The 45,437-nt window shown below is 56.4% G+C and carries 42 protein-coding genes (1 of these 42 only partly in view); 15 read left to right on the top strand and 27 right to left on the bottom strand.

All coding sequences use genetic code 11. The features are described from left to right. A partial coding sequence (locus AC0TNJ_RS16965) for a hypothetical protein (protein WP_473771781.1) occupies window positions 1–195 on the top strand: 195 nt, incomplete at its 5' end. A gap of 12 nt (window positions 196–207) precedes the next feature. On the opposite strand, the gene AC0TNJ_RS16960 is transcribed toward AC0TNJ_RS16965, so the two are convergent. From AC0TNJ_RS16960 to murQ, 10 genes are all read right to left on the bottom strand, one after another. After that, window positions 208–891: an FkbM family methyltransferase gene (locus AC0TNJ_RS16960; RefSeq protein ID WP_473771780.1), complete on the bottom strand. Its 684-nt coding sequence runs from the start codon at window positions 889–891 to the stop codon at window positions 208–210. A 117-nt stretch (window positions 892–1,008) separates the two neighbouring features. Then, window positions 1,009–2,988: a putative bifunctional diguanylate cyclase/phosphodiesterase gene (locus AC0TNJ_RS16955; RefSeq protein ID WP_473771779.1), complete on the bottom strand. Its 1,980-nt coding sequence runs from the start codon at window positions 2,986–2,988 to the stop codon at window positions 1,009–1,011. 8 nt (window positions 2,989–2,996) lie between these two features. After that, window positions 2,997–3,503, bottom strand: coding sequence for a molybdopterin-dependent oxidoreductase (locus AC0TNJ_RS16950; RefSeq protein ID WP_122001011.1), 507 nt, complete (start codon window positions 3,501–3,503; stop codon window positions 2,997–2,999). A 303-nt stretch (window positions 3,504–3,806) separates the two neighbouring features. Beyond that, a complete protein-coding gene (locus AC0TNJ_RS16945; RefSeq protein WP_473771778.1) occupies window positions 3,807–4,922 on the bottom strand; it encodes an anhydro-N-acetylmuramic acid kinase in 1,116 nt (371 codons plus the stop codon). A 9-nt stretch (window positions 4,923–4,931) separates the two neighbouring features. Beyond that, a complete protein-coding gene (locus AC0TNJ_RS16940; RefSeq protein ID WP_473771777.1) occupies window positions 4,932–5,966 on the bottom strand; it encodes a serine hydrolase domain-containing protein in 1,035 nt (344 codons plus the stop codon). A gap of 4 nt (window positions 5,967–5,970) precedes the next feature. After that, window positions 5,971–7,719, bottom strand: a complete 1,749-nt coding sequence (locus tag AC0TNJ_RS16935; protein WP_473771776.1) for an ABC transporter ATP-binding protein — start codon at window positions 7,717–7,719, stop codon at window positions 5,971–5,973. Continuing rightward, on the bottom strand, window positions 7,716–8,555 hold the full coding sequence (locus tag AC0TNJ_RS16930; protein WP_473771775.1) for an ABC transporter permease: 840 nt from the start codon (window positions 8,553–8,555) through the stop codon (window positions 7,716–7,718). Before AC0TNJ_RS16930 ends, AC0TNJ_RS16935 begins: the two co-directional genes overlap by 4 nt. Then, window positions 8,555–9,514, bottom strand: coding sequence for an ABC transporter permease (locus AC0TNJ_RS16925; RefSeq protein ID WP_122001016.1), 960 nt, complete (start codon window positions 9,512–9,514; stop codon window positions 8,555–8,557). Before AC0TNJ_RS16925 ends, AC0TNJ_RS16930 begins: the two co-directional genes overlap by 1 nt. An 82-nt stretch (window positions 9,515–9,596) precedes the next feature. After that, entirely contained in the window at window positions 9,597–11,129 is a 1,533-nt protein-coding gene (locus AC0TNJ_RS16920; protein ID WP_473771774.1) for an ABC transporter substrate-binding protein, read from the bottom strand. Between the two features lie 57 nt (window positions 11,130–11,186). After that, a complete protein-coding gene (gene murQ, locus AC0TNJ_RS16915; RefSeq protein ID WP_473771773.1) occupies window positions 11,187–12,110 on the bottom strand; it encodes an N-acetylmuramic acid 6-phosphate etherase in 924 nt (307 codons plus the stop codon). Window positions 12,111–12,427: 317 nt separating this feature from the next. Here murQ and AC0TNJ_RS16910 point away from each other — a divergent pair, with 317 nt between their 5' ends. Then, the gene (locus tag AC0TNJ_RS16910) at window positions 12,428–13,276 is read left to right on the top strand and encodes a MurR/RpiR family transcriptional regulator (RefSeq protein WP_473771772.1); all 849 of its coding nucleotides are present in this window, start codon (window positions 12,428–12,430) and stop codon (window positions 13,274–13,276) included. A gap of 10 nt (window positions 13,277–13,286) precedes the next feature. On the opposite strand, the gene AC0TNJ_RS16905 is transcribed toward AC0TNJ_RS16910, so the two are convergent. Further along, the gene (locus AC0TNJ_RS16905) at window positions 13,287–13,481 is read right to left on the bottom strand and encodes a hypothetical protein (protein ID WP_122001020.1); all 195 of its coding nucleotides are present in this window, start codon (window positions 13,479–13,481) and stop codon (window positions 13,287–13,289) included. A 22-nt stretch (window positions 13,482–13,503) separates the two neighbouring features. On the opposite strand from AC0TNJ_RS16905, the gene AC0TNJ_RS16900 reads away from it, so the two are divergent. After that, a complete protein-coding gene (locus AC0TNJ_RS16900; RefSeq protein WP_473771771.1) occupies window positions 13,504–13,731 on the top strand; it encodes a hypothetical protein in 228 nt (75 codons plus the stop codon). Then, a complete protein-coding gene (locus AC0TNJ_RS16895; protein WP_473771770.1) occupies window positions 13,728–14,870 on the top strand; it encodes a M24 family metallopeptidase in 1,143 nt (380 codons plus the stop codon). The genes AC0TNJ_RS16900 and AC0TNJ_RS16895 overlap by 4 nt, the downstream gene beginning before the upstream one ends. A gap of 14 nt (window positions 14,871–14,884) precedes the next feature. On the opposite strand, the gene AC0TNJ_RS16890 is transcribed toward AC0TNJ_RS16895, so the two are convergent. After that, a complete protein-coding gene (locus tag AC0TNJ_RS16890) occupies window positions 14,885–15,463 on the bottom strand; it encodes a UbiX family flavin prenyltransferase (protein WP_473771769.1) in 579 nt (192 codons plus the stop codon). Continuing rightward, window positions 15,460–16,974 carry a UbiD family decarboxylase gene (locus AC0TNJ_RS16885; RefSeq protein ID WP_473771768.1) on the bottom strand — a complete coding sequence of 505 codons (1,515 nt, stop codon included), beginning with the start codon at window positions 16,972–16,974 and terminating at the stop codon, window positions 15,460–15,462. The genes AC0TNJ_RS16890 and AC0TNJ_RS16885 overlap by 4 nt, the downstream gene beginning before the upstream one ends. Window positions 16,975–17,086: 112 nt before the next feature. On the opposite strand from AC0TNJ_RS16885, the gene ubiT reads away from it, so the two are divergent. The 3 genes from ubiT to ubiV are packed head-to-tail and all read left to right on the top strand — an operon-like array spanning window position 17,087 to window position 19,487. Then, the gene (ubiT, locus tag AC0TNJ_RS16880; protein ID WP_473768300.1) at window positions 17,087–17,596 is read left to right on the top strand and encodes a ubiquinone anaerobic biosynthesis accessory factor UbiT; all 510 of its coding nucleotides are present in this window, start codon (window positions 17,087–17,089) and stop codon (window positions 17,594–17,596) included. After that, on the top strand, window positions 17,587–18,564 hold the full coding sequence (ubiU, locus tag AC0TNJ_RS16875; RefSeq protein ID WP_122001025.1) for a ubiquinone anaerobic biosynthesis protein UbiU: 978 nt from the start codon (window positions 17,587–17,589) through the stop codon (window positions 18,562–18,564). Before ubiT ends, ubiU begins: the two co-directional genes overlap by 10 nt. 2 nt (window positions 18,565–18,566) lie before the next feature. Next, complete coding sequence (gene ubiV, locus AC0TNJ_RS16870) at window positions 18,567–19,487, top strand: ubiquinone anaerobic biosynthesis protein UbiV (protein WP_473771767.1); 921 nt, start codon at window positions 18,567–18,569, stop codon at window positions 19,485–19,487. Window positions 19,488–19,553: 66 nt separating this feature from the next. On the opposite strand, the gene AC0TNJ_RS16865 is transcribed toward ubiV, so the two are convergent. After that, complete coding sequence (locus AC0TNJ_RS16865) at window positions 19,554–20,861, bottom strand: sigma-54-dependent transcriptional regulator (protein WP_473771766.1); 1,308 nt, start codon at window positions 20,859–20,861, stop codon at window positions 19,554–19,556. Then, window positions 20,851–22,629, bottom strand: coding sequence for a sensor histidine kinase (locus AC0TNJ_RS16860; RefSeq protein WP_473771765.1), 1,779 nt, complete (start codon window positions 22,627–22,629; stop codon window positions 20,851–20,853). Before AC0TNJ_RS16860 ends, AC0TNJ_RS16865 begins: the two co-directional genes overlap by 11 nt. Window positions 22,630–23,096: 467 nt before the next feature. Here AC0TNJ_RS16860 and AC0TNJ_RS16855 point away from each other — a divergent pair, with 467 nt between their 5' ends. After that, window positions 23,097–24,404 carry an MFS transporter gene (locus AC0TNJ_RS16855; protein WP_473771764.1) on the top strand — a complete coding sequence of 436 codons (1,308 nt, stop codon included), beginning with the start codon at window positions 23,097–23,099 and terminating at the stop codon, window positions 24,402–24,404. 47 nt (window positions 24,405–24,451) lie between these two features. Here the strand turns inward: AC0TNJ_RS16855 and AC0TNJ_RS16850 are convergent, their stop codons facing one another. Then, window positions 24,452–25,444 (bottom strand): AraC family transcriptional regulator, encoded by a 993-nt coding sequence (locus tag AC0TNJ_RS16850; RefSeq protein WP_473771763.1) that lies wholly within the window; start codon window positions 25,442–25,444, stop codon window positions 24,452–24,454. A gap of 125 nt (window positions 25,445–25,569) precedes the next feature. On the opposite strand from AC0TNJ_RS16850, the gene AC0TNJ_RS16845 reads away from it, so the two are divergent. From AC0TNJ_RS16845 to AC0TNJ_RS16825, 5 genes are all read left to right on the top strand, one after another. Beyond that, window positions 25,570–27,243, top strand: coding sequence for an acyl-CoA synthetase (locus AC0TNJ_RS16845; protein ID WP_473771762.1), 1,674 nt, complete (start codon window positions 25,570–25,572; stop codon window positions 27,241–27,243). 10 nt (window positions 27,244–27,253) lie between these two features. Beyond that, window positions 27,254–28,021, top strand: coding sequence for a 3-hydroxyacyl-CoA dehydrogenase (locus AC0TNJ_RS16840; RefSeq protein WP_473771761.1), 768 nt, complete (start codon window positions 27,254–27,256; stop codon window positions 28,019–28,021). A 74-nt stretch (window positions 28,022–28,095) separates the two neighbouring features. Further along, entirely contained in the window at window positions 28,096–29,286 is a 1,191-nt protein-coding gene (locus AC0TNJ_RS16835; protein ID WP_473771760.1) for an acetyl-CoA C-acyltransferase, read from the top strand. Then, on the top strand, window positions 29,286–30,413 hold the full coding sequence (locus tag AC0TNJ_RS16830; RefSeq protein ID WP_473771759.1) for an acyl-CoA dehydrogenase family protein: 1,128 nt from the start codon (window positions 29,286–29,288) through the stop codon (window positions 30,411–30,413). The genes AC0TNJ_RS16835 and AC0TNJ_RS16830 overlap by 1 nt, the downstream gene beginning before the upstream one ends. 93 nt (window positions 30,414–30,506) lie before the next feature. After that, entirely contained in the window at window positions 30,507–31,004 is a 498-nt protein-coding gene (locus AC0TNJ_RS16825; RefSeq protein ID WP_122001034.1) for a peptide deformylase, read from the top strand. 18 nt (window positions 31,005–31,022) lie between these two features. On the opposite strand, the gene serA is transcribed toward AC0TNJ_RS16825, so the two are convergent. Beyond that, complete coding sequence (gene serA, locus AC0TNJ_RS16820; RefSeq protein ID WP_122001035.1) at window positions 31,023–32,261, bottom strand: phosphoglycerate dehydrogenase; 1,239 nt, start codon at window positions 32,259–32,261, stop codon at window positions 31,023–31,025. A gap of 251 nt (window positions 32,262–32,512) precedes the next feature. On the opposite strand from serA, the gene AC0TNJ_RS16815 reads away from it, so the two are divergent. After that, the gene (locus AC0TNJ_RS16815; RefSeq protein WP_122001036.1) at window positions 32,513–32,809 is read left to right on the top strand and encodes a hypothetical protein; all 297 of its coding nucleotides are present in this window, start codon (window positions 32,513–32,515) and stop codon (window positions 32,807–32,809) included. Window positions 32,810–32,874: 65 nt separating this feature from the next. On the opposite strand, the gene AC0TNJ_RS16810 is transcribed toward AC0TNJ_RS16815, so the two are convergent. Beyond that, window positions 32,875–34,581 (bottom strand): dihydroxyacetone kinase family protein, encoded by a 1,707-nt coding sequence (locus AC0TNJ_RS16810; RefSeq protein ID WP_473771758.1) that lies wholly within the window; start codon window positions 34,579–34,581, stop codon window positions 32,875–32,877. A 270-nt stretch (window positions 34,582–34,851) separates the two neighbouring features. On the opposite strand from AC0TNJ_RS16810, the gene AC0TNJ_RS16805 reads away from it, so the two are divergent. Next, the gene (locus AC0TNJ_RS16805; protein ID WP_473771757.1) at window positions 34,852–35,799 is read left to right on the top strand and encodes a LysR family transcriptional regulator; all 948 of its coding nucleotides are present in this window, start codon (window positions 34,852–34,854) and stop codon (window positions 35,797–35,799) included. 5 nt (window positions 35,800–35,804) lie between these two features. Here AC0TNJ_RS16805 and AC0TNJ_RS16800 read toward each other — a convergent pair whose 3' ends face one another. From AC0TNJ_RS16800 to AC0TNJ_RS16760, 9 genes are all read right to left on the bottom strand, one after another. Continuing rightward, a complete protein-coding gene (locus AC0TNJ_RS16800; RefSeq protein WP_473771756.1) occupies window positions 35,805–37,151 on the bottom strand; it encodes an MmgE/PrpD family protein in 1,347 nt (448 codons plus the stop codon). Between the two features lie 19 nt (window positions 37,152–37,170). Continuing rightward, window positions 37,171–38,172 carry a serine hydrolase domain-containing protein gene (locus tag AC0TNJ_RS16795; protein ID WP_473771755.1) on the bottom strand — a complete coding sequence of 334 codons (1,002 nt, stop codon included), beginning with the start codon at window positions 38,170–38,172 and terminating at the stop codon, window positions 37,171–37,173. Further along, window positions 38,169–38,966, bottom strand: coding sequence for an ABC transporter ATP-binding protein (locus AC0TNJ_RS16790; protein WP_473771754.1), 798 nt, complete (start codon window positions 38,964–38,966; stop codon window positions 38,169–38,171). Before AC0TNJ_RS16790 ends, AC0TNJ_RS16795 begins: the two co-directional genes overlap by 4 nt. Further along, window positions 38,963–39,826 (bottom strand): ABC transporter ATP-binding protein, encoded by an 864-nt coding sequence (locus tag AC0TNJ_RS16785; protein ID WP_473771753.1) that lies wholly within the window; start codon window positions 39,824–39,826, stop codon window positions 38,963–38,965. Before AC0TNJ_RS16785 ends, AC0TNJ_RS16790 begins: the two co-directional genes overlap by 4 nt. A 5-nt stretch (window positions 39,827–39,831) precedes the next feature. Continuing rightward, window positions 39,832–40,764 (bottom strand): nickel transporter permease, encoded by a 933-nt coding sequence (gene nikC / locus AC0TNJ_RS16780; protein WP_473771752.1) that lies wholly within the window; start codon window positions 40,762–40,764, stop codon window positions 39,832–39,834. Between the two features lie 10 nt (window positions 40,765–40,774). Next, the gene (locus AC0TNJ_RS16775; protein ID WP_473771751.1) at window positions 40,775–41,851 is read right to left on the bottom strand and encodes an ABC transporter permease; all 1,077 of its coding nucleotides are present in this window, start codon (window positions 41,849–41,851) and stop codon (window positions 40,775–40,777) included. A gap of 125 nt (window positions 41,852–41,976) precedes the next feature. Next, on the bottom strand, window positions 41,977–43,593 hold the full coding sequence (locus tag AC0TNJ_RS16770; RefSeq protein WP_473771750.1) for an ABC transporter substrate-binding protein: 1,617 nt from the start codon (window positions 43,591–43,593) through the stop codon (window positions 41,977–41,979). 71 nt (window positions 43,594–43,664) lie between these two features. Next, complete coding sequence (locus AC0TNJ_RS16765) at window positions 43,665–45,089, bottom strand: M20 family metallopeptidase (RefSeq protein WP_473771749.1); 1,425 nt, start codon at window positions 45,087–45,089, stop codon at window positions 43,665–43,667. Window positions 45,090–45,112: 23 nt separating this feature from the next. Then, window positions 45,113–45,437, bottom strand: the end of a protein-coding gene (locus AC0TNJ_RS16760) for a S9 family peptidase (RefSeq protein WP_473771748.1). The gene runs 1,493 nt beyond the window's last position; the window shows 325 of its 1,818 coding nt (coding positions 1,494–1,818); its start codon lies off the right edge, out of view — the gene reads right to left on this strand; the stop codon is at window positions 45,113–45,115.

The raw sequence follows: 45,437 nt of genomic DNA, 5'->3' as shown, positions 1-45,437 counted from the left end.
CCCAACTCTTTCAACCAACTCCAAGGACGCATCAGCCTGCCGCTTGCGGCGCCGCCGCCCTCGTTGTGGCGCCATATAGACCCCACCAAGCAAAACTGTCAACGACCAATCATAACTTTTTTCAAAATTTCTTTCCACAGGCCAACAAACAAAATAAGCCGCTCAGGGCGGCTCATTCCAAAAACAGAAGGTTAAGGGTGCGACGCGCTATTCAGGTTCGTATTCGCGTATACCGTCATCCTTGGCAAACAAGACGCATGCGCCCTGGGAGCCACGGGGATCATATGCATAACCCTTGCCAGCAAGCGCTTGCGTGATATCCCGGATACCCGCCAAGCCATAAAGATGATCGTGCAGTTCGAGGAAGATACGCTCCACGCCTGTCAAATCCGCTTTTTGGAGCAGATCGCACTCAGCACCTTCAATATCCATGACCAAGACATTGATACTGTAACGAGCAATGAATTCATCAATGTTGGCCGAGGACAGCTCTATGACATGTTCATATGGCCCTTGGTTCTCATCCATGGATGACATCCACAGGTCGCGCCGTACATAAAAACGGAACGAGCAAGGCTCCCCCGCAGTGAGAATACCTTGCGAGAGGACGACGTTGTCGAGATCATTAGCATCAATGACACGTCGGGCGAGCGCCGCAGTGGACGGATTAGCCTCGAACGCCCAAACTGTCACGTCTGAGATCTTGGCGATGATAGACGTGATGATCCCAATGCCCGATCCAAGCTCAAGGACACGATCTCCCGGCTTCACCGCCTTGAAAATCGACCGTGCTTCCTTGGCTTCATAGCTGCCGCTCGTCAAAGCCCGCCAAATAACCGGCGAAACCTCGTCTGACGTAATCGGTACGTGTATCCCGTGTACTTCCAGCAATTCCTAAGCCCCAATTCCCCAGCATCAGAACATTATGTTCGAACGAACAGATTGCGATGCGATTAAGTATGAGCATAAACTGATTTGCGTCTTTGAAGCCAGTTCCATGCGAAGCTATCATTCACGATGTGAAACCAGGTCGACTGGCTTCACGTGCTGCCGACCGCGACCGTGAAGATGCCTGAGCTTTGATGCCGGCATCGGCTTGCCTATCAGGTAACCTTGGACCTGATCGCATCCCAACCGTTTGAGGCATTCGAACTGCTCCTCGGTTTCGATGCCTTCCGCAATTGTTATCATTCTGAGGCTGCGCCCTACCCCGGTTACTAGTTCGACAATCGCAAGTGCATCTGGTCGGGTTGTCACATCGCGCACGAAAGTGCGATCAATCTTGATCTTGTCAAAGGGGAAGCCGCTGAGACTGCCAAGCGATGAATAGCCCGTTCCGAAATCGTCCATCGCGATCTGGATGCCGAGTGCTTTCAACTGGCGTAGCGTACTCAAGGTCTGCTCGTTTTTATCCAGCAAAACTGATTCCGTGATTTCAAGTTCCAGCCTATTCGCGCCAAGTCCGCTTTTCTCCAGCGCATCAATGACGCTCTGAATAAGGTTCAGACTGCGAAACTGAACGGGAGAGAGATTGACGGCGATCTTGAGCGGCTTGTTCCAATGGGCAGCTTCCAGACAGGCAGTCTTCAGCACCCAGTCTCCAAGAGCATGAATAAAGCCGATCTTTTCGGCAACGGGGATAAAGTCGACGGGCGAAACAGAACCTCGGATCGGGTGGGTCCAGCGGAGCAAGGCCTCATAACCGCATATCTCCCGTGTTATGGTGCAAGCCTGCGGCTGATAATAAACTTCCATCTCACCGTTCTCCAACGCTTTCTGAAGATCGGCTTCGATTGACTTCTTTTCCCGCAAACGTGTTTGCATCTGCGTCTCGAACACACTTGCATGGCCAGGCCCGAGCGCCTTTGCTTCGTAAAGCGCAAGATCGGCATGCTTGAAAAGCTCTTCCGTATCCGGCTCGCCCTGAGAGATTGCGACACCGACACAAGTTCCAATTTTTATCTCCAGCTCGCCTACATGATAAGGCTGGCTGATGGCTTTCATCAGGCGGTCTGCAAGCTCCAGGGCTGCTTCACCCCGCAGCCCTGTCGAAAGGAGAGCAAATTCGTCTCCCCCCAACCGACATACCATATCGCCCCGTTCGCCGAGCTTGGTGAGGCGCCCGGCGACCGCCTGCAGCAATGCATCCCCGACATCGTGCCCAAGTGTGTCGTTGACGTCTTTGAAGCCATCGAGATCCAGAAGAAGAATAATCGCCGATGGACCGCCAGATTGCGCAGCCTCAAGCCTTTTTTGCAAATCCTGCCGGAAGAGAACGCGATTGGGCAAACCGGTCAAAGCATCATGATGAGCATCGTGCTCGAGCCGGAAATTCTGAGATTGAAGTTCACCTGTCGCCAGCCGGAGGTCGCTCGTCAGGCGTTGCATGCTGCCATGCGCCCGATCAAGCAGCTTGTTATGGCGAAGCAGAAGAATAACCAGCACCACGCCGCAAAGTATGAGGCCAGCCGCTAAACCGGTGTAAATGAGATGTAACTGGCGAACTTCGGCCTGTGCGGCATCGATAAGCCCTACGTCATATTCGACGGCCGTTGATGCAAGCGCTGTCATCGGTCCATCAAGTATACTCATTGATTGCAGAATCGTTTTGATGCCGTCTACATCCAACTTGTCCAGCTGACTATCAAGCGCATGCAGAACATCGCTTAGTTTCAAAAACAAAACGCGATGTTCCGGGTCGTCCTGAATGAAAGATCGCAGATTGCCCTGTTGCAGCAATTCCAGCCGACCCAACATGATATCAAGACGAAGCCGTAATTCGTCGCGGCTTTCTTCGTTCATATTCAGGGCATACCCAGCCAGAACGTGCTCGAGCCGCATATATTCAGACACCGTCTGCCCTATGGCCCAGGAGTCGTTATAACGGGAGAATTTCTGAAGCGCAGTCTGTCGTTCGGCAATGACATAGGCGATATACGCCGTCGCCACTACAAAACAACAGATAATGACGCCTAGAATCCGTCTCACACTTGCCTCTATTCAACTATCAGCTTGGCAACTTGCCAGGCAGAACGTGTGTAATAGGTCTGAGTTTGGAGCTGTGGGTCGCTGTCATAAGGGTAGATTATAAACAATGGTCCTTTGTCGCGAACCGGCATGTAATTCCCATCCCGCTTCATGGCAAGAATGACATTGAATCTTTTGAAGTCGTCCAACGGCAACGAGCTGACGTAATCGTTCAAAGCAACAGCGGTCACCTTCGTTCCCTTCGCGCCGACAAGCGACATAAGCTTGTCCATCGATACGCCTTCGAAACGTACGCGACCGTCATACCAGGGATTTGCCGTTTCCACGGTCACCAATCCAACTGATTCCAGCATGTCCCGATCAAATTGGGCCGTATCGCCAACATTCGTATTCGAGATTTTGCCGGATATGACGAGAATTGGTTTACCCGTCGGCTTCGCCAGGGGGTCGGCGGCTGCCCCGGACAACCAGGCGAGGGGCAAGACCAGACAGAAAAGGGCCCGGATGAGTTTCATTGCATTCTCCATGTTAAATTAAACCATTAAATAGAAATGCCTAAATCAACGTGAAGATTGCACGGAATTTGTACCTTTTCATGCTTATCTGCAATAAATTGAAATATCAAAAGCGCCCATGATGCAACGTAACTTCGTATGGCCGCAGTAGGCGACCCTCGCAAATATTAGATATCTTTTATATAATAGCCACGTTTAACATGCCATGCCTGATAATCAGTTGAGGTTCGAATGTCCGCCCTAACCAAACAGGGCAACGTAATGACGTTGCCCTGTAGAAAATAGCCGACCGGAATCCCTAATTCAGCCTGCCATTTCTCCCCCCGTCATTGGCTTCGGCACACCCGTTGTGCTTGGAAAGCTGATGGGTAGTCCGCGCAGAACCCGGACCGCGAGAAATGCAAAACACTCCGCTTCCACGGCATCCCCCCGCCAGCCAAGCGTTTCAACAGGAACGAGTTCCACTTTCGCACGCTCGACCAGCATACGCATCATCGTCGGATTGCGGCGACCTCCTCCGCTCACAGCCAGCCGTCGCGGCCGGCGCGGCAGTATGTCCAGCGCCTTGCCCACTGCTGAGGTTGTGAACGCAGTCAATGTCGCCGCGCCATCTGCATCATTCAGGCCATCCGCCATCGCATCGGTAAAATCGAACCGGTCGAGAGATTTGGGATATGGCGCGGTGAGATAAGGATGCTGGAGCAATCGGGCCAGCCGAGCCTCGTCTACCGAACCTTTTGCTGCCAGCGCTCCGTCCCGGTCCATCTCACCCAATCCGCGCGACTTCATAAAGTCGTTAAGAGGCGCGTTGGCTGGACCGGTGTCGAATGCCACCAGCGTGTCACCACCGTCCCACCAGGTAATGTTACCGACGCCGCCCAGATTAAGAATCGCGGTATTCCCGCTGTCATCGGCACTGCGCAGCAAGGCAGCATGATATACCGCAGCGAGCGGCGCACCTTGCCCACCAGCACGAATATCTGCTGTCCGGAAATCATAAGCGACCTTTGTTCCCAACAATTTGCTCATTAGCTTTCCATCGCCAAGTTGCCGGGTATCGCCCAACCGGTCTCCTTGCGGCGCACGGTGCAGCACCGTTTGGCCGTGAAAACCAACAACGCCGATTTCCGTCATCGACAGTCCGCTCTCCTCTACCAGTTCACGCACCGCTGCAGACTGCGCGCGCGTCAGCGCTTCTTCAGCCTCGGCAAACACGGCAGGCTCCGGACCTTCGAAATTCCAGAGGCGGGCTTCGGCCTGCGCCTGTTCCAGAAGATCGCGAATCGAGCGCGAATAAGGTTTCAACGCATAGGCGCCAAATTCAGCGATGGTTTCACCGTCGGTTTTCAGGAGGGCAACATCGATGTTCCCATCGAGAACAGTGCCGGTCATAAGACCTACGGCCCATATTGGTTGCATAGACGTCTCCTATCCCAATGAAATTGCGTCGCCGACGCTCTGCCGCAGCGAAAGAATACCGCTGTCGAAATGGCGCGTCGGGTGAATGCGGTTCGTGAGCAGGGTCCATGCCCTGCCCGCTTCAAAATCGATCCACAAGCCCGTTCCCGTGAAACCGGTATGGCCGATCGTGTCCTTTGAATTGAAATTGCCGCCCGACCAGCCGTCATAAGGCCGTTCCCAGCCATGTGTCCGGGTAGCCGATAGTGGCTGGCGCATCTGTTCGATAACGTTTCGCGACGCGCCGCTGCCATCAAGCAAACCAAGCGCAAAGTCGAGTATGGAGGCCGCGGTCCCGAACAGACCCGCATGAGCCGCCCCCTGCAGCGCCGAACAATTATCGTCGTGTACCTCGCCACACAGCACCCGATTCCGCCAAGTGCAATTTTCAGTTGCCGCACTTACTTCCGGCTCCGCCGAAAATGCAAAGCCTTCGCCGGGATCCATCTCGCGAATGGTCTTGCCGTAGAGCCTCTCCAACGCAAAGCCAAGCAAGATGAAATTGATATCCGAGTAAACCGGTTCGCATTTGCGCCACTCGCGCTGCAGAACGAATGCACGCAACAGGTTCGGATCGCGCCCGTAGGTATATATCGGTTCGACTGACGGAAAGGGCGTCTGATGACCAAGGCATTCACGGAACGTGACCCTGCGCTCCCACGCGTCGTTGTCATATTGACGAAGATCAGGAAGCAACGTTGTCAATGGCGCATCAAGATCAATGGCGCCTTCCTCGGCTAACGCCAGAATGCGGGGAGTGGTGAAAATCACTTTTGTCAGCGATGCAAGATCGAACCAGGTATCCGTTGTCATCGCGCGCCGGGCCGAGATAAGCTGGGCATGACCTGTCGCCCGGACAGCCCGGTTTCCGGAGAGATCGACCATCCCAAGAACCCCGCCAGGAATACGACTGGAACGACATGCTTCCATCAGCAAAGCGAAAGCTCTTTCGAAACGAGCCGTGAAGGCCGTATCGACAGGAAGGCCACCTCTTGATTCTGCCATGTGACTACGCCTCGGTTCGGGCCATATGGTCATGGCCGTATGTCTGCCACTGTGCCGGAGCCGGCTCATAACCCAAGGGGCGAACGAGCGACGGCACTTGCCGTGTGTCCAGGCTGAAATGTTGATTGCGACGATCAATACTTGGAACAGCAGAAATCAGCCGCTTCGTATAGGAGTGTTTCGGCGCAGAAAGGACTGCTCCGGCATCGCCGATTTCCACGATCTGCCCGGCATAGACGACAGCAATCCGGTGGGCGATGCGTTCCACTACTGCCATGTCATGCGACACGAACAAGTAAGCAAGGCCACGCTCTTTCTGGAGATCGATCAGCAATTCCAGAACTTTGGCCTGCACTGAAACATCGAGGGCTGAAACAGCCTCGTCCAGCACCACCACGGAAGGATTGAGCATCAATGCCCTAGCGATACAGAGCCGCTGGCGTTGCCCGCCCGAGAACTCATGTGGGTAGCGATCCAAGCTGTTGGCGGGCAGACCAACGCGTTCAAGCAATTGCAGCATCTTCTGCCGCGTCTCCGGCCCGTCGCGCCCGCCAGCCGCGATCACCGGCTCGGCAAGGATACTCTCTATACGCAGACGCGGATTGAGCGATGCGTAGGGGTTTTGGAAAACCATCTGTACCGAAGATGTGTCCCGGGCATCGCTGGTGCCAGTTGCACCGATTTCAAGCTTCCCGCGTAAAGCTCTGACAAGTCCGAGAATGGCTCGCGCCGTTGTCGATTTTCCAGAACCGCTCTCCCCCACAATCGCCAGCGTTTCACCGGGAATGAGATCAAGATCGACGTTCTCCACCGCATGCACTGCCCCCAGCCTGCGACCCAGAAAACCGCCTTTGACCGGAAAACGGACCGTCAATCCTTCCACCGACAGGATTGGTTTTGCTCCCGATAGCGTTGTGCGCACGCTATCGTTTCGCACCGCTTTCCCACTTTCAAAATGCGGTACAGCCTTCAGGAGATGTTGTGTGTATGGATGCTGAGGACGGTCGAGAACAGCGCTCAGCTGTCCCTGTTCAACCGCCTTACCATGCTGCATCACCATGACCTTGTCGGCCATTCCCGCGACCAGACCAATGTCATGCGTGATGAAGATCATCGCCATGCCGGTTTCGCGTTTCAGCTCTGCGAGCAGTGCCATGATCTGCGCTTGTACCGTAACGTCAAGTGCGGTTGTTGGCTCGTCGGCGATCATGAGACGCGGATTGCAGGCAAGCGCCGTTGCAATCATTACCCGCTGTAACATGCCGCCGGAAAGCTGGTTCGGACAGTATTTAAGCCGTCGTGCGGCATCGGGAATACGCACGCGATCAAGTGCGTCCTTGGCAGCAGCCGCGGCCTGCCTTCCGGTCAGCCCGCGATGGAGACGGAACGATTCCTCAATTTGTGTCCCGATAGTGAGCACAGGATTAAGCGACGTCATCGGCTCCTGAAAGATCATGCCAATTTCGGCGCCGCGGATTTTCGTCAGCTCGGCTTCTTTCGCAGTGGCTAGATCAATCGTGGTGCCATCGGCGCGATTCAGCTTGATCGTCCCGTCGATGATGCGGCCACCACCAAAATCCACAAGTCGATTGATCGACAGAGCCGTTACAGATTTTCCGGAGCCGCTTTCTCCCACAATCGCCAGCGTTTCTCCGGCAGCGAGATCAAAACTCACACCGCGCACGATCTCGTTGGCTTCGGGATTGCGGCCGAACCCCACGCGCAGATTCGAGACGGACAAAAGCTCGTTCATGCTGCGACCCTCCGCATTCTGGGATCCAGGATGTCGCGCAGGGCATCGCCCAGAAGGTTGAAGCCGAGAATACCGATCATGATCGCCAGTCCCGGAAATGCCAGCAGCCATGGCGCGGTTTCCATGAGATTGCGCGCATCGGCCAGCATGAGACCAAGCGACGAAGCGGGTGGCTGTGTGCCGAGCCCCAGAAAGCTCAAGCCTGCCTCAGTCAACAGCGACCAGGCGAGCGCCAATGTGATCTGCACGGTCAAAGGGGCTACCAGATTAAGCAGCAGGTGGCGGGAAAGGATATAACGGTTGCTGCTGTGGAACGTACGGGCCGCGTCAACGAATTCGCGTGTTTTGATCGACAAGGCCGGACCACGCACAACCCGCGTGAAAATCGGGGTGTAGACGATGGCGATGGCGGCGATGCTTGTTCCTGTTCCCGGTCCAACAACGGCAATGATAAGAAGCGCGAGCAAGATTGCCGGGAACGCCAGAAGCACATCCATGATGCGCATGACGGCACCGTCCCACCAGCGCCCGAACCATGCCGCAGTCAATCCCAGAACTGTTCCCGCAGAAGCGGCAATGCCGACTGCAGAAAAGCCTACGATGAAGGATTGCGCGATGCCTGCCATCAGGCGGCTCATGACGTCGCGTCCGAAAAGGTCAGTTCCCATCCAGTGGACGCTACTTGGAGGACGCAGCCTGTCTATCCGGTATTGCATCAATGGATCATCCGGCGTGAAACCCAAATAGCCGAGACAGGCTACAATCAGATAGATCAGTACGATGAACCCACCGATACGGCCACTCGGGTGAGCAAAAACGGAACGCAGTATCTGCATCAGTTTTCCCCCAACCGAATGCGCGGATCAAGCGCAACGTAGAGAAGGTCAACCAGCAGATTGACGATCATGAAGTTGAAGGCGATGAAGAGGATGCTGCCCTGCACCAGCGCATAATCGCGCTGCAAAATCGCATCGAGCACCATGCGCCCCAGCCCTGGCAGGGCATAAATCTGTTCAACCAGCACAGCCCCGCCCAGAAGATAACCGAATTCCACTCCGCTCAATGTCACAACCGGGATAAGTGCATTGGGCAATGCGTGCCGCCAGACAACAGAACGGGCCGAAGCGCCTTTGCTGCGGGCTGTGCGGACATAATCATCGCTGAGAACATCGAGCATGGCCGACCGCGATATGCGTGTTACCGACGCCGCAAATGCAAAGCCGAGCGTTACGGCGGGTAAAATCATCTGCAAAAAGTTCTGCCACGGATTTACCCACAATGGCGTAAATTCTCCCATGGTGGGCAACACGCCAAACCCTGCCGACAGAATGTAAATAAAGAGAAGACCAAGAACGAAACTCGGGGTTGACTGGCCAATCATTGCAAAAATGCGCACCGCCAGATCGGACATTTTTTCGCTGCGCGTTGCCGCATAAACACCGGCAGGCAGGCCAACGAGCAATGCGATAATCATCGACATCACCGCCAGTTGCAGAGTCAGCGGAAAACGCTCCAGAATGACTGTTAGCACCGGCTTTCCGAATGTGACCGAGACGCCCAGATTTCCCTGTAGCACGTCACCCAGCCAGCGCCAGTACTGTGTGGTCCAACTTTGATCGATGCCAAAATATTGCGCGAGGGACTGGCGTTGTTCCGGCGTCAGCAACCCTGCCTCGGTTCCGAGCATCGCCGTGATGGAATCACCCGGAACCATACGGATCGAGACGAAGACAAGGATCGACACCCCCAGCATGACCAGAGGAAATGTCAGCAGCCGACGTGTCAGATAATTCATGTCAGATTACTCACGGCCCACCGTCCGGGAAGGCGCTTGAAAGCCACGCCTCCACAATGAAGACGTGGCGGATTTCAGGACATCACTGCCCGATCTGCAGCTTGGTTACGCCGAATAGCGATCCCGTGGCGCGAGGCTCAAAACCGGTAATGTTCTTCTGATGAGCAACATAATTGTTGGCCGTATAGAGCCAAACCCACGGAGAAACTTCCGTTATATGCTTTTCGAAGTCGGCAAAAATCACCTTGCGCTTTTCAGGGTCCGTTTCGGCTCTTCCCTTCTGCATCAGATCGTCAAGCGTATCGTCGATATATTGCGCGACTTTCTGAAGATTGCCCGCCTTGGTCCAGTAACGGCCATACATCGTATAGGGATCAGCCGAACCGCCATTGAGCGCCACCGCCATATCGAAATCGCCCTTCAGCCAGGTATCGACATAGACGTTCAATTCCATCATGCGGATATCGAGCTTGATGCCGATTTCGGCGAGTTGCGACTGGAGCACCTGGGCTTCGGCGGCAGCGGTTGCAGGCTCCCCATTTGCAGCAATGATTGTTGCTGAAAAGCCATCTGCATAACCGGCATCCGCCATCAGCTTCTTCGCCTTTTCGACGTCGCGCTTGTAGCAGACGAGCGTGTCGGGGTCGCTGGCATAGGCGGGCATTGTCAGGGGGCCCGTCACCTTGCCTTCGCCAAGCAATGCAGTGTCGAGCACATCCTGACGGTCAACAGCACAGGAAATCGCCTGCCGCACAGCCAATTCCGTCATGGGCTTGCGCGATGGATTCAATTGAAGGACATGGTAGGCAAGAGCCGGAGTGCGCACCAGTTCGAGGGTACTTTCGTTCGGCACCATGGTTGCAACAAGCGGATCGTTGAGGAACGCAAAATCAATCTGCTTGGCGCGAAGCGCTGCGAGAATTGCTGTTTCATCCGGCAGAACACTGATGTCGATCCCGTCCACCGCTACCTTGCCGCCAGCCCAATCGGGGTTGGCTTTCAGCACTTCCTTGGAATTCGGTTCCCAACGCTCAAGAATGAATGGGCCTGATCCAACGGTTTTTGTACCGATATTGCCGGCCTTGATCTCACTTTCAGGAAGGACCGCCGCATTGATGCTGGCAATGGCAGCCAATAGCGGGACGTCGGGCTGAGAGAGTTTGAAGACAACCGTTTCGGCGTCCGGAGTTTCAATGGCCGCGATGGAACCGAAATTCGCACGCGCCACTGCGCCTGTCTTTTCATCCAGAATACGTTCGAAGGATGCTTTCACATCGGCCGGCGTTACCGGTTGGCCGTTCTGGAACTTCGCATTCGTGTCGAGCTTGAATGTCAGAACCTTGCCGCCGTCGGAAAATTCCCAGCTCTTTGCAATGGCAGGCGCAATTTGAAGATCGGCACCGAGACGAACTAGCGGCTCATAGATCAGCTCCAGCAGGCGAATCGACGAAAATGCTGGCTGCTTGTGCGGATCAAGGCCGGTGGCATCCTGCGACCAGGCCATTCGTAGCGTCGCGGCGAAAGCCGTGGAAACACCCAATCCCCCAAAACTTCCAATGCCCAATACCATTGCGGCCGCGCCCGCAATAAGGCTTTTCTTGAAACTCGCTCCCATTTTTCTTCCCTCGCAAATCACTGCAATGCAAATGTCCGACCGCTTCCCCGCTTCGGCTCACGCTTTATTGGCATTTATCGCCTGTCTAAGAAATCCCCCAGCATTCTTTAATGCTTTTCTTGCTTCATCCACCGGCATTCCGGTGATGGTGATAAGAATCGCGAGCTTGACGTCATTATCCGTGAGGGCGAGGACGCGTTTCGCCTCCTCCGCTCCGCAGCCTGTTGCCTGCATGACAATTCGCGACGCACGCGCAATTAGCTTGTTGTTGGTGGCGCTGACATCCACCATGAGATTCTCGTATGTTTTCCCTATTCGGATCATGCTCGCCGTCGTCAGCATATTGAGCACCAGCTTCTGCGCTGTGCCGGATTTGAGCCGTGTCGAGCCCGTCAGTATTTCTGGTCCGACAACCGGCGATATTGCGATTTCAGCCATAGCCGCAATCGTGGAGTTAGGGTTGCAGGAAAGCGCTACAGTCGTAGCACCAATTGATGCCGCGTAAGCCAGCCCCCCTATTACATAGGGCGTGCGTCCACTGACCGCGATTCCTACAACGACGTCGTTCGACGCCAGCCCTATATTGCGCAGATCGGCTTCTCCCTGGGATGGATCATCCTCCGCGCCTTCGATTGCATGTTGCAATGCGTCCGCGCCACCCGCAATCAGCCCGACCACCATGTCTTCCGACACGCTGAATGTCGGCGGGCATTCCGATGCATCGAGAACCCCAAGACGCCCACTAGTCCCGGCACCCAAATAAATAAGCCGACCGCCACTCCGAAAGGCGTTCACAATTCTGTCGACAGCCTGCGCGACCTGAGGCAGAACTTTTTCAACGGCGGCAGGTACCAGATGGTCCTCGTCGTTAATGCGGCGCACGATAGCAAGACTGGCCAGGAGATCGATATCCATGGTGCGCGGATTGCGCTCTTCTGAAACCAGCTTATCCAGTTCAGATAATAATGCCTGCTCTGTCATGCCCCTGCCTACCTGTCGAGCGACGTTCAAAGCGCGCCGCCTTATGGTTAATAAGCTAGGATTAAAAATTCTTCTCGTCAACTTACAGACGGAATAATTTATTCAACCCATGCAGGAAGGTGACCTCCCGGGTCCATCCGTGAATCTACCGTGATATGCTCGCTAAAGTGCTGCCGCGTACTCGAATACATACCGTGAGATAATTCCTCACAATTTTTCATGTTGGAATTTTATATTCCAAAGCAATGCAAATTGTCTTACGAACCAAGGTTATCGAATATCGAACCTTCCGACACCGGAATGGGGAATAATTGCACATGTCGATTCTACAAAAGATCAGCGCCAAACTGAACGAACTGACCGTTGCGGATCGAAAGATCGGCCAGTTTATCGTCGATCATCCGGAACAGGTATTGAAGCTTTCCTCTTCCGCCCTGGCAGCAGCAACCGGACGCAGCCAGTCGAGCGTTGTCAAATTCAGCCAGAAATTCGGCTTTGACGGCTATCAGGAACTCAAACTCGCCGTCAGTGAGGCTCGGGCCAAGGAGTGGCAGGTTCCCGCAGGCGTGGTGCATGGCACGATCGAAACCGGCGACAATTATATTACGGTTCTGCAAAAACTGATCGGCAGCAAGCTGCAATCGATGCAGCAGACGATTTCCGCCAACAATGAACAAGACATTGACTGCGCTTTGCAAGCCTTGATCAGCGCCCGGCGTATTCACCTTGCCGGCGTCGGTGCGTCATCCCTTGTCGCGCGTGACTTTTCCTACAAGCTGATGAAGCTTGGCCGTAATGTGATGCATGACAGCGACAGCCACATACAAATGGCCAATGTTTCCACATTACATGAGGGCGATGTGCTGTTTGCCCTATCCTATTCCGGGACGAGCGTCGAAACCCTTCGCATCGCTGAACAAGCCAGGAAGTGGGGCGCGACAGTGATTGCTGTTACGGGCCTCAACAAAAACCCGCTGAATGAAATCGCTGATATTCGCCTGTACACGGTTGCTGACGAAGAACGTGTACGGTCATCGTCAATTACAGCACGTGATGCACAACTGGTGCTGACGGACCTGCTCTTCATTCTGCTGTTTCAGCGACAACAAGATGCCATTGATTACGTGCATAAAAGCGAAGCAGCAGTTTCTTCGCTGAAGCTATAAGTAGTAGAAATCAATCAATAATTGCTGCGGCGGCAAAGCTTGCAAAAGCGGCGACGCATGCGGCTGCAACAGCACCCACTTTCGTGAAAAGGTTAAACGTGTCACCCGGTGTCTCCCGGTTTGACATGTTGAGATAGACGAGAGCCGCTACGATGATAACAAACGAAAAACCAAGGGCAGAAACCCATTGCCACAATTCACGCATAACACCTCACAGACGCTGACCTATGCTTGATACTGCACCATTTTTACCGAAATTTCACTACCGCAGTGTGCTCCATTTATTGTTTTCCGATCTGGCATGCAATGTGGCAGACGGTCAAAGCAGCAGCTTTTGGATACAAGGCTGGAGAGACAGCTTTCAGATGATGAAAGCCGTGATATATCTGTCGGTCAGAAAGCAGCGCCCAGGCGAAGGCTTTGCCAGAGATAAATCACAAAGGTATGCATTATGACTTCACCGTCGTCTCTTCCACGCATCGGACAGGAAGAGTATCTTGAACGAATAACATTGTTGCAAGGCAAACTGAGAGAACGCGGAATTGGCGCGCTTTTGCTGGGTCCAACGGCAAGCTTGCGTTATTATACCGGGCTCGTCTGGCACATCAGCGAACGTTTTCTGGGCGCCATCGTTACCCCTTCGGAAGTTATTTATATCGTTCCCGGTTTCGAACGGAGCCGGGTCGAGAGCCTGCCGCATCTGACGGGGGAAATCCACATCTGGCAGGAAGAAGAAAGCCCCGCAGCGTTGATCTCATCGCTCCTCCCGGCAGGTGCTAAACTTGCAGTCGATGATGCTATCCCGCTGTTTTTCTATAACGCTCTCCGGCAAGAAATCCAGCCGGACCGGCTGCTCGACGGCGGCGAACTGATCCGTGAACAACGTATCCGCAAGTCAGCCAAAGAAATCGCGATCATCCAGTACGCGATGGATCTGACACTTGAAGTCCATCGCCGCGCCCACGCGCTCATCAAACCCGGTATCGCCGCAAGCGAAGTAGTGCGTTTTATCGATGAACAGCACCGTGCCCTCGGCGCTACTGGCGGCTCGACATTCTGCATTGTCTCTTTCGGCGCAGCGACGTCGCTGCCGCATGGCGCAGATGGAGAACAATTCTATCAGCCAGGCGATGTTATTCTCGTTGATACCGGCTGCCGCATTGATGGCTATCATTCCGATCTCACGCGCACCTACATGCTCGAAGAGGCAACTCCCGAATTCTCACGCATATGGGCAATCGAACGTGAAGCGCAGCAGGCCGTTTTCGACGCGGCGAAGCTTGGTGCAGCCTGTTCCACCCTTGACGATGCAGCTCGCGCCACGCTCATCAAACACGGACTGGGACCAGATTACGCGTTGCCGGGCCTTCCGCATCGCGCCGGTCACGGCCTTGGCTTGGAAATTCACGAGGCTCCTTATATCGTTCGCGGCAATTCACTTCAGCTTGCAGAAGGTATGTGTTTCTCCAACGAGCCGATGATCGTGGTGCCGAACCAGTTCGGCGTCCGCCTTGAAGACCATATCCATATGACGGCAACCGGACCGAAATGGTTCACCCAGCCAGCGAAAAGCCCAACGGAACCTTTCGCATAGGTCTGCACACGCTGTTATCGGACGGCTGGTATACCCGCCCAGCTTCCCGATTTCTTTTCACCAATACCGATCAGATCGATGGCGCGCGCCGCGATCTGATCGGCCACCTCGTCGACCGATTGTGGTTTGAAGTAAAAGGCTGGAACCGGCGGCATCACAATCGCCCCCAATTCGGTCACCGTGCACATATTGCGCAGATGGACCAGATGCAGCGGAGTTTCTCGTGCGATGAGCACCAGCTTGCGTCGTTCCTTCAGATGAACGTCAGCAGCGCGGGTTAACAGGCTGTCGCTGTGCCCCGTTGCGATCGCTGCGAGTGTCCGCATGGAGCACGGCGCAATGATCATACCAGCGGTTGCGACTGATCCACTCGCGATCAGAGCACCTATGTCGCCGACAGAATAGCTTCTGTTCGCAAGCCTGTGCAGAAGTGCAAAACCATCAGGACCCAACTCGTGCCGCAAAGTCTGCTGAGCGGCGTCCGACACAACCAAATGGGTCTCGACATCACTTAAGACTGAAAGCTGCTCAAGCAGCTTGAGCGGGATGAGAGCGCCCGATGCGCCGGAAATGCCAACAACAACCCGTTTCACCGCATGTTTTCCTTATCCAATCCCAGCTCGCTCCACATCGCATCCACGCGAGCAATCACATCATTGCTCATCTTCAGCACAGCGCCCCATTCCCGTTCGGTTTCAGTGCCGATCTTGTTGGTCGCATCAAGTCCAAGCTTTCCGCCCAGACCCGAACGCGGCGATGCGAAGTCGAGATAATCCACTGGCGTGTCGGTCAACGTAACGACATCGCGGCTAGCATCGAAACGAGTGGCAAGCGCCCACATGACGTCATCCCAATTGCGGATGTTTATATCGGGATCGACCGCGATTATGAGCTTCGTGTAGCTGAACTGCGGCAGCATGGACCAAAGTCCCATCATGACGCGCCGCGCCTGACCGGGGTAGCGCTTGTCGATCGAAACCACCATTGCGCGGTAGGAACATGCTGCCGGGGGAAGCCACAGATCGACGATTTCCGGGAACTGTTTTCGCACAATCGGCACGAACAGTTCGTTCATCACTTCGCCAAGCCTTGAGGGCTCATCTGGCGGGCGGCCCGTGTAGGTCGACAGATAGACGGGATTCTTCCGCATGGTGATCGCCGTCACCTGCATGACCGGAAATTCCTCGACACTGTTGTAGTAGCCGGTGTGATCCCCATACGGTCCCTCCGGAGCGGTAGCAGATGTGCAAACCCGTCCCTCCAAAATGATCTCGGCATTGGCGGGCACGCAAAGCGGCACGGTGCGCGCATCGACCACCGGGGGCCTCCGTCCGGCAAGCAGGCCTGAAAAGGCAAGTTCGCTCATCCCTTCAGGCAAGGGCATGACGGCTGCAAGGATTGTCGCCGGGTCGACCCCGATGGCAACGGCAACAGGCATATCCTCGCCGCGACGTTGCCACATGCGGTGATGGCGTGCGCCGCCCCGATGGGCAAGCCAGCGCATGATGAGCTTGTCATGTCCAAGCTTCTGCATTCGATAAATTCCGACATTGACATCGGATGGATCGTCCGGTGCCTGTGTGATGACCAGCGGCCAGGTTACAAGCGGTGCCGGCTCGCCCGCCCAACACCACTGGATCGGCAGGAGATCAAGATTGGCGGCTTCGTCTTCCAGTATCTTTTCCTGTGCCGGCGCATGTCGGACATGACGGGGGCGCATGTTCAATGCGGCCTTTGCCAAAGGCAGCTTGCTCCATATTTCGCCTGCCGAACGCGGCGCTTTGGGCGCACGCAGTTCCGCAAGCATCTCGGCAAGGTCGGGAATCTCTTCGGCAGAACGGCCAAGCCCCAAAGCAATACGCCGCCTGGAGCCAAAAAGGTTAGCTACCAAAGGTATCGAGTGCTGGCGCCCATCTGCTTCGACGGGCTTCTCGAAAAGCAACGCCGGACCATCATTCTCAAGCACTCGTTTATGGATTTCTGTTATCTCTTGGACGAGCGATACCGGACGCCTGATCCTGACCAGATCGTTGCGTCGTTCAAGCTCCAACAAGAAGCTTTGCAGGCAGTCGTAATAAGGGGGAAAGGATTGGGATATTTTCATAGCCCATTCTTGAATATCGAATTCTTTCGCCGTCTTTGATCTGGATCAAACTGTCCTTGTAATGAATCGCCTAGTTCTGGTTGCACCTTGTAAGGCTCACCGGAGCTGGATGATGATGAAAATACCCTCGGCTGTGGCTGTTCCAGCCCGGCTTGTTCCGCCGTTTCTGATCGCCCCGTTTGTCTCGCGCATTTTCTTTCACGTGATGCGCGCCCACCCCGGTCTCTTCGAACGTCTCGGGGATTATGCGACGAAGCGTTTCCGTTTTCACCCGTCCGACATACCGTTCGCTTTTGTGATCGAGCCGGACAAGCCGCGCATCACGATCGTGCGCGATGATGAGGCGACATTGGCCGATGCGGGCATCGAAGGGCCGCTGGTTATGTTGCTTGCGCTCCTGGAGGGCAAACTGGATGGGGACGCGCTGTTCTTCTCGCGGGATATTACCGTGACGGGCGACATGGAAGCCATGCTCGCGCTTCGCAACGCGCTGGATGATTGCAACATCGATCTTCCGTCCGATCTCGGCACAAGCGCGGGGCCATTTGCGCCGATGGTGCGCGGAATCGCAAATTATGTGCGAAGCAAAGCCTTGGGCGAGGAAACTGCCGGATGGAACTGATCTGCCCTGCAGGCACGCCGTCGGCCTTACGCGAAGCGGTAGGTGCTGGCGCAGATGCCGTTTATTGTGGTTTTCGCGACGAAACGAATGCGCGTAATTTTCCCGGCCTTAACTTCAATCGCGATGAGCTAAGAGACGCAATCCAGTTCGCCCATTCCCGCAAAACGCAGGTCTTCGTTGCCATCAACACGTTCATGCGCGCGGGCGATGAACACATCTGGTATCGGGCCGTTGACGATGCCTCGGCTCTCGGCGCCGATGCTGTAATCCTCGCTGATTTTGGACTGATGGCCTATACGGCCGAGAAACATCCCACGCAGCGGCTTCATGTATCCGTACAGGCTTCCGCTTCCAATGCAGACGCAATCCAGTTTCTCGTGGATGCGTTCAAGGCAAAGCGTGTCGTGCTGCCCCGCGTTCTGACAATCCCCGACATTGCGAAACTGGGCCGCAAGATCGCTTGCGAGATGGAGGTCTTCGTATTCGGCGGATTATGCGTGATGGCGGAAGGGCGCTGCTCGCTGTCTTCTTACGCAACGGGCAGATCACCCAACATGAACGGCGTTTGTTCGCCGGCCAGCCATGTCCGCTACCGGCAGGATGGGCAGGAACTGGTTTCCGAACTCGGCGAATACACGATCAATCGTTTTCCAGTGGGGGAACCCACCGGCTACCCGACGCTTTGCAAGGGTCGGTTCAACATTGCAGATGAGCAAGGTTATGCTTTCGAAGACCCCGTTTCACTTGACGTCATGAACCATATTGACGAGTTGCGGGCGGCGGGTGTCTCGGCGCTCAAGATTGAAGGACGCCAGCGCGGCAAGGCTTATGTTGGCGAGGTCGTATCCACGCTGCGTCAGACACTAGCTGCGTCTCCTGAAAGCCGCGCAGCCTTGCTTTCGCGTCTGCGACTGCTGAGCGAAGGCCAGCAGACGACTTCAGGCGCTTACGACAAACGCTGGAGATAGACATGTCAGCAGCGAGCCTCAGCCTCGGCCCCGTTCTCTTTTTGTGGGATGGCCCGAAATGGCGCGATTTTTACTTCCGTATCGCCGACGAAGCGCCAATTACCAATGTGACGGTCGGTGAAATCGTCTGTTCCAAGCGGTTCCATTTCCTCACGCCTTATATGGACGCAGTGACAGAGCGGCTTCAGCGGGCAGGAAAGATAGTGAGCCTGGGTTCGCTGGCACTGGTCATGCTTGAGCGCGAAGCAAAACAGGTCCGTCAAACAATCAGGGAAGCGACATTGCCTGTTGAGGCGAACGACCTGTCTGCGTTGGGACTGTTGTCCGGTGTGCCGCACATGGTCGGTCCGCTGGTCAATGTTTATAATGCAGCAACCGCCAAGGTTCTCGCCGCCCGCGGCGCGCAGTCGATTTGTCTTCCGCCCGAGTTGCCGATCAGCTCTATCCGGGAGATTGTCAAAGCTGCACCGGATATTGCTTTCGAGATATTCACGTTCGGACGCGTGCCGCTCGCCATTTCAGCCCGTTGCGCGCATGCCCGGTCCAAGGGCCATATAAAGGACAATTGTCAATTCGTATGCGGTGAGGAACCGGACGGGCTGCCAGTCAAGACACTGGACAGCCAACCCTTCCTGGCTCTCAACGGTGTGCAAACGCTCTCTCATACCTGTCAGTCGTTGATTGAGGATCTGCCCGACCTTCAAGATGCAGGGATCAAGCGTTTCAGATTGTCACCCCAGGATTGCGATATGGTGGCAGTGGCCCGCATCCATGATGAGGTCCTGAAACAGGTAATAAGTCCAGATGAAGGGGCAGCGCGCTTGCGAAAAATCTATCCCGACGTACCGCTCTCGAACGGTTTTCTGCACGGAAATATCGGCGCTGCATGGATCAGCCGCCAGCGTTCAGCCGCAGCACATTAGATATATTCAGCTCGGCATTCGGAAAGCGGCAGTAGCGACGTGCTGTCTGAACGACTACACGAAATTTCAATCACGCTTCCTGAAAGTCGATGCATCAATGGCAAGCTTTTGCAGACGGGCATAGAGGCTTCGGCGCGGCAATCGCAACAGCTCGGCTGCGGCGCCAACGTCCCCGCTGAAACGGTCCAGCGTCGCACGAATGACACTTTCCTCAAAACGATCCATCTGCTCCGACAATGAAGGCGGGTTGGGTTCCGCGATAGGATCGTGATGCAGTCCCAGCACGACTTGTTTGGCGTAGTTGCGCAACTCGCGGACATTTCCTGACCATTCGTCTGAATTGAGCTTTGCTTCCATCGCTGCATCGATGGGCGGTCGCGGTCGGCCAAACCGGGTTGCTGCTTCATCAAGAAAATAGGAGAAAAGCAAACCGATATCCTTCCGCCGCTCACGCAGCGGTGGAACACGGAGTCTCACCGTTTCAAGGCGATAGAACAGATCCGAACGAAAGCGACCGGAGGCCACGGCTTCTTCCAGATTTCCCTTCGCAGCCGCGATGATCCTTAGATTCACTGCACGCGGCTCACCCGAAAGCGAGGGCAGTTCACGCTCTTCTACAACCCGGAGGAGCTTACCCTGAACAGCTGGCGACATGCTGTCTATCTCGTCAAGAAACAACGTGCCCCGGTCTGCATCCGCTATTCTTCCACGCTGGATGCGACTGCCGAACAGCACTTCGTCTGCTATTGCATCAGGCAAAGCCGCACAATCGATGGCTACGAAACCGCGTGCATGGCGCGCACTCCAGCGGTGCAAAAGGCGGGCCACCAGTTCCTTGCCTGTACCGGTTTCGCCTTCGATCAACACATCGACATCGACGCTGGCAAGCTGGCGGGTCGTATCGCGCAACCGCATCATCACCGGCGTTTCGCCAAGCAAGGGATAATCCTGCTCGGCATCTGCCGCCGCCCGGCGGAGGCGACGATTTTCCAATACCAGTCGGCGCATTTCCAGTGCGCGGCGCACGCTCGATATGAGATGATCGGCGGCGAACGGCTTGGCGATAAAATCGAACGCGCCCTTTTTGAGAGATGCCACGGCCATTCCAATGTCGCCGTGTCCGGTCATCAAAATGACCGGCAGTTCCGGGTCGCGTGCCAGCAATGCTTCCATCACCGCATGTCCATCGACGCGCGGCATGCGAATATCGGTTACGACGATCCCCGGATAATCGGGCGTCAGACTGCTCAAAGCCGACTGCCCGTCGCCATGCGCCTCAATATCGAGACCTGCGATCTCAAAAGAATCGGCCAGGGCCGTACGAAATGCCGCATCATCGTCGACCAGCATCACCCGCAAAGGCTCACTTTCCATCACAGTGTCCCTCCTTCTTTGCCCGCTTTAAAGTGGCGGAAAAAGCCGCCCCGCCAAGCTGCGATGGAACGACATGCAATGTTCCTTCCATTTCAGTCATGAGGTCTCTTGCAATGCCCAGTCCCAGTCCAAGCCCATCCGCTTTTCCGGTTACAAAGGGGCTGAAGATCTCATCGGCCAGCTCGAGCTCAATCCCCTTGCCATTATCGTCCACGACAAGGGAAATTTGATCCCCTTCCTCCCGGATGCTGAATGCAACGTGAGGATTTTGGCTGGTCGCCACCGCATCCAATGCATTCTGCAACAGGTTCACCAGCACCTGCTCGGATCGGATGCGGCAGGCAAGTATCACCATGTCGGACCGCTCGGGTATATCCAGTCTGACATTGGCGTTCCGGAATCTGTCCCCCATCAGCAGCATTGTGCCATCCACCAGCTCGTTCAGCGGAAGTGGGCGAACAATACCGCTCCGGCGGCGGGCAAACCGACGCATCTCCTGCGTGATGGAACCTATACGAGCCGTGAGCTCCACGGACGTATTAAGGTTGCTGGCAACCTTGTCGAGCTTCCCGTTCGCCAGATGATGCTGCGCGTTTTCCGCAAGTGTCCGAATGGTCGCCACCGGCTGGTTGATTTCATGCACCAGCCCTGCGGTGATTGATCCAAGTGAGGCGAGCCGGTTCGCCTGGGCAAGCTCTTCCCGGGCATCGCGAAAGCGCTTGTCGGCCAGTTCCCGTTCCGCCATTTCAGCACTTAATGCCGCCGTGCGCTCCTCTACCGCACTTTCGAGCTCGTAGCGATAAGCCGCAGCACGCGCCGCGCGGCTTATCCGCCAATAAATGCTCCCGGCTAATATGACGAAAACGAGCACCGCCGCCACCGTCACCAGACGCGCAAGATCGTTTGCGGCGCGCAGTGCTGGTCCCGTTGGTTCTATATGGACCAGTTTCAGCGCCGTTCCTGCAATAGGCTCATCGACAGCGATTGAATATGCGCCGGAAGGCCCGATCATCATTCCTTCCGGTGCAAACCGATAACTGCTCGGTTTCATATCAGCAGCATTGAACTGCCCGCTTTCAATGATCCGCGTGCGTTCTGTGGTTGATATCGGCTGAAACGAACGCAGATCTTCGAACTTATCCGTAGAGGCGAGTATGATGCCGCGGGGATCAACAACGAAGGTTTGCCCGGGATCGTTGGACCATGTCTGAACCAGCCTGTGAAACTCGAATTTTATCACGACCACACCGACAGGATCAGCCTCATCGCCAATACGCCGCGCCAGGAACAGACCAAAGCGCCCGCTCAGGTCGCCTATGGCATAATATTCAGCTGAGCCCGCCGCCATCGCACCCTTGAAATAAGGGCGGAAATAATAATTACGTCCTACGAAACTCTCTGGTGTGTCGGCGTTCGAGGACGCGATAACAGTACCATCCCGCGCTATGACATAGATGATTGGTGACCCGATCTGATGTGCCACCAGCTCCAGTTTCTGATTGAGACGCTTGGTGGCATCCTGCGAGCCACCGGCGAGCACATCGCGCAGATCGCTGTATTCCTTCAAAACGACGGGCAGCAACCGGAACTTCGCCAGTTCGCTGTCGATCAGACGGGTCTGTTGACGCGCTATAAGCGTCGCATCCTCACGAAGACGATCAAACGCCCCGCGTTCAGCCCACAGCCCGGCGGAAAACCACACGCCAAGTGACAGCAAGAAAGCGAGGGCAACCAAAGTGAGCTTTGCGATCTTCGGCAGCGTCTTCATTTGTGCCGATTTATGCAAACCTGGACGAAGAGTCACGCAGAATCTTGCACAGACTTTCCGGGAAATTATGACGAGAATTGAGAAAATTCTTTTTATTTCAACTGTTTAAAAATTTTTAACCCTTCTCTCTGGCGATGTTTCCTCCCCTGCAGCATGTTAGCGCCACTTCGAAATAGGGAGTTTCGAAGGGAGGAATTTAGCCGTGACCAACTTCAACACAGCACCAACACCGCAATCAATTTCCGAGACCGCCCTTATCGACCGGATCGCTGATATTGCGTGTTCGAAGCTTGGGCGGAGCGCGGACTGAGAATATTCACCAGCGCCGTACAGCCCTTCTCTCACGATCTAAAAAGGAGGTGCAGAGACGAGTTGAGGCGATGGAAAAACACCCCGAAACCGTTTCGCCGATCCGGTTTCCAAACAAAGGGTGAAATTCAAAAATCGAGAGATTTGAAGGAGCAACCATGGTCTCAATTACAAACGAACGGAGTGACGTGCGAAGCACCAACGGACGGCTGAAATCTATTATCGGCGGCTCGACCGGCAATCTGGTCGAATGGTTCGACTGGTATGTCTATGCAGCATTTGCGCTCTATTTTGCACCGCACTTCTTCCCGTCCGATAACCAGACCGCCCAGCTCATGAGCGCGGCCGCAGTCTTTGCGGTCGGTTTCGTCATGCGCCCTATCGGTGCTTGGATCATGGGCATTTATGCAGATCGCAAGGGCCGCAAGGCAGGGCTGGCGTTGTCTGTGACGCTGATGTGTGCAGGCTCGCTGATTATCGCACTAACGCCGGACTACCAGACCATTGGCCTTGCAGCCCCTGCCCTCCTCGTGCTCGCACGTTTGATGCAGGGCCTGTCGGTCGGCGGTGAATACGGCGCAAGCGCCACCTATCTCTCGGAGATGGCAGGCAAGGATCGTCGCGGCTTCTTCTCTTCCTTCCAGTATGTCACGCTCATTTCGGGGCAGCTTCTCGCAATCCTGCTTCTGATCGTGCTTCAGTCGACCATGGAAACTTCGGCGCTGGAGTCCTGGGGCTGGCGTATTCCGTTCTTCATCGGCGCACTGCTCGCGGTTGTCGTGTTTTGGCTGCGTCGCGGCCTTGCGGAAACCGAGAGCTTCAAGAATGCAAAAGCCAAGGACGCACCAAAATCCGGTTTCTGGGCGCTTATCAAGCACCATCCCAAGGAAACCGCTCTCGTCATGCTTCTGACCGCTGGCGGTACGCTCGCCTTCTACGCATACTCGATCTACATGCAGAAGTTTCTGGTGAACACCTCGGGGTTCAGCCGTGAAGTGGCAAGCCAGATCAACGCCGTCACATTGTTCGTCTTCATGTGTCTGCAGCCTGTCGCCGGCGCTTTGTCGGACAAGATCGGCCGCAAGCCGCTGATGATTGCTTTCGGCGCGGCCGGTGTTCTATTCACCTACCCGATCTTCACGACGCTCGAACAGACCCGCGACCCGATCACGGCCGGTTTGCTGGTCATGGGCGCACTGGTCATCGTCACCGGCTACACTTCCATCAACGCTGTGGTGAAGGCGGAACTTTTCCCGGCACACATTCGTGCACTCGGCGTGGCGCTGCCCTATGCGCTGGCCAATACCCTCTTTGGTGGGACTGCCGAATACGTTGCGCTGAGCTTCAAGAATGGCGGTTGGGAACGCGGCTTTTACTGGTATGTCACCGTTATGATCGGCATATCCCTGATCGTTTACCTGCGCATGCGCGATACCAGTAAGGACAGCATGATCAGGGAAGACTGATACAGCCTCCCAGGCAAAGAGATGCCGGGCCTTGCGCCCGGCATTTTTTATTCTTCCTGCTGTATGGTTCGAAACCGCCCCGGGCTTTGCCCCATCCATTTATGAAATGCGCGATAAAAGGCGCTCGGTTCACTGTAGCCGAGTTCGGCGGCAACTTCCGCTACACTTAAGCGATTTTCCTGCAGAAGCCTTTCGGCCGCCACGAAACGCAACTCATCCTTGATCGTGCCGAAACTCTGCCCCTCCCCCCGCAGCCTGCGCCGCAAGGTCGGTACGGACATGCCCAGCCAGACTGCAAGTTCTTCGAAGGACGGCCAGTCTGCAATTGGCAAGGCATTCAGCTGCGCGCGCACTCTGGCTGACAGATCGTTATCGTGGCGATAACGGATCAAAATATTGGCTGGAGCCTCACGCAGAAAACTTTCCAGCGCCACATCGCTGCGAATGATCGGCAGCGACAGATAGGACGAAGAAAAAACCAGTCGCGTCACCGGCTGGTCGAACAGGACCGGCGCCCCGAAAAACTTATGATAGTCCTGCCGATGAACCGGCGCTGGACAAGCAAAATCAAGTGTCCGCAATGGAATGCGCCGTCCGATCAGCCAGCAAGCCACCCCCATCAGGATCAGCCAATAGGCACGATAAGCAAAGGCCGGTCGCGGGGGGCCTGCATCGGTCAGAACGATATAGGCCATACCGTCGCGAATGCGCAATTCGCCATGCGGATCATCCAGTACGACATTGAGAAACTGCAAGGCCCGGCGCAAGGCACGTTCCAGCGTGCCTGCATGCAGTACAGCATGACAAAGAAGATTGAAGCTGCCGGGACGCATGGGCCTAGCCGCAAGGCCAAAGAATTCGTCATCGATAGTTTCGGCAATCAGCCACCACAGGCGGCCGTATTCCACATTGGTTACAGGTTCGGTCACTGTTTCCGGAAGACCGATCTTTGCCATCAAGGGAGCTGTATCTATCCCCCGGATACGCACGCTTTCCAGCGCATCCTCAACAAAGCCCGGCGCAATATTATGGCGTTCCATGCAGGTTCTTATTGTAAAATCGATCACACATTAATGCATCTAATGTCATTGTTTGCAATGCCCAACGGATTAACCTTTAGGCATGGTTGGCCACGAGGAGGTGGCGGTCAGGGAGGTTGTACTGGATGACTGAAACGCCCGTTTCAGCGCGACTGGCGCGTTATGATGATGCCGTTGCGCAATTTCGCATTGAAGATGCTATCGCAAAGCTTCACGGCAATCCTGAAACCGGCATCAATGCCTGTGTTGAATGCTGCGATCGGCATACTGGCGATAACCGGGTAGCTCTGCGCGCTATTGCAGCCAATGGCGAACTTTCCGAATTCACCTTCGAACAGTTGCGCGACATGGCCGCTCGTGTCGGAAACATGTTGAAAGATGCAGGGGTCGGCGCTGGCGATGTCGTCGCGGGTCTGTTGCCGCGCACGCCAGAACTCATTGCAACCATTCTCGGCGCGTGGCGTATCGGGGCTGTCTATCAGCCGCTTTTCACTGCCTTTGGCCCGAAAGCGATCGAACACCGGCTGAAAACCAGCAGTGCAAAACTGGTCGTCACCAACACGGCCAATCGCGCCAAGCTTTCAGAAGTCGAAAACTGCCCCAACGTCGCTACCGTCCTCGCAGCCGGTGAAAGCCTGCCAGCCGGTGACATCGATTTTCGCGAAGCGACTGCGTCCGCTTCGGTTGACTGCCCCCCGGTACTTCGTACTGGCAGCGATCTGTTCATGATGATGTCGACCTCGGGTACGGCTGGTCTTCCAAAAGGCGTGCCAGTCCCGCTTTATGCGCTGATGGCATTCGCCGCCTATATGCGCGACGCCATTGGTCTGCGTTCTGACGATGTTTTCTGGAATATTGCCGACCCGGGCTGGGCATATGGTCTTTATTATGCAGTGACAGGACCGTTGCAGCTTGGCATGGCAACCACACTGTATGAAGGCGGCTTTACCGCGGAAAGCACCTACGACATTATTGAGCGCCTCGGTGTTACGAGCCTCGCGGGATCGCCGACGGCTTTCCGGCTGCTTATGGCAGAAGGACCGGAAGCAGCCAAGCGCGTCAAAGGCCGATTGCGCGTCGTTTCGAGTGCCGGAGAACCGCTTAACCCGGAGGTTATTCGCTGGTTCGATGCACATCTCGATGCACCTATTTATGATCATTACGGCCAGACCGAACTCGGCATGGTCGTGAACAATCATCATGGCCTAGAGCACGCCGTTCGACACGGTTCTGCTGGTTACGCCATGCCGGGTTATCGCATCGCGGTTCTGGACGAACAGAGCAATGAACTTGGTCCAAACCAGCCCGGCATTCTTGCCGTCGATATAGCAAAATCGCCGCTTCTCTGGTTTTCCGGTTATTACCGCCAAGAAACGCCAGCCATTGCGGGCGGTTACTATCGCACTGGAGACACCGTGGAATTCGAGCCGGATGGTTCCATCAGCTTCATCGGTCGTGCTGATGACGTTATAACATCTTCCGGTTATCGCATTGGACCGTTCGACGTGGAAAGCGCCCTTCTCGAACATGCAGCCGTCAATGAAGCGGCCGTTGTGGGTGTACCGGATCCGCAACGAACGGAAATTGTGAAGGCATTCGTTATCCTTGCGCCTGGTTTCGAAGGTACTCAGGAACTGAAGGATGAGCTGGCATCACATGTAAAGAAACGGCTCTCCGCCCATGCCTATCCGCGTGAAATCGATTTTCTGAGTGAACTTCCCAAGACGCCAAGTGGAAAAATTCAACGGTTTCTCCTGCGCAAGGCAGAAATCGACAAACAGCAACAAACGAAGGCCTGAGGACAAGAATATGCAGATTAAGGATCGGGTATTTCTGATTACCGGCGCCGGTTCTGGCCTCGGTGCCGCGGTTGCGAAAATGGCCGTCGATGCCGGTAGCAAGGTCGTGCTTCTTGATGTGAATGCGGAAGCAGGAGATACCCAAGCCAAAGCACTTGGTGCGGCTGCAAAGTTTCACCGCACCGATGTTACCAGCGACGCGGATGGCAAAGCAGCTATTGCCGCCGCGCTTGACGCTTTCGGGCGCGTCGATGTGCTCGTCAATTGTGCCGGTGTGGCGCCCGGCGAAAAGGTTCTCGGTCGCGACGGCGCGCATAAACTGGAAAGCTTCGCGCGCGCAATTTCGATCAATCTGATCGGTACGTTCAATATGCTGCGCCTTGCCGCCGAAGCCATGGCAAGGAACGAACCCGGTGAAGGTGGGGAGCGCGGCGTCATCATCAATACCGCCTCGGTTGCAGCCTTTGACGGCCAGATCGGCCAAGCTGCCTATTCCGCTTCCAAGGGGGGCGTTGCTGCAATGACCTTGCCGGTCGCCCGCGAACTTGCGCGTCACGGCATCCGCGTCGTGACCATTGCGCCCGGAATTTTTGCCACACCGATGATGGCCGGCATGCCGCAGGAAGTGCAGGATGCGCTCGGCGCTTCTGTGCCCTTCCCGCCGCGCCTTGGACGCCCCGAGGAATATGCGGCTCTTGCCCGCCATATCGTGGAAAACCAGATGCTCAACGGTGAAGTCATCCGTTTGGACGGCGCACTGCGCATGGCAGCGAAATAAAGCAATTCCAGGGAAAAGTGGAAACCGGTTTTCCATCCAGAATTGCATCCAGAAAGAACCAGCGAGGAACCATCATGTCCAACAGCGATCCTATTGTCATTGTCGGTGCTTCCCGTACTCCCATGGGCGGTTTTCAAGGCGATTTCGCCAATGCCCAGGCGACCGATCTTGGCGCCGCCGCCATTCGTGGCGCACTTGCAGGCGCGGGCCTTGCACCGGAAGCGGTCGAAGACGTTTATATGGGCTGCGTTCTGCCTGCCGGTCAGGGACAGGCTCCAGCGCGTCAGGCTTCGATCAAGGCCGGAATACCTGTTTCCACCGGCGCGACGACCGTCAACAAGATGTGCGGCTCGGGCATGAAGGCCACTATGCTGGCACATGATCTGCTATTGGCTGGCTCCGCCAATGTGATCGTTTCGGGCGGCATGGAAAGCATGACCAATTCCCCCTATTTGCTGCCCAAGGCGCGCGGCGGATATCGCATGGGGCATGGCCAGATTATCGACCATATGTTCCTCGACGGGCTGGAGGATGCCTATGAAAAAGGCCGGCTGATGGGCACATTTGCCGAAGATTGCGCGGAAGCCTATCAGTTCACCCGTGAAGCTCAGGATGAATTCGCCATTGCCTCGCTGACGCGCGCGCAGAATGCTATCAAGGACGGTCTTTTCGCCGCCGAAATCACGCCCGTTACCGTAAAGGCCGGGCGCAACGACGTTGAAGTTTCGATCGACGAACAACCCGGCAAGGCAAAGCTGGACAAGATTCCGACCCTTCGCCCGGCATTTCGCGAGGGTGGCACTGTGACGGCGGCCAACTCCTCCTCAATCTCGGATGGAGCGGCTGCACTCGTCCTCATGCGCGCATCGGAGGCGGAAAAGCGCGGACTTACGCCGCGTGCGGTTTTGGTCGGCCATGCAACCCATGCCGACAAGCCGAACCTTTATCCCACTGCTCCCATTGGGGCGATAAGCAAGCTTTCCGAGAAAATCGGCTGGAATCTCAGTGATGTCGATCTCTTTGAGATCAATGAAGCTTTTGCAGTCGTTGCCATGGCCGCCATGCGCGATCTCGATCTGCCGCACGACAAGGTCAATATTCATGGTGGCGCATGCGCGCTGGGCCATCCAATCGGCGCGTCGGGTGCCCGCATTCTTGTCACCTTGCTCTCGGCTCTTGAAACCCATGGATTGAAGCGCGGCGTGGCCGGCATTTGCCTTGGCGGCGGCGAAGCGACCGCTGTCGGCATAGAAAGGATCGTTTGATGCTCTTGAACGATACGCAGGAGCAGATTCGCGAGGCCGTCCGACAATTCGCACAGGAGCGGCTTGCGCCGGGAGCTGCCATCCGCGACAGGGAACACGCTTTTCCGCGCGCAGAACTCACCGAAATGGGAGAGCTTGGCTTTCTCGGAATGCTCGTGCCGGAAGAATGGGGCGGCTCCGATCTTGGGACGGTTGCTTATGCGCTGGCGCTGGAAGAGATAGCGGCTGGCGACGGAGCGTGTTCTACCATCGTCTCGGTCCATTCATCCGTTGGCTGTGCTCCGATCCTGCGTTTCGGCACCGAAGAGCAGAAACAGCGATTTCTGCCCAAGATGGCCTCTGGCGAATGGATCGGCGGGTTTGCATTGACGGAGCCGCAGGCAGGCTCGGATGCTTCCGCGCTCAAAACGCGTGCGCGCCGCGATGGTGATCATTATGTGATTGACGGCTCCAAACAGTTCATCACATCGGGCAAGAACGGCAACGTCGTGATTGTGTTTGCCGTTACCGATCCAACGGCGGGAAAGAAAGGCATTTCGGCTTTCATTGTGCCGACCGATACGCCGGGTTACGAGGTTGTCTCAGTCGAACACAAGCTGGGCCAGCATTCGTCCGATACATGTGCGCTCGCTTTCACCAACATGCGCATTCCAGCGGAAAATCGGCTGGGCGAAGAGGGTGAAGGCTACAAGATAGCACTTGCCAATCTGGAAGGCGGGCGCATCGGCATTGCTGCGCAATCAGTCGGCATGGCGCGCGCAGCGTTTGAAGCCGCATGTGCTTACGCCAAGGAACGCATTACATTCGGCAAGCCAATCATCGAGCATCAGGCAGTCGCGTTCCGTCTCGCGGACATGGCAACAAAAATTGAGGCGGCCCGGCAGATGGTGCTGCATGCAGCTGCATTGCGTGAGGCAGGCAAACCCTGTTTGACGGAAGCCTCAATGGCCAAACTCGTCGCGTCCGAAATGGCCGAACAAGTCTGCTCCGCCGCCATCCAAATTCACGGCGGTTACGGTTATCTGGCTGACTATCCGGTTGAGCGCATTTATCGTGATGTTCGCGTCTGCCAGATCTATGAAGGCACCAGCGACGTACAGCGTCTCGTTATTGCGCGGGGATTGTGATCGTCCCCTGCAATAATGTTTGCAAGTCACGACGAAAATCGGCCAAAGACAGCGTGCGGATAAGCAAATATCCGCAGCAAAATGTGAGGTCCGATGACTGTTCGCCCGATTGTAAGCTATCCGGATAAACGACTGCGCACCGTAGCCGAACCCGTCATCCTGTTCGACAGCGCTTTGCAGGAACTGGGAAACGATCTCCTCGACACGATGCGGGCCGCGCCCGGCATCGGGATCACCGCGCCGCATATTGGTATAGCAAAGCGTCTCGTGGTTCTGGAACTGCCTGAATCGGGGCCGAAATTCTACGTGAACCCTGAAATTACCTGGGTCTCAGACGAAAAAATCCATCATCAGGAAGGCAGCGTTTCGATGCCGGGTGTTGTCGATGACGTCGAGCGCCACGCCCGTATCAAAATCCGCTATCAGGACCTTGATGGGAACGAGCAAACCGAGGACTCGGATGGCTTGCTCGCCGTATGCCACCAGCACGAAATAGACCAGCTTGACGGTATTTTCTGGATACAGCGCCTTTCGCGATTGCGCCGCGACCGTCTTATCAAACGTTATGAGAAATCGCAGCGCCAAAGATAATTGGCGCTGCGAATAAGCTCAATAGAGCAAACGGGCACGGATGGTGCCCGGAATTTCGCGAATAGCCTGCAAGACCGTTTCGCTGGCATCACCGACGCCGTCAGCTTCCATAACAAGATAACCCACCTCACCATCTGTCTGCAGAAACTGGCTGGCGATATTGATGTTATGTGTCGAGAAAACATTCACGAGGCTGTTGAGAATACCCGGGCGGTTTTCATGCACGTGCATGAAACGTGTACCCGTCGGGCGCGGCGGCAACTGCACCTGCGGGAAGTTGACGGCGCCCAAGGTCGAGCCGACATCGGAATATTCGACCAGTTTGCGGGTGACTTCCGTGCCAATCCGTTCCTGAGCTTCTTCCGTCGATCCCCCAATATGCGGCGTCAGGATGACATTCTCCAGTCCCTGAATCGGTGAGACGAACTTGTCGTTGTTGGAAGCCGGTTCAACCGGGAAAACATCGATGGCGGCACCTGCAAGATGCCCCTCCTGCAGGACCTTTGCCAGTGCTTCCAGATCGACAACCGTGCCGCGCGCATTATTGATGAGGAAAGCGCCTTTCTTCATCTTGCGCAGTTTTGCTTCTGTAATGAGCTTTGAAGTCGACTTGTTGGACGGCACGTGCAAGCTGACAACGTCCGAAGTCTTGAGCAATTCATCAAGGCTCGCAGCCGGTTTGACATTGCCATATTGCAGCTTGTCGGAAGTGTCGAAATAGCGGACCGTCATGCCGAGGCTTTCGGCCAGATTGCCGACCTGCGAACCGATATTGCCGTAGCCGACAATACCGAGCGTCTTGCCGCGCACTTCGCGGCTGCCAGTTGCCGTCTTATCCCAACCGCCTGCATGGGCCGATACGGAACGCGGGAAAATGCGGCGCATCAGCATGATGATTTCACCAATCACCAGTTCCGCTACCGAGCGGGTATTCGAAAATGGCGCATTGAAGACCGGAATACCACGCTTGCGTGCAGCTTTCAGTTCAACCTGGTTGGTCCCAACCGAGAAGCAACCAACCGCGATCAAACGGTTAGCAGCAGCAAATATCTCTTCGGTCAGCTGCGTCCGAGAGCGAATACCGACAATATGTGCTGACGAAATCGCTTCGATCAGGTCGGCCTTGTCCAGCGCCTTCGGCAGATGCGTGACATTGGTGTAACCGGAGGCCTTGAAGTAATCGACCGCCGTTTGGCTGATGCCTTCCAGCAGAAGAACATTGATGCGGTCGCGTGCGAGGGAGAGACGTTCGGTCATTTGGGGATTTCCAGGCTGTAACAGCAAATAGTCGGTTTACGACATGAATGAACGCAAAGCCGTCGTCAACAGGACGGACTGAGAGATTTTGCCCCGATTGCAGATTCACGAAGAAAGTGAACGAGCAACGTCTTTTCAGAACACCGCAGCCGCCTATCTGATTACCATGGCAAATAACAAGCTCGCATGTGAATCACCGGTCAACCGACCCAGGTATATCTTTAAAAAATTGCAACCGGAGGACTGTTCCCATGAGTGAAACGATCACCCTCGACACACATGAAGCCATTCGGGACTGGGTGGCCGCTCGCAACGGGAATCCGGCTTTTATCAGCACCTCCACAGATCCCGATGCTGCTCCGGTCCTGCGAATTGTATTTGAGCCGGAATTTGTTGCTGACGTCGAACGGCCATTGGACGCTGGCGGGCTTGAAATCGTAGAGTGGGAAGACTGGTTTCGCGTTTTTGATCAGGAAAAACTGACCATGCTGGTAGCTCACTCGAAACCGGGCAAACTTGATAATTTCTACCAAATCCTCCCGGCTTGATCGCTATTCAAGCAATTGCCTCACATCAGGGAGCTGAGTTTAAGCCAGCCCCCTGAATCGCCCAATCAGTTTTTCAGCGTCTTGCCGATGGTTTCCGCAACCAGCGCCAGTGAAATGGCGCCGGCATCGGGATGGCCGATGCTCTTTTCCGCCAGCGGTCTTGCCCGACCTAGTTTCGGGACAAGCGGTGCTGTCGCTTCGGCTGCTGCCTTCGCTGCCGCCGCAGCTTTATTCCATGCGTCGGCCAGCGGCACACCTGATGCAAATTCGCGTTCGAGAGTTTCCACAAAAGGCACGAAAGCATCGACCAATGTCTTGTCACCGGGTTTCGCCCCACCAAGACTTGTCACGGCATCAAGCGCGCGCCTGCCGCCGTGAACGACTGCACCATCATCAATGCTACCATTGTCGGACAGTTCGGCGCCCCATGAACGTAGCAAAAGTCCCCATAGCGCTCCGGACGTTCCTCCAGCCCGGTCCGCCCATGCATCACCCGCTACAGCCAACAGACTTGCAGCCCCGGCTCCAGCCTTGACCGCATGATCGGCGGCATCTTTTGCAGCAGCGGAGCCACGCCGCATACCCTGACCGTGATCGCCGTCGCCCGCATAGGCATCAATGTGCCCAAGCTCTTCTTCGGCCTCGACCAGCGTGTCAGCGACAGCGTTCAGAATGCCCTGAACACACAACCCGCCTGCGCGGCCTGCTTCATCCGCTTGAGCAACATCAGGAGCTGCATCCTCATCGGTAATGAGATCGTCCGCAGGCTCGACTGCAATTGCTTCCCCGCGCCGCAGAACCGGCGTATCGCAAGCGGCTGTCCAGTAGCGCTCCAGTTCGTCATCAAGCCATAGAAGGGTCAACGAACAGCCTTGCATATCAAGGCTGGTAACAAATTCGCCCGCCTCCGGAGCTACGATATCAAGCCCGGCATTTTCCAGAAGCGACGCAATCGCCGTCCACAAGACAAACAGTTCTTCGTATTTGGTCGCGCCGAGGCCGTTCAGGATAACGCCGACTTTTTGCGTTCCTTTGGGGCGTTCCGCCAGTAGCTTCTCCACCAGCAGGCTCGCCAGACCGGAGGCAGGCAGGATCGCCTCTTCCTTGATCCCCGGTTCACCATGAATACCGAGACCCAGAGCCATCTGACCTTCCGGTACGGTAAAGAGCGGGTGTGGAGCGCCGGGCAAGGTGCAGCCTTTGAAAGCAACGCCGAAAGACACGGTGTTCGCATTCGCGTGACGTGAAAGCCGTTCAACCTCGTCCAGCGACAGACCGGCCTCAGCAGCGGCACCTGCAATCTTGAACACAACCAGATCACCAGCGATACCGCGCCGTTTCTCGTGCATATCCGCCGGGGCACTGGCCACGTCATCGGTCACGGGAACGATGCGTACGTCGACCCCCTCGGCACGCAGGCGCTCAGCAGCAACGCCGAAATTGAGAACATCGCCTGCATAATTGCCAAAGCCCAGAAGAATACCACCGCCCCTATGCGCCTGGCGGCACACGCGGGCCACTGCCGCTGTGGACGGTGAAGCGAATACGTCACCAGCAACAGCAGCGTCCGCAAGGCCCGGCCCCACATACCCCGCAAACGCCGGATAATGACCGGAGCCGCCTCCCACGACCACAGCAACCTTGCCTTGAGGCACCTTTGTCGAGCGAACAACGCCACCACGCACGTGACGAACATAGCGGCTATAGATACTGGCAAACCCGGCAAGAGCGGTCGAGGCAAACTCTTCCGGCGCATCGAAAATCGTCGTCATTGAAACAGTCCTTGGTCTGGGTCATCGCCGCTAGGCGGAATGCGGCGCGAGTAGTCACGATTTGTAGCCGAAACGGAAAGCCCTCCGCCACCATAATGTCGCATAAAATGGGCTGGCGAAACTGCGGTCCAGCGCCATGCTGATATTCGCCGCTCTCAGCCAGATTACCGATTGATCTAAAACATCAGATGAGGTCTACCTCAATCGAGCCGGATCGCGTTATAACCGGAACGGGCTCACTTGTGGTCATCTGATGCATCGGTACGGACTATGGAACTGAAATGGCTTGAAGATTTCGTCAGTCTCGCCGAGCACAGGAGCTACTCCCGCGCGGCTGGAGACCGCAATATTACGCAATCCGCGCTCAGCAAACGCATCAAGCAGCTTGAAGACTGGGTTGGCCTCCCATTGGTTGACCGCTCGTCAAATCCGATAGGCCTGACAAAGGCGGGAGAAAGTTTTCTTCCACGAGCCCAGGATGCCCTCGAAGTGCTGCTCAGCGCCCGCAAGAATGTCAGTGACGGCTATAGTGCCACTTGGGAAATCATTTCCTTCGCAACTCTAAATACGTTGTCGCTCACCTTCTTCCCGCGTTGGATGGCCCGGATCGAAGCCTCCGGCGCTTCGTTCCGCACCCGTTTTGCCGATCCACATTCATCGTTCGTCGGCAATATTTCGACACTCGTCAGCGGGCATTGCGACTTTTTTCTAACCTATGCGCATCCGGCCGTTCCCCAGATGGACGATCTTGGAAGTTATCCGTTTCTGCCATTGGGAACCGAGACGGTCATTCCGGTATCCGCGCCCACACCGCAGGGGCTGGCGCTGCACAGTCTCAAGGACAAATCACGGCCTACAGACTTCCTCAGCTACCGTGGAAATTCGTTCTTTTCCCTTGCCTTGCCCTGGCTGTTCGAAAAGCACGGATTTCAATTGAATACCGTTTACGAAAACGGAATGTCTGTTGCGTTGAAGGCAATGGCAGTCTCGGGCTACGGGGTGGCATGGTTGCCGGCGAGCCTCGTCAACGATGAAATGAAGCGCGGCGTTCTGGTGCGGGCAGGCGAAACGAATACCGACCTGTTGATTGATATTCGCGTTTATCGAACGCCCCAGTTCAGGAACAAGCAGGCGGAACTTTTCTGGCGACGTGCCTCGCAACTGGTTTCCCAGAATAGCGGGCACGCTGCCGAAAACTCCGCGCGGGAACCGGGCTGAGCGGCTCACGCCAGCGGAAAGAGCGCGGCCACGGCTTTTAGGTCGGAGACACCGTCAAGGCGCTGCAAGTCCGCATAGATCTGGCTTGCGGCGGGAAGCGACGAGCAGCAGTCAAGGAACTTGCGCATGCGATCGTCTGCGGTGAATGGTTGTTGCAAAGTGCCGACGGCAAAGCCCCGCGATGTACGCAGCACGCGCCCGTCCTTCAGCGTGACGGTGGCGACATGCGGCAATTTTTCCGCCGATGCCCGTTCTTCCTCCTCCGAATAACTGCGCATGACGACAGTGCCGGAAAGCGGATCGCCTGCGAAAGCCTGAACCGCCTGCGGCGTGAAATCCGCCAGCGCGAGATACCCTTGTCGCAGGGCGCGAGCCACGCAATATTGCATGGAGAAGCGTGCCTGCATCTGATCGGTCGGCTGCGTATAGGCGAGATTGCGATAGTTCGCGATCCCGACCAGCGCATCGACTGCTGCAACATCGTCTGCGGCGAATTTGTGCTCGGCTTGCAGATCAAGCAACCCGTCGACGATCATATGCGTGGAGCCACAACAGGGATGCCGTTTCGGCATCACGCCTGTCGTTTCAATCACATGCGGTTTGTCGGTGAGGATTTCTTCTATGTTCCAGCCGAGACGCGGATCACCCGCGAACAGTTCTCGAATGCCCTGCTCGCCTTCCAGAATGTCCGGTCGAGCCTGCATTCCCGCCTTTGCGAGCAAGGCAGCCTCAACCGCATTGCGCGCCGCCATACCGGCATGGAACGGCTTGATCAGCGTACCAAACTGGCCCTTGGTGCCTGAAGCGAAGCTGGCTGCGATGGTGATCGCCTGTGCCGTCGCCATAATGTCGAGGCCAAGCATATGGGCGGTAGCAACAGCTGTGCCTATACTGCCCACCGTCGAGGTACCATGCCAGCCAGCCGTATAATGGGCTTGTCCCAGTCCTTCGCCGACCAGGGCCTGCGCCTGTAAACCCGCCAGATAGGCATCAATCAGGCGAGCGCCTGTCGTCTTGTCCAGTTCGGCAAGCGCCATGATTGCTGGTACAATGACCGCAGAGGCGTGGCTCATGCCCGGCTGGAAATTATCATCGAAGTCGAGCGCATGCGCCGCGGTGCCGTTGACGAGTGCCGCGAGCATCGGGCTGGCCTTGCCTCCGGTGATCAGCGGTGCATCGCCCCCCATGTTGTGACCGGCAAAAGCCATGGCCACGCTCTGTGTGCTGTCATCGTCGCGGCCTGCCACCATGCAGGCCAGTGTGTCCAGAATGGCATCGCGTGCCAGTTCACGCGCGTTATCGCTCGTTACAGGCTTCGCGCATGCCGAAGCGATCGCGGTTGCGACTGTCATCTCCTCTCGCAGCATGGGGTCACCCTTTAAATGCATCGAGAATGAGCTTGAGGAGACGCCCGAACTTGTGCCGGTTCAACTGGCGTCCGGCGATGTCCGTGTCCACACGATGCACGATCACCATGTCGAGCGCAGGCAGCACAATGCAGAAATGACCGCCGGCGCCAAAGCCCGCATAACTGCCTTTCGGCGTCACCACGCCGGGAAAAAACACACCATCCCGCTCCAGCCACCACATATACCCATAAGCTCCGCGCGCACCGGCGTGGGAATACGGCATGACACATTCCCGCACCCAGCCATCCGGCAATATGGCTTCGCCATTCCAGCGTCCGTCGCGCAGATAAAGCTGGCTAAAACGCGCCAGATCGCGGGTTGAGAGGCGAAACGGATAGGCGGCGTGCCGGCTCTCCGTAAAGCGATCGTGCCAGCCGTCCGGCTTGTCGCCGCCAAGTGTGAAATCTTCAAGCCCAAGCGGCTTTGCGATGCGTTCGTCAAAAGCCTGATGTACGGACTTGCCGGTCAACTGCTCGAAAATGGTGCCAAGCGCGTTGAAATCCCAGTTGTTGTAGCACCAGAAAGTGCCCGGCGCATGGGAATGACGTTTCTCCTTGATCATCCGCATCCATGGCGTCTCGTAGCCTGCCGGATGGTAGATGCCCGAACGCGCAGTCAGAAGATCGTAGACCGTCGCCTGTCTTTCGACTTCGCTCAAGCCTTCATTATCGTCAATGCCGAGCTGCTCCAGCGTCAGGCTGAGATCGATGGTACCATCGGCCACATCTTGCCCCATCAGCGCGGAAAGGATGCTCTTGCGAATGGAGTGGCAAAGATATTTATGCGTGATGTCGCCATATGTATGGACGATCTTGTTGCCCTGGACGATCATCAAGGCATCGGTTTCCTGCCCGTCCGCGCAGGCGTCGACGGCACGAAGCCCGGCTTCCGACCAGCCCGCCGCAGCGGGGCTCTTCAGACGCTCCCATTCCTGTCCCGGATTGGCCACTGCATGATAGTTCATACCCGTATTTCCCTAGCCTGATTATGTGCGACAGCTTCCACGCTGGCTTGCAGGAATTCCTGCGTATATTCAGCCTTGGCGCGCGAATGACGCAGATCGTCCGCCGTCAATTCTTCCAGAATGATGCCCTTGTGCATGACGCCCACACGCTCGCAGATATGCGCCACCACCGCGAGATCGTGCGAAACCATGAGGTAGGTGAGATTGCGCTCGCGGCGCAGCACCTTGAGCAGATTGAGAATTTCCGCCTGCACGGAAACGTCGAGCGCGGACGTTGGTTCATCGAGAAGCAACACATCCGGCTCGATGATCAAGGCACGCGCTATGGCGACACGCTGGCGCTGGCCGCCAGACAGTTCATGCGGATAGCGATAGAGGAAACTCGGGCCAAGTCCCACCGCCTGCAATATGTCGCGAATACGCTCGTCCCTGCGATCCATGCCGTGAATGGCAAGCGATTCCGCCAGCACCTTGTTCACCTGCTTGCGCGGATGCAGCGAGGCATAGGGGTCCTGGAACACCATCTGCACGCGGCGGAAAAACGCCTTGTCGCGCTCGCCGCCCATCTTCTGTCCATCAAAGACGAAATTGCCTTGATAATCCGGGATGAGACCGGCCAGAGCGCGCAGGATCGTGGACTTACCGCAACCGGATTCGCCGATCAGACCGTAAGCTCCGCCGCGTTCGATATGAAACTTCACCTTCCTGACGACGGTGGCGCGCTTGCGCCCCTTGCCGAAGCTGATGGAGAGATCCGAGACATCCACGAATGGGGAATTGGCTGCCTGTGTCATGCGTTTTCTCCCACCAGCGTCGGCTCGGTCAGCCAGCTTTTGTCGCGTTCGGGCACCTTGAGCATATCGACCGGATGGTCGAGCCGCGGAAGGCTGGCCAGCAGCGCCTGCGTATAGGGGTGGCGCGCCTTATGCAGATTCTTCGCTGGCAGGTCTTCCATGATGCGCCCCGCATACATGACCAACACCCGGTCGCAGAAATCCGCCACCAGATTGAGATCGTGGCTGATGAACATCAGCCCGGTACCCGAACGGCTGACCAGTTCATCGAGCACGGTCAGAACCTGCCGCCGTACCGTCACATCGAGCGCGGAGGTCGGTTCGTCGGCAATGATCATGTCCGGTTCGGGGATCAGCATCATGGCGATCATCACACGCTGGCCCATGCCGCCGGAAATCTCGTGCGGGAACAGACGCATGACACGTTCCGGATCGCGAATATGCACGGCCTCCAGCATGGCAAGCGTCTTCTGTCGCGCTTCCGCCGGCTTCACCCGATGGTGCAGACGATAGGCTTCCATGATTTGATCGCCGATACGGATCAGCGGGTTGAGCGAATATTTCGGGTCCTGAAGGATCATCGAAATCCGGTTGCCGCGCACGCTGCGCATCTGGCGCTCGCTGGCCGATAGCAGGTCAACCTCGCCGAAACGCAAAGTCGTGGCCCGGATCTGTGCCGCCTTTGGCGTCAGCTTGAGGATCGAGCGCCCGGTCATTGATTTGCCGGAACCGGATTCGCCTACGATGCCGACCTTTTCGCGTCCGATGGAAAAGCTGATGCCGCGAACGACATCGATGCTGCGATCCGCACCGGGAAACGACACCCACAGATCATCAACTTCAAGCAATGGTTTTGTCATTGATCTTATCCGTTTCTGGGGTCGAGGACGTCACGCAAGCCGTCGCCGAACAGGTTGAAGGCAAGGCTCGCCAGCAGGATCGCGGTGCCGGGCACAGCGGCAAGCCACCAAGAGGTCATCATGAATTCGCGACCACTGGAAAGCATCGCTCCCCATTCCGGACTTGGCGGCTGCGCGCCAAGTCCGAGAAAACCAAGACCGGCGGCGGTGAGAATGATCGACGACATGTTGAGCGTGATGCGGATCACCACCGAGGGGATGCACATTGGCACGACATGTTTCGCAATCACCCGCATGGTGGAAGCTCCTTGCAGGCGGATGGCAGCCACATAATCGGACGAGCGAATGGTCAAGGTTTCAGCGCGGGCGAGACGCGCGATCGGCGGCCATGCGGCGAGTGAAATGGCAATGACGGCGTTCTCGATGCCCGGCCCGAGCGCTGCGGCAAAGGCCAGCGCCAACACGAGACTGGGAAAGGCAAGGAAAATATCGACAATGCGCATCAGCGCCGTATCAACCCAGCCGCCCATATAGCCCGCAGTCGTACCGACGACGAGACCAATGGGGGCCGCGATGATGGCGGTCAGCGTCACGATATAAAGTGTGATCCGCGAGCCATAAACAAGGCGGCTGAAAATATCGCGCCCCAGTTCGTCCGTACCGAAAAAATGTTCCCATGACGGCGGTTGCAGCCGATTGGCGAGATTATTGGCGCCGATATCGTGCGTGGCGATGAGGGGCGCCAAAATGGCCACCAACACCAGAAGCACAATCACTGCCAGACCGAAGACGGCAGATGTGTTGGCCACCAGCTTGAACCAGGAGCGGCGCAACTGCTGTATATTGGCCTGAAAGGCAGACGTGGGTACGGGGGCGGTCAGCCAAGCCCGCAGGGAACTGGAAGCTTGCGCCGGCGATGTGCTGGTGTGTGTGCTCATCGGCAATTTCCTATCGTGTGCGGGGATCGAAAACGCGATACAGAAGATCGCTGATCAGGTTGATGCCGACGAACAGAATGCCGACGATAAGCGTGCAGCCGACCACCGCATTCATGTCACCCGCCAGAAGCGCATTGGTGAGGTAGCGCCCGAAGCCCGGCCATGCGAACACCGTTTCGGTCAGCACCGCGCCTTCCAGCAGGAAGGCATAGGACAGCGCCACGACCGTCACGACCTGAACCGCGACATTACGGAAAGCATGGCCCCAGACGGTGCGAGCCCAAGACAGTCCTTTGACGCGAGCGGTGATGATATATTCCTGATTGAGCTGCTCGATCATGAAGCCGCGCGTCATGCGGCTGATATAGGCCATCGAACCGAATGCGAGGATCAGCGCGGGCATGATGATATGGCTTACCGCATTCCAGAACGCATCCCACTGGCCCTGCATCGCGCTGTCGAGAAGCAGAAAACCGGTGGTGGGTTCAACGGAATATTCATAGATAAAATCGATCCGGCCCGGCCCACCGATCCAGCCGAGTGTGGCGTAGAAAATCAGCAGAGCCATCAGGCCCAGCCAGAAGTTCGGCGTAGAATAACCGAGCAGACTAACCATGCGAACGGCATGATCCAGCGGCGAATTGCGATACATGGCTGAGAAAACACCGAGCGGAATGCCGAGCGTGGTGCCTATGACGATAGCCACAGTCGCAAGTTCGATGGTCGCGGGAAAAACGCGGCCGATATCCTCCAGCACCGGACGGCCGGAAGTCAGTGCGTTGCCGAAATCGAACAGCAGCGCGTTCTTAAGATACAGGCCGTATTGTACGATCAACGGCTGGTCTAGCCCCAGCTTGCGATACATTGTGTCATAGGCTTCCTGGGAAACATTGTCTCCCAGCATGGCAATGACCGGATCGAGCGGCAAAAGACGGCTGATGAAAAAGGTCAGCGTGACCAGTCCCAAAAGCGTGATCGCTACTGAAACGATCAGACGCGCGGTGGCGGCGAGAAACAGAAGCGCAGGCCCGGCTTCCCTGTCGCGGTCGGCCTCCTCCACATCTTCCATGATTTCGTGCGTCGTCATCTGCAAATTCCCGGAAAGAGAAAAACGGGATGCCGGGCCAAAGTCGCGAAGCAAGCGGCCATATGGTCATCCATCGAAACAGGTCCCGGCAGCTTCGAGGGAAGCCACCGGGAGTACCATTCTCGTTATTTCGCGGCGAGATCGTAGTAGACGCGGAAGCCGTTCCAGCTCCAGTTCTTCATGGCCTTGTTAACGCCAGCGACATTGTAGATCTGGAAGATGAAGGCGTGCGGCCCCTTCTCCATCATCTCTTTTTGCAGATCGATATACATCTGCTTGCGCTTGGCCTCGTCCTTCTCGAACAGGGCAGCGTCGACTTGCCTGTTTACGGCCTCGTTGAAATAGCTTGCGCGCCAGCTCGGATACATGGTCTGCTTGGCTTCAGCCCGGTTGTCGGGGTTGAAAATCTGGCGCGAAGCATTGCCATGCGCATCCGGAACGGTGGTCTGCCAACCCATCAGCGAGGTCTGGAACTCGCGACCGCGAATTCGGCTGAACAATTGCGCATTGGCCATGCGCTCAATCTTGATCTTCACGCCCACCTTGGCCGCTGCATCCTGAATGCTCTGGGCAATCGGAGCTGCATAAGGCGCGGTGCTGATGAACATTGTCGTTTCGAAGCCCTTCTCGTAACCGGCTTCCTTCAGCAGTTCGCGGGCCTTTTCCACGTCGAGCTTGAAAGGCTGACCTTCCTTTTCGTCAAGCGCGCCGAAGGCGCCGAGCTGCACGAAGCTCGCACGCGGCACGCCGACATTGTTGATGACCGTCTTGCCGAGGCCCTCATAATCGATGAGATAGCGCATCGCGAGGCGCACCTTCTCATTGGCAAAAATCGGATCAGCATTGTTGAAGTTCCAGTAGAACAGCGATGGTTTCAGCGAACGGGAAGCGGTTACCTTGTCCTGCGTTTCCAGATCGCGAAGGTCTTCCGGCGTCAGATCGCGGGCAATATCGATGTCACCTTTTTCAAGCAGCAGTCGCTGGGTTCCCGCTTCCGAAACATGGCGGATCAGCACCTGCTTGAGCTTCGGCGCTTCGCCCCAGTAATTGTCCGTCGCCTGAAGGATAACCACTTCAGCCGGGTTCCAGCGCATCAGCTTGTAGGGGCCAACGCATTCCGAGCGGGTGGCCAGATATTTGTTGCCCATGTCGTTATCGACCTGGTTCTGCATCAGCACCTTCTTATTCAGGAGGCTGGCGACACGATTGGCGGCGATTGCTGCCAGAATGAGATTGACCGGATAAGGCTTGTCCAGCTTGAAAACGACCGTGTTGTCGTCCGGGACCGAGATGGTCTGGTCTACATTGTCCTTGGTGAAGCCGTATTCCGTCAGCGTGGCGGCATTACCGAAACCGAGCTTGACCGCGCGCTGGAGCGACCAGGCCATGTCGCCCGCCGTCGCCTTGTCGCCATTGTCGAACTTCAGGTCGTCGCGCATGTGGAACCTGATCTGCAAGCCATCTTGCGAGACGTCCCAGCTTTTTGCCAGCTGCGGCACAATCTTGGTTTCGTCAGCCGGATCGAAATCAACCAGAGGGTCGCAGATGTTCTGGATAATTTCATTGGTTGCGGCTTCGCCGATCTGTGCCGGATCGAAAGTGCTGATAGCGTCGATATTCCAAGCCATAACGAGCGCATTAGGTGGAGATGCGGCTTCAGCCGTGAACGTCATAGCGCCCATACCGGCAGCAAGTGCAAGCGCCGTGGTTCGGCGCAGGATGGATGTCTTCTGTCTTGGCATTTTTATCCCCTTTTATGATTAGACTTTTACAAGAGGTGCCGCGCGCGAACGCGCGGCACAAACGGCTTCGGTCAATCAACCGGGCGCGGCTGGAGCGGCGGGTTGACTTCAGGCGGGATCGGGCAGGTATAGGGCGTCTTGGCCGTGCGGGCCTTGTGATCGGCCTTAGCGTCGTTGAGGATTTTCTCGTCCTGCAGAACATCTAGCGCGGTGCCCGCCATCACCTTGGCGGCATAGACCATGCCTTTATGCGCGGCTGGCATCTTGCCTTGTGCGGTGATCTGCCAGGAATGGCCGGGCGAGCCGATCGCATGCGTTGCCACGCGTGCCTGAACAGTCGGCACGACCCAGCTCACATCGCCCAGATCGGTGGAGCCGATCATCGGTACACCCTTCTGTTCGCGCGGCAGGACATAGTCGCAAAGCGGCTCATTTTCCGCCAAAGGCTGGCCGACACGCAGATAATCGGTCTCGATGTCCTCCTTTGAAAGCGTCGCCTGAATCTTGGCCGCAAAGGCACGATCCGCATCATCGAACGGCACGCCGCCCAGACGCTCCATGTTGGAATGCATCGCGATTTCGAGCGGTGTATTGCCGAGCAGGTTCGAGACTGCGCTCATGATGGAAATATCGACAGTCGTTTCCGTCATCATTGCAGCGCCATGTGCAACTTTCTTGACGCGCTCATTAAGGGCGAACATGCCGGGCAGGTCGGTGGCGCGGATGGCATAGCGCACCTTGGCCTTGGCCTGTACGACATTCGGCGCGACGCCGCCTGCATTGAGATAGGCGTAGTGGAGACGGCAATCGGAAGGGATGTGCTCGCGCAGATAATTGCAGCCGACGCTCATCAGCTCCACCGCATCCAGAGCCGAACGCCCCAGATGCGGTGCTGCGGCGGCGTGGGAGGCCCGTCCGGTGAATTCGAAATCCATGCGGGTATTGGCAAGCGACTGCGCGTCATCGACCTGCGTAAACGAAGCCGGATGCCAGCAGATGGCAATGTCGACATCATCGAAAGCGCCAGCACGCGCCATGAACGACTTGGCCGCACCGCCTTCTTCTGCCGGGCAACCATAATAGCGCACGCGCCCTTTCTTGCCGGTTTTCTCCAGCCAGTCCTTGACGGCTGTCGCCGCCAGAATAGCGGCGGACCCCAGAAGATTGTGGCCGCAGCCATGGCCATGTCCCGTGCCGGGGATCGGGCGCGGTTCGGCAATGCCCGCTTCCTGGCTCAAGCCCGGAAGCGCGTCATATTCACCCAGAATGGCGATAACCGGCCCATCCTCGCCCGCTTCGCCCATCACGGCGGTAGGGATGCCAGCCACGTTTTCGGTGATGCGGAAACCTTGCTCCTTCAACATTCCGGTATGTTCGGCGCAGGACTTGTATTCGGTATAGGCGATCTCGGGCATGCCCCAGACACGATCGCTCAAGGCTTCGAAATCAGCCTTCTTCGCGTCCACCAGATCCCAGATCTCTTCACCATTCTTCACGGCATACTCTCCCAACAATGCTTTTAAAGGTTCTCGTCAATGAAACGGGCCAGCGCCCCGAACACACGGCGACGATTTTCGATGCGCGCAAAGCCATGGCCCTCATGCGGCACACGCAGATATTCGACGGGCTTGCCAAGGCCGCGCAGACACGAATAGACCATCTCGCTTTCGCAAGGTGTGACGCGCGGGTCTTCCAGCCCGTGGGCGATCATCAGCGGCGCTGCGATATTGCCGATGCGGTTGATGGGCGAGAACCGCTCCAGTTCCTCACGCATGGTTTCAGCATGGCCATATTCGATGGCGCGCAGTTCCTTGCGCCACGGCCCAGTGGTCTGCAACAGAGTG

Source organism: Ochrobactrum sp. PL_is483 (genome assembly GCF_055816855.1).
This window is presented reverse-complemented; position numbering and strand designations above follow the sequence as displayed.

What these genes read in the sequence shown, in the direction of transcription:
- AC0TNJ_RS16770 (WP_473771750.1), bottom strand. Translation starts at nt 43,593, where the DNA reads ATGCCAAGACAGAAGACATCCATCCTGCGCCGAACCACGGCGCTTGCA.
- AC0TNJ_RS16865 (WP_473771766.1), bottom strand. Translation starts at nt 20,861, where the DNA reads ATGGAAAGTGAGCCTTTGCGGGTGATGCTGGTCGACGATGATGCGGCA.
- serA (WP_122001035.1), bottom strand. Translation starts at nt 32,261, where the DNA reads ATGACCGAACGTCTCTCCCTCGCACGCGACCGCATCAATGTTCTTCTG.
- AC0TNJ_RS16845 (WP_473771762.1), top strand. Translation starts at nt 25,570, where the DNA reads ATGACTGAAACGCCCGTTTCAGCGCGACTGGCGCGTTATGATGATGCC.
- ubiT (WP_473768300.1), top strand. Translation starts at nt 17,087, where the DNA reads ATGATGAAAATACCCTCGGCTGTGGCTGTTCCAGCCCGGCTTGTTCCG.
- AC0TNJ_RS16810 (WP_473771758.1), bottom strand. Translation starts at nt 34,581, where the DNA reads ATGACGACGATTTTCGATGCGCCGGAAGAGTTTGCCTCGACCGCTCTT.
- AC0TNJ_RS16945 (WP_473771778.1), bottom strand. Translation starts at nt 4,922, where the DNA reads ATGCAACCAATATGGGCCGTAGGTCTTATGACCGGCACTGTTCTCGAT.
- AC0TNJ_RS16775 (WP_473771751.1), bottom strand. Translation starts at nt 41,851, where the DNA reads ATGACGACGCACGAAATCATGGAAGATGTGGAGGAGGCCGACCGCGAC.
- AC0TNJ_RS16830 (WP_473771759.1), top strand. Translation starts at nt 29,286, where the DNA reads ATGCTCTTGAACGATACGCAGGAGCAGATTCGCGAGGCCGTCCGACAA.
- nikC (WP_473771752.1), bottom strand. Translation starts at nt 40,764, where the DNA reads ATGAGCACACACACCAGCACATCGCCGGCGCAAGCTTCCAGTTCCCTG.
- AC0TNJ_RS16825 (WP_122001034.1), top strand. Translation starts at nt 30,507, where the DNA reads ATGACTGTTCGCCCGATTGTAAGCTATCCGGATAAACGACTGCGCACC.
- AC0TNJ_RS16805 (WP_473771757.1), top strand. Translation starts at nt 34,852, where the DNA reads ATGGAACTGAAATGGCTTGAAGATTTCGTCAGTCTCGCCGAGCACAGG.
- ubiU (WP_122001025.1), top strand. Translation starts at nt 17,587, where the DNA reads ATGGAACTGATCTGCCCTGCAGGCACGCCGTCGGCCTTACGCGAAGCG.
- ubiV (WP_473771767.1), top strand. Translation starts at nt 18,567, where the DNA reads ATGTCAGCAGCGAGCCTCAGCCTCGGCCCCGTTCTCTTTTTGTGGGAT.
- AC0TNJ_RS16840 (WP_473771761.1), top strand. Translation starts at nt 27,254, where the DNA reads ATGCAGATTAAGGATCGGGTATTTCTGATTACCGGCGCCGGTTCTGGC.
- AC0TNJ_RS16910 (WP_473771772.1), top strand. Translation starts at nt 12,428, where the DNA reads ATGTCGATTCTACAAAAGATCAGCGCCAAACTGAACGAACTGACCGTT.
- AC0TNJ_RS16855 (WP_473771764.1), top strand. Translation starts at nt 23,097, where the DNA reads ATGGTCTCAATTACAAACGAACGGAGTGACGTGCGAAGCACCAACGGA.
- AC0TNJ_RS16885 (WP_473771768.1), bottom strand. Translation starts at nt 16,974, where the DNA reads ATGAAAATATCCCAATCCTTTCCCCCTTATTACGACTGCCTGCAAAGC.
- AC0TNJ_RS16860 (WP_473771765.1), bottom strand. Translation starts at nt 22,629, where the DNA reads ATGAAGACGCTGCCGAAGATCGCAAAGCTCACTTTGGTTGCCCTCGCT.
- AC0TNJ_RS16930 (WP_473771775.1), bottom strand. Translation starts at nt 8,555, where the DNA reads ATGCAGATACTGCGTTCCGTTTTTGCTCACCCGAGTGGCCGTATCGGT.
- AC0TNJ_RS16800 (WP_473771756.1), bottom strand. Translation starts at nt 37,151, where the DNA reads ATGACAGTCGCAACCGCGATCGCTTCGGCATGCGCGAAGCCTGTAACG.
- murQ (WP_473771773.1), bottom strand. Translation starts at nt 12,110, where the DNA reads ATGACAGAGCAGGCATTATTATCTGAACTGGATAAGCTGGTTTCAGAA.
- AC0TNJ_RS16850 (WP_473771763.1), bottom strand. Translation starts at nt 25,444, where the DNA reads ATGGAACGCCATAATATTGCGCCGGGCTTTGTTGAGGATGCGCTGGAA.
- AC0TNJ_RS16900 (WP_473771771.1), top strand. Translation starts at nt 13,504, where the DNA reads ATGCTTGATACTGCACCATTTTTACCGAAATTTCACTACCGCAGTGTG.
- AC0TNJ_RS16950 (WP_122001011.1), bottom strand. Translation starts at nt 3,503, where the DNA reads ATGAAACTCATCCGGGCCCTTTTCTGTCTGGTCTTGCCCCTCGCCTGG.
- AC0TNJ_RS16940 (WP_473771777.1), bottom strand. Translation starts at nt 5,966, where the DNA reads ATGGCAGAATCAAGAGGTGGCCTTCCTGTCGATACGGCCTTCACGGCT.
- AC0TNJ_RS16785 (WP_473771753.1), bottom strand. Translation starts at nt 39,826, where the DNA reads ATGACAAAACCATTGCTTGAAGTTGATGATCTGTGGGTGTCGTTTCCC.
- AC0TNJ_RS16925 (WP_122001016.1), bottom strand. Translation starts at nt 9,514, where the DNA reads ATGAATTATCTGACACGTCGGCTGCTGACATTTCCTCTGGTCATGCTG.
- AC0TNJ_RS16815 (WP_122001036.1), top strand. Translation starts at nt 32,513, where the DNA reads ATGAGTGAAACGATCACCCTCGACACACATGAAGCCATTCGGGACTGG.
- AC0TNJ_RS16790 (WP_473771754.1), bottom strand. Translation starts at nt 38,966, where the DNA reads ATGACACAGGCAGCCAATTCCCCATTCGTGGATGTCTCGGATCTCTCC.
- AC0TNJ_RS16905 (WP_122001020.1), bottom strand. Translation starts at nt 13,481, where the DNA reads ATGCGTGAATTGTGGCAATGGGTTTCTGCCCTTGGTTTTTCGTTTGTT.
- AC0TNJ_RS16895 (WP_473771770.1), top strand. Translation starts at nt 13,728, where the DNA reads ATGACTTCACCGTCGTCTCTTCCACGCATCGGACAGGAAGAGTATCTT.
- AC0TNJ_RS16795 (WP_473771755.1), bottom strand. Translation starts at nt 38,172, where the DNA reads ATGAACTATCATGCAGTGGCCAATCCGGGACAGGAATGGGAGCGTCTG.
- AC0TNJ_RS16935 (WP_473771776.1), bottom strand. Translation starts at nt 7,719, where the DNA reads ATGAACGAGCTTTTGTCCGTCTCGAATCTGCGCGTGGGGTTCGGCCGC.
- AC0TNJ_RS16920 (WP_473771774.1), bottom strand. Translation starts at nt 11,129, where the DNA reads ATGGGAGCGAGTTTCAAGAAAAGCCTTATTGCGGGCGCGGCCGCAATG.
- AC0TNJ_RS16835 (WP_473771760.1), top strand. Translation starts at nt 28,096, where the DNA reads ATGTCCAACAGCGATCCTATTGTCATTGTCGGTGCTTCCCGTACTCCC.